This is a genomic window from Mesorhizobium sp. WSM3864, from assembly GCF_002294955.1.
GTDB lineage: Bacteria > Pseudomonadota > Alphaproteobacteria > Rhizobiales > Rhizobiaceae > Mesorhizobium.
Genome location: NZ_NSGD01000006.1, coordinates 1 through 56,959, shown reverse-complemented (window position 1 = coordinate 56,959; position 56,959 = coordinate 1). Strand labels below are relative to the sequence as shown.

Annotated in this window: 48 protein-coding genes and 1 pseudogene (1 of these 49 cut by a window edge); 24 read left to right on the top strand and 25 right to left on the bottom strand. The window is 65.2% G+C overall.

Going from position 1 to position 56,959, the window contains the following annotated elements; genetic code table 11:
- The 4 genes from CK215_RS15010 to CK215_RS14995 form a co-directional block, all read right to left on the bottom strand.
- Positions 1-318 carry the start of a pitrilysin family protein gene (locus tag CK215_RS15010; RefSeq protein ID WP_245418699.1) on the bottom strand. It extends 1,008 nt beyond the left edge of the window, so 318 of the gene's 1,326 nt are visible here — the first part of the coding sequence; it begins with the start codon at positions 316-318; its stop codon lies beyond the left edge, outside the window.
- Positions 319-527: 209 nt separating this feature from the next.
- Positions 528-1,889 carry a pitrilysin family protein gene (locus tag CK215_RS15005; protein WP_095831373.1) on the bottom strand — a complete coding sequence of 454 codons (1,362 nt, stop codon included), beginning with the start codon at positions 1,887-1,889 and terminating at the stop codon, positions 528-530.
- A 125-nt stretch (positions 1,890-2,014) separates the two neighbouring features.
- Complete coding sequence (gene rsmD / locus CK215_RS15000) at positions 2,015-2,569, bottom strand: 16S rRNA (guanine(966)-N(2))-methyltransferase RsmD (protein WP_095831372.1); 555 nt, start codon at positions 2,567-2,569, stop codon at positions 2,015-2,017.
- Positions 2,550-4,628 (bottom strand): pseudouridine synthase, encoded by a 2,079-nt coding sequence (locus tag CK215_RS14995; protein ID WP_095831371.1) that lies wholly within the window; start codon positions 4,626-4,628, stop codon positions 2,550-2,552. Before CK215_RS14995 ends, rsmD begins: the two co-directional genes overlap by 20 nt.
- Positions 4,629-4,809: 181 nt before the next feature.
- Here CK215_RS14995 and CK215_RS14990 point away from each other — a divergent pair, with 181 nt between their 5' ends.
- A complete protein-coding gene (locus CK215_RS14990; protein WP_095831370.1) occupies positions 4,810-5,271 on the top strand; it encodes a nucleoside deaminase in 462 nt (153 codons plus the stop codon).
- Between the two features lie 85 nt (positions 5,272-5,356).
- Here the strand turns inward: CK215_RS14990 and CK215_RS14985 are convergent, their stop codons facing one another.
- Positions 5,357-6,034 (bottom strand): hypothetical protein, encoded by a 678-nt coding sequence (locus tag CK215_RS14985; protein ID WP_082980518.1) that lies wholly within the window; start codon positions 6,032-6,034, stop codon positions 5,357-5,359.
- Between the two features lie 247 nt (positions 6,035-6,281).
- Entirely contained in the window at positions 6,282-9,266 is a 2,985-nt protein-coding gene (gene ileS / locus CK215_RS14980) for an isoleucine--tRNA ligase (RefSeq protein WP_170950308.1), read from the bottom strand.
- 53 nt (positions 9,267-9,319) lie between these two features.
- On the opposite strand from ileS, the gene CK215_RS14975 reads away from it, so the two are divergent.
- Entirely contained in the window at positions 9,320-9,517 is a 198-nt protein-coding gene (locus CK215_RS14975) for a hypothetical protein (protein ID WP_066996650.1), read from the top strand.
- 1 nt (position 9,518) lies between these two features.
- On the opposite strand, the gene CK215_RS14970 is transcribed toward CK215_RS14975, so the two are convergent.
- From CK215_RS14970 to CK215_RS14960, 3 genes are all read right to left on the bottom strand, one after another.
- Complete coding sequence (locus CK215_RS14970; protein WP_095831369.1) at positions 9,519-10,316, bottom strand: MipA/OmpV family protein; 798 nt, start codon at positions 10,314-10,316, stop codon at positions 9,519-9,521.
- A gap of 135 nt (positions 10,317-10,451) precedes the next feature.
- A complete protein-coding gene (locus CK215_RS14965) occupies positions 10,452-10,664 on the bottom strand; it encodes a hypothetical protein (protein ID WP_066996644.1) in 213 nt (70 codons plus the stop codon).
- 23 nt (positions 10,665-10,687) lie between these two features.
- Positions 10,688-12,238 (bottom strand): acid phosphatase, encoded by a 1,551-nt coding sequence (locus tag CK215_RS14960; protein WP_245418688.1) that lies wholly within the window; start codon positions 12,236-12,238, stop codon positions 10,688-10,690.
- 143 nt (positions 12,239-12,381) lie between these two features.
- Here CK215_RS14960 and CK215_RS14955 point away from each other — a divergent pair, with 143 nt between their 5' ends.
- Complete coding sequence (locus CK215_RS14955) at positions 12,382-12,936, top strand: HdeD family acid-resistance protein (RefSeq protein WP_095831367.1); 555 nt, start codon at positions 12,382-12,384, stop codon at positions 12,934-12,936.
- 192 nt (positions 12,937-13,128) lie between these two features.
- Here CK215_RS14955 and CK215_RS14950 read toward each other — a convergent pair whose 3' ends face one another.
- Both CK215_RS14950 and CK215_RS14945 read right to left on the bottom strand, forming a co-directional pair.
- Positions 13,129-14,112 carry a bifunctional riboflavin kinase/FAD synthetase gene (locus CK215_RS14950; protein ID WP_066996636.1) on the bottom strand — a complete coding sequence of 328 codons (984 nt, stop codon included), beginning with the start codon at positions 14,110-14,112 and terminating at the stop codon, positions 13,129-13,131.
- 42 nt (positions 14,113-14,154) lie between these two features.
- On the bottom strand, positions 14,155-15,015 hold the full coding sequence (locus CK215_RS14945; RefSeq protein ID WP_095831366.1) for a TIGR01459 family HAD-type hydrolase: 861 nt from the start codon (positions 15,013-15,015) through the stop codon (positions 14,155-14,157).
- Between the two features lie 298 nt (positions 15,016-15,313).
- On the opposite strand from CK215_RS14945, the gene CK215_RS14940 reads away from it, so the two are divergent.
- From CK215_RS14940 to CK215_RS14925, 4 genes are all read left to right on the top strand, one after another.
- Positions 15,314-17,275, top strand: a complete 1,962-nt coding sequence (locus CK215_RS14940) for a TadE/TadG family type IV pilus assembly protein (RefSeq protein ID WP_066996631.1) — start codon at positions 15,314-15,316, stop codon at positions 17,273-17,275.
- A 26-nt stretch (positions 17,276-17,301) separates the two neighbouring features.
- Positions 17,302-19,275, top strand: a complete 1,974-nt coding sequence (locus tag CK215_RS14935) for a pilus assembly protein TadG-related protein (RefSeq protein ID WP_170950316.1) — start codon at positions 17,302-17,304, stop codon at positions 19,273-19,275.
- 100 nt (positions 19,276-19,375) lie between these two features.
- A complete protein-coding gene (locus CK215_RS14930; RefSeq protein ID WP_066996626.1) occupies positions 19,376-19,804 on the top strand; it encodes a DUF4440 domain-containing protein in 429 nt (142 codons plus the stop codon).
- 144 nt (positions 19,805-19,948) lie between these two features.
- A complete protein-coding gene (locus tag CK215_RS14925; protein ID WP_095778371.1) occupies positions 19,949-20,581 on the top strand; it encodes a LysE family translocator in 633 nt (210 codons plus the stop codon).
- Between the two features lie 25 nt (positions 20,582-20,606).
- On the opposite strand, the gene CK215_RS14920 is transcribed toward CK215_RS14925, so the two are convergent.
- From CK215_RS14920 to CK215_RS14915, 3 genes are read right to left on the bottom strand one after another with little or no spacing between them, the layout of a single operon-like run.
- The gene (locus CK215_RS14920; RefSeq protein ID WP_245418687.1) at positions 20,607-21,293 is read right to left on the bottom strand and encodes a dienelactone hydrolase family protein; all 687 of its coding nucleotides are present in this window, start codon (positions 21,291-21,293) and stop codon (positions 20,607-20,609) included.
- On the bottom strand, positions 21,290-21,487 hold the full coding sequence (locus CK215_RS31775; protein WP_245418686.1) for a hypothetical protein: 198 nt from the start codon (positions 21,485-21,487) through the stop codon (positions 21,290-21,292). Before CK215_RS31775 ends, CK215_RS14920 begins: the two co-directional genes overlap by 4 nt.
- Positions 21,488-21,542: 55 nt before the next feature.
- Positions 21,543-22,367, bottom strand: coding sequence for a DUF2189 domain-containing protein (locus tag CK215_RS14915; RefSeq protein WP_095824831.1), 825 nt, complete (start codon positions 22,365-22,367; stop codon positions 21,543-21,545).
- 168 nt (positions 22,368-22,535) lie between these two features.
- Here CK215_RS14915 and CK215_RS14910 point away from each other — a divergent pair, with 168 nt between their 5' ends.
- On the top strand, positions 22,536-23,042 hold the full coding sequence (locus CK215_RS14910; RefSeq protein WP_095831501.1) for a CAP domain-containing protein: 507 nt from the start codon (positions 22,536-22,538) through the stop codon (positions 23,040-23,042).
- Between the two features lie 325 nt (positions 23,043-23,367).
- Here CK215_RS14910 and CK215_RS14905 read toward each other — a convergent pair whose 3' ends face one another.
- From CK215_RS14905 to CK215_RS14890, 3 genes are all read right to left on the bottom strand, one after another.
- Positions 23,368-24,900, bottom strand: a complete 1,533-nt coding sequence (locus tag CK215_RS14905) for a DHA2 family efflux MFS transporter permease subunit (protein WP_095784061.1) — start codon at positions 24,898-24,900, stop codon at positions 23,368-23,370.
- A 297-nt stretch (positions 24,901-25,197) separates the two neighbouring features.
- The gene (locus CK215_RS14895; protein ID WP_095831364.1) at positions 25,198-26,382 is read right to left on the bottom strand and encodes an HlyD family secretion protein; all 1,185 of its coding nucleotides are present in this window, start codon (positions 26,380-26,382) and stop codon (positions 25,198-25,200) included.
- On the bottom strand, positions 26,379-26,858 hold the full coding sequence (locus tag CK215_RS14890; RefSeq protein ID WP_095778406.1) for a MarR family transcriptional regulator: 480 nt from the start codon (positions 26,856-26,858) through the stop codon (positions 26,379-26,381). Before CK215_RS14890 ends, CK215_RS14895 begins: the two co-directional genes overlap by 4 nt.
- Positions 26,859-27,128: 270 nt before the next feature.
- On the opposite strand from CK215_RS14890, the gene CK215_RS14885 reads away from it, so the two are divergent.
- The 11 genes from CK215_RS14885 to CK215_RS14835 all read left to right on the top strand — a co-directional run bounded on the left by CK215_RS14885 (position 27,129) and on the right by CK215_RS14835 (position 39,945).
- Positions 27,129-27,737 (top strand): CDP-alcohol phosphatidyltransferase family protein, encoded by a 609-nt coding sequence (locus CK215_RS14885; protein ID WP_095831363.1) that lies wholly within the window; start codon positions 27,129-27,131, stop codon positions 27,735-27,737.
- Positions 27,738-27,773: 36 nt separating this feature from the next.
- The gene (locus tag CK215_RS14880) at positions 27,774-29,561 is read left to right on the top strand and encodes a bifunctional alpha/beta hydrolase/class I SAM-dependent methyltransferase (protein ID WP_170950307.1); all 1,788 of its coding nucleotides are present in this window, start codon (positions 27,774-27,776) and stop codon (positions 29,559-29,561) included.
- Positions 29,562-29,573: 12 nt separating this feature from the next.
- A complete protein-coding gene (locus tag CK215_RS14875) occupies positions 29,574-30,905 on the top strand; it encodes a phosphatase PAP2/dual specificity phosphatase family protein (RefSeq protein ID WP_066996549.1) in 1,332 nt (443 codons plus the stop codon).
- Entirely contained in the window at positions 30,902-31,345 is a 444-nt protein-coding gene (locus CK215_RS14870; protein WP_095831361.1) for a hypothetical protein, read from the top strand. Before CK215_RS14875 ends, CK215_RS14870 begins: the two co-directional genes overlap by 4 nt.
- Positions 31,342-32,001, top strand: coding sequence for a lysophospholipid acyltransferase family protein (locus tag CK215_RS14865; RefSeq protein WP_066996544.1), 660 nt, complete (start codon positions 31,342-31,344; stop codon positions 31,999-32,001). The genes CK215_RS14870 and CK215_RS14865 overlap by 4 nt, the downstream gene beginning before the upstream one ends.
- Complete coding sequence (locus CK215_RS14860) at positions 32,001-32,936, top strand: phosphatidate cytidylyltransferase (protein ID WP_095831500.1); 936 nt, start codon at positions 32,001-32,003, stop codon at positions 32,934-32,936. The genes CK215_RS14865 and CK215_RS14860 overlap by 1 nt, the downstream gene beginning before the upstream one ends.
- 213 nt (positions 32,937-33,149) lie before the next feature.
- Positions 33,150-34,286, top strand: a complete 1,137-nt coding sequence (locus tag CK215_RS14855; RefSeq protein ID WP_245418685.1) for an efflux RND transporter periplasmic adaptor subunit — start codon at positions 33,150-33,152, stop codon at positions 34,284-34,286.
- A gap of 2 nt (positions 34,287-34,288) precedes the next feature.
- The gene (locus CK215_RS14850) at positions 34,289-35,869 is read left to right on the top strand and encodes an FAD-dependent monooxygenase (RefSeq protein WP_170950306.1); all 1,581 of its coding nucleotides are present in this window, start codon (positions 34,289-34,291) and stop codon (positions 35,867-35,869) included.
- 118 nt (positions 35,870-35,987) lie between these two features.
- The gene (locus CK215_RS14845; protein ID WP_095831359.1) at positions 35,988-39,092 is read left to right on the top strand and encodes an efflux RND transporter permease subunit; all 3,105 of its coding nucleotides are present in this window, start codon (positions 35,988-35,990) and stop codon (positions 39,090-39,092) included.
- 76 nt (positions 39,093-39,168) lie between these two features.
- Positions 39,169-39,582 carry a hypothetical protein gene (locus CK215_RS14840; protein WP_067324856.1) on the top strand — a complete coding sequence of 138 codons (414 nt, stop codon included), beginning with the start codon at positions 39,169-39,171 and terminating at the stop codon, positions 39,580-39,582.
- A 30-nt stretch (positions 39,583-39,612) separates the two neighbouring features.
- Positions 39,613-39,945 (top strand): hypothetical protein, encoded by a 333-nt coding sequence (locus tag CK215_RS14835; RefSeq protein ID WP_095784072.1) that lies wholly within the window; start codon positions 39,613-39,615, stop codon positions 39,943-39,945.
- Between the two features lie 113 nt (positions 39,946-40,058).
- On the opposite strand, the gene CK215_RS14830 is transcribed toward CK215_RS14835, so the two are convergent.
- Positions 40,059-41,552, bottom strand: a complete 1,494-nt coding sequence (locus CK215_RS14830; protein ID WP_095831358.1) for a winged helix-turn-helix domain-containing protein — start codon at positions 41,550-41,552, stop codon at positions 40,059-40,061.
- Between the two features lie 263 nt (positions 41,553-41,815).
- Complete coding sequence (locus CK215_RS14825; protein WP_141245477.1) at positions 41,816-45,937, bottom strand: HYR domain-containing protein; 4,122 nt, start codon at positions 45,935-45,937, stop codon at positions 41,816-41,818.
- Positions 45,938-46,414: 477 nt separating this feature from the next.
- Between CK215_RS14825 and CK215_RS14820 the strand changes: the two genes are divergently transcribed.
- Entirely contained in the window at positions 46,415-47,248 is an 834-nt protein-coding gene (locus CK215_RS14820) for an AraC family transcriptional regulator (RefSeq protein WP_095831356.1), read from the top strand.
- Between the two features lie 163 nt (positions 47,249-47,411).
- Here CK215_RS14820 and CK215_RS14815 read toward each other — a convergent pair whose 3' ends face one another.
- From CK215_RS14815 to CK215_RS14800, 4 genes are all read right to left on the bottom strand, one after another.
- Complete coding sequence (locus CK215_RS14815; RefSeq protein ID WP_095824847.1) at positions 47,412-48,347, bottom strand: bifunctional helix-turn-helix transcriptional regulator/GNAT family N-acetyltransferase; 936 nt, start codon at positions 48,345-48,347, stop codon at positions 47,412-47,414.
- A 252-nt stretch (positions 48,348-48,599) separates the two neighbouring features.
- Positions 48,600-49,736 carry an alanine racemase gene (locus tag CK215_RS14810; RefSeq protein ID WP_095831355.1) on the bottom strand — a complete coding sequence of 379 codons (1,137 nt, stop codon included), beginning with the start codon at positions 49,734-49,736 and terminating at the stop codon, positions 48,600-48,602.
- On the bottom strand, positions 49,733-51,013 hold the full coding sequence (locus tag CK215_RS14805; RefSeq protein WP_095831498.1) for a D-arabinono-1,4-lactone oxidase: 1,281 nt from the start codon (positions 51,011-51,013) through the stop codon (positions 49,733-49,735). The genes CK215_RS14810 and CK215_RS14805 overlap by 4 nt, the downstream gene beginning before the upstream one ends.
- Before the next feature lie 13 nt (positions 51,014-51,026).
- Positions 51,027-52,211, bottom strand: a complete 1,185-nt coding sequence (locus CK215_RS14800) for an MFS transporter (RefSeq protein WP_095831354.1) — start codon at positions 52,209-52,211, stop codon at positions 51,027-51,029.
- Between the two features lie 110 nt (positions 52,212-52,321).
- Here CK215_RS14800 and CK215_RS14795 point away from each other — a divergent pair, with 110 nt between their 5' ends.
- A complete protein-coding gene (locus tag CK215_RS14795) occupies positions 52,322-52,948 on the top strand; it encodes a TetR/AcrR family transcriptional regulator (RefSeq protein ID WP_095831353.1) in 627 nt (208 codons plus the stop codon).
- A gap of 205 nt (positions 52,949-53,153) precedes the next feature.
- Here the strand turns inward: CK215_RS14795 and CK215_RS14790 are convergent, their stop codons facing one another.
- The gene (locus CK215_RS14790) at positions 53,154-54,053 is read right to left on the bottom strand and encodes a LysR family transcriptional regulator (protein ID WP_095831352.1); all 900 of its coding nucleotides are present in this window, start codon (positions 54,051-54,053) and stop codon (positions 53,154-53,156) included.
- Between the two features lie 106 nt (positions 54,054-54,159).
- On the opposite strand from CK215_RS14790, the gene CK215_RS14785 reads away from it, so the two are divergent.
- Positions 54,160-54,921 (top strand): SDR family oxidoreductase, encoded by a 762-nt coding sequence (locus tag CK215_RS14785; RefSeq protein ID WP_095831351.1) that lies wholly within the window; start codon positions 54,160-54,162, stop codon positions 54,919-54,921.
- On the opposite strand, the gene CK215_RS14780 is transcribed toward CK215_RS14785, so the two are convergent.
- On the bottom strand, positions 54,918-55,769 hold the full coding sequence (locus CK215_RS14780) for a hypothetical protein (RefSeq protein WP_095829091.1): 852 nt from the start codon (positions 55,767-55,769) through the stop codon (positions 54,918-54,920). The genes CK215_RS14785 and CK215_RS14780 overlap by 4 nt on opposite strands.
- A gap of 70 nt (positions 55,770-55,839) precedes the next feature.
- On the opposite strand from CK215_RS14780, the gene CK215_RS14775 reads away from it, so the two are divergent.
- Complete coding sequence (locus CK215_RS14775; protein WP_095829090.1) at positions 55,840-56,640, top strand: class I SAM-dependent methyltransferase; 801 nt, start codon at positions 55,840-55,842, stop codon at positions 56,638-56,640.
- A 227-nt stretch (positions 56,641-56,867) separates the two neighbouring features.
- Positions 56,868-56,959, top strand: a pseudogene (locus tag CK215_RS14770) (co-chaperone GroES); the annotation flags it as partial.

Below are 56,959 nucleotides of genomic sequence, written 5' to 3'. Positions count from 1 at the left end.
GCCGTCGCGTGCCGCCTGAAAACTCATCTCGGCCCCGGCATCGTCCAGCTTCGACTGGAAGGCCTCGCTGTCGAGGTCGCCGGCGCCCTCGTCGAAAAGGCCGCTCATCAGATTGACCAGACCTTCCTTGCCGGCGGGGTCCTGCGCGGTGCCGCCGTCGAAGACGAAGCGGATGGCAACCAGCGGGATCGAATGGTCTTCGACCAGCCAGGCGGTGATGCCTTTCTTCGACTTCACCTCCTGGATGTTCATCTCCGCGTGGGCGGCCAGCGCCGGCAAGAGCAGGAAGAATAGGGCAAAGCAGAGGGTTGCGACGATACGGTAGACCCCCCCTTCTCCCCTTGTGGGAGAAGGTGGATCGGCGCACAGCGCCGAGACGGAGGAGCATATCGCCCAGCTGGGGCGCCCCTCATCCGGCCGCTTCGCGTCCACCGCCCGGGGGCGAGCCACGGGTCTCGCCCCGTCCTTCGGACCCCACAAGGGGAGAAGGGAAGAAGCGCCCATTCGTCCGCGTTCCATGCTCATCATCAATTCCCCGCCTGTTGTTGCGGCAGGAGATAGCCGGTCGTCGAGCGGTCGAGCACCAGGTAGCGGGCGGCCGCGGCCTTGACCTCTGCGGCAGTGACCTTCCGGATGCGGTCGGGCCATTCCTCGACATCCTTCACGTTGCCGCCGGTGGCGAGCGTCGAGCCGTACATATTGGCCATGTCGTCCTGCTTGTCGCGAGCAAAGACCATCGAACGGACATAGCGGGTCTTGGCCCGCTCCAGCTCGTCACCGGTCACGCCGTCCTTGGCAATGCGCGCGACCTCGGCATCGACCGCCGCTTCGACATCGGAAAGCTTGGCGTCGCCGCGCGGCGAGCCATAGACGGTGAAGTTGGTGGCGTCGAGCATGGTGCCCTGAAAGAACGCGCCGGTCCCGGAGGCGATGCCCTGCTTCACCACCAGCTGCTGGTAGAGGCGGCTGCGGTTGTCGCCGCCCAGGATTTCGGCCAGGAGATCGAGCGCCTCCGCCTCGCCGGGCTTGGCGGTGTGATAGGACGGGACTACCCATTGCGTGGAAAAGCTCGGCACCGAGACGCGCGCATCGGTCAGCGTCACGGTGCGCTTGGTGTTCTGCTCCGGCTCGACCGGGCGGATGCGCGGCCGCAGGTCCGGCCCGCGCGCCACCTTTCCGTAAGTCCTTTCGGCCATTGCCTTCACCGCGTCCGGATCGACGTCGCCGGCGACGATCACCACGGCGTTGTTCGGCCGGTAGTAGGTGTCGTAGAACGCCTTGGCATCCTCGCGGTTCAATTGCTCCATCTCCTGCATCCAGCCGATCACCGGAATGCGGTAGGGCTGGTTCTGCCAGAGCGTCGCGTCGACCTCCTCGTCCAGCACTGCCTGCGGATCGTTGTCGATGCGCGAGCGGCGCTCTTCCAGGATAACGTCGCGCTCGGTCTTGATGACATCGTCGGTGAGGACGAGGTTGCGCATGCGGTCGGCCTCGAACCCCATCATCTCCTCGAGCGCCGAAGGCGGCACCGTCTCATGGAAGACGGTGTAGTCGTAGGAGGTGAAGGCGTTGTTCGAGCCGCCGATGTCGGCCACGGCGCGGTCGAACTCGCCGGCTGCGTGGTTGCTCGTAGCCTTGAACATCAGATGCTCAAAGAAATGCGCGATGCCGGATTTGCCGGGCGGCTCGTCGGCGCTGCCGATCTTGTACCATACCATATGAGTGACGATCGGGGCGCGATGGTCCGGAATGACGACGACTTCCAGGCCGTTCTCGAGCAGGAAATCCTTGACCGCGGCTTCGTCGGCGGCGCGTGCCGGAGCCTGCGCCGCGAACGCCAGCGCGCCGGCAAGGAATGCTGCGCGCAGGCCTCTGGTGTTCAATGTCATCAAATGCTCCGGTTTCGGTCGCGCGACGATAGAAAAGGTTCCATGGCGAGGCAAAGTGATTTGTTCGTCATTTTCGAGGCGCGTGCGTCATTTCCTTTTCCCTTGCGGGAGAAGGGACGTGCCCCTCACCCCACCTCGATAAACCGGATCACCGTGTCGCCATAGCCGCGCTCGTCCACCACGGAAAAACCGGCGCCCGGTTCGAACGGCGCGGACGCCGCCTCCTCGACCACCCAGAGCGCGCCGGGCAGGAGCCAGCCGCCGGCCTTTGCCGAGCGCAGCGCCCGCTCGCCGAGGCCCTTGCCATAGGGCGGGTCGGCAAAGACCAGGCCGAAAGGCGACAGCGTGCCGGCTTCGCCCAAATGGGTCGCGTCGCGGCGGAAGATTTTGGTCCGGCCGGTGAGCCCGAAGGCCTCGACATTGTCGCGGATCAGCCCGCGCCCTTCCGCCGATTCCTCGATGAAGACGCAGTAGGAGGCGCCGCGCGACAGCGCCTCCAGCCCGAGCGCGCCGGTGCCGGCGAAGAGATCGAGCACACGGCCCCCTTCGAGCTTTTCGGCATAGCGATGCGCAAGCACGTTGAACACCGCCTCGCGGGTGCGATCGGTGGTCGGACGGATGGCATTGGAACGCGGCGTCGCCAGCGGACGCCCGCGAAACTCACCGCCGACGATCCGCATTGCCACCCCTCGGCCCCTTCGGACCGCGCGGCCGTTCGCCGCCGCTTTCCTCCGGCCGATCGTCTCTTGGCTTGCCGAACGGCTTGCCCTTGCCGCCCGGCCCGAACGACGCCTTCCGCGCCTTCGCTTCCGCGGCCTTCGCGGCGTCGGCCTCCGCCCTGCCTTTGCCGATGGGACGCGCGCCCGGCGCCATCCAGACATTGGCCTTGCGCTGGCCGGGCGGTTCGATCGGCCGCGGTTCGCCTTTCTTGCCGCCGGCCTTGCCGCCGAAGCCCCGCTCGGACTTGCCGAAGCCGCGCTCGGATTTGTCGAAGCCAGACTTGTCGAAGCGAGACTGGGGACCGCGTTCGCCGAAGGCTCGCTCGGGCTTCGTCGAAAGCTTGCTCAGCGCCTCGTCGCGGCTGCCCTCACGGCGCTTGCGGGCCTTGATCAGCCCGCCCTCGCCGATCGGCCGGCGGTCGCCCTCGCGCGTGAATTTCGGCCGCTCGTCCTCATCGCGGCGCGGCTCGCTGCGTCGCACCGGCTTGTTGGAGAACGGTTTTTGGATCTCGGCGTCGAAATTGGCGCCGGACTCTTCAACCAGCCGCTCGCCGAGCTGCTCGCGCAGCGTGCGGCCCTTGATTTCCAGCACGTGGCCCTCGGGCAGCTCGTTGAGCTGGAACGGCCCGTAGGAGATGCGGATCAGCCGCGTCACCTCCAGCCCCAACGCGCCGAGGATGTTCTTGACCTCGCGGTTCTTGCCTTCGCGCAGGCCGATCGTCAGCCAGGCATTGCTGCCCTGCTCGCGGTCGAGCGAGGCCTCGACCGAGCCGTAGAAGACGCCGTCGACGGCAATGCCGTCGCGCAAGGCGGTGAGCTTGCTCTCCTCGACCTTGCCGTGGACGCGCACGCGATAGCGCCGCAGCCAGCCGGTGGCCGGCAGTTCGAGCACCCGCGACAGCCCGCCGTCATTGGTCAGCAGCAGCAGCCCTTCGGTGTTGATGTCGAGGCGGCCGACGGTCATCAGCCGCGGCAGATCGGCCGGCAGCACGTCGAAGACGGTCTTGCGGCCTTCCGGATCGCGGTTGGTGGTGACCACGCCTGCCGGCTTGTGGAACAGGAACAGCCTTGTGCGCTCGATCGGCGGGATCTCCGTGCCGTCGAGATGGATGACGTCGTCGGGCATGACGTTGAAGGCCGGCGACGACAGCACCTTGCCGTTGACCTTGACGCGGCCGGCGGCGATCAGTTCCTCGGCGTCGCGGCGCGAGGCGATGCCGGCGCGCGCCAGCCGCTTGGCGATGCGCTCGCCGGCCTCCGGCGCTGCTTCCGAGGGCCGCGGGCGCGGCTTGAAGCCGCCTTCCGGCTTTCTCGCGGCGCTGTCGCGCGGCGCTCGATCGGCGAAATCCCGCTTCGGGCGCTGCGCGAAGTCGCCTCCGTCTTCGCGCTGCGGCCGGTCGGCCAAGTCGCGCTTGGGCCGATCGCCGAAATCCCGCTTGGGCCGATCGCCGAACTCGCGCTTGGGGCGATCGAAGCGCCGTTCGGCGCGTTCGCCTTCGGCGGCCATCGGCCGGTCGCCGCGCGGCGTGTAGGGCTTGCGGCCTTCGCGCTTGTCGAAGGGTTTGCCGTCGCGCGGCGGACCTTTGCGGAACGGTCGTTCGCCACGCTCTCCACCTTCGCCCCCGTCACGAGGCTTGTAGCTGCGTTTGAAATCGCGGCGCTCGCCTTCCGCGGCCGCTGGCCGATCGCCACGTGGCGTATAGGGCTTGCGGGCGCCATCGCGCTTTTCGAACGGCTTTCCCTCGGGGCGCGGTCCTTTGCGGAACGGTCGTTCTCCGCGTTCCGCGCCCTCGACGGCGCGCGGCTTGGAGCTGCGCTTGAAATCGCGCGCGGGGCGCTCGCCATCGGCGGCCATCGGCCTGTCGTCACGCTGCGTGTAAGGCTTGCGCGCGCCATCGCGCTTCTCGAAGGGCTTGCCCTGCGAACGCGCTCCCTGGCGGAACGGCTTGTCGCCGCGCGGCGTCGGTTTCGATCCGCCTTTGCCCGGCCCTTTGCGTGATGATTTCTTGTCGTCGTCCATATGGATCTTGCTCTTCTTGGACTGCCGCGGCGCACGCGCCAGGTCGGACGCGTTATGCAGGCAGTGTCATCTTGATTTGCGCATGCAGCAGCGCGGCAAAAACCGATTCCGGTTTTCAGGGTCACGCGCTAGATAACAGGATCACCGTCGGGTGGCGAGGAGTAATCGGAATGCAAAGCGCGTGAAGCGGCCGGATTTCATGGCTTTGGCGCTCAAGGAAGCCGAAGCGGCCGCAAGCCGGGGCGAAGTGCCGGTCGGCGCGGTGATCGCCAACGGCAACATTGTCGTGGCCAAGGCCGGCAACCGCACGCGCGAGCTCGCCGATCCGACTGCGCATGCCGAGATGCTGGCGATCCGCGAAGCCTGCCGGCAACTCGCCAGCGAGCGGCTTACCGGTCACGATCTCTATGTGACGCTGGAGCCCTGCGCCATGTGCGCCGGCGCCATCTCGTTCGCGAGACTCCGCCGGCTCTATTTCGGCGCCGCCGACGCGAAGGGCGGGGCGGTGGTCAACGGCGTGCGCTTCTTCGCCGCGCCCACCTGCCACCACGCGCCGGACGTCTATTCCGGCTTGGGCGAAAGCGAAGCGGCCCTCATCCTGAAGGAGTTCTTTCGCGAGAGGCGGAATGGCAGTGAATGGTGAATGGTTGACGCAAGCAGTGAGTAGCAAAGAAGCAGGTCGTGAGTAGTGAGCAACAGAGACCTATTCGCTATTCGCTATTCGCTACTTACAGCCCCAGCCAGTCAAACCAGCCGCCGCCCTTCTTGCCTTCCGCCTGCGCCTTGAGCCGGCGCTCCTTCTTGTACTCGTCCTCGCCGAGCTCGTTTTGCGGCGCGGTGTCGGCGGCCTGACGATAGGCAAGCGGCGGCTCGCTCAAATACTTGCGGACATTGGGATTGCCCTGCTTCTGCTCCGCTAGGCGGCGCTGGATCTCGGCGGTTCGGGTCGCGCTGGAATCGTCCGGCGACCAGCGCGGCGGATGGCTGGATGCAGAATCGGCCAAAGCCTTCTTCACCGCCACCGGGTCGGTCTGAACGTCCTCGACCGCTTCCGGCTGGTAGTTCGGGTCGTTCTGGTGGGCGGTCGCGTCGGCGCGAATGCGGGCGCGGCGCGCCTCGGGCGATTCGGGCCAGTCGGCGCTCGCCGTCTGGATGCTTTCCTGCGGTGGCGGCAGAGTTTCCTTCTGTCCCGGCGCGGGCTTCACCAGGTCCGGGCGCGGCTTATAGTCGATAGGATCGCGGCGCTTCGGCGTGATCGCGACGGCGCCCGAAACGTCGTCGGCGAGTTGCTCGGCGGCGGTCTTGTCGGTTCCGTAGGTCGGAGAGCCGACGCAGCCCGACATAGCCATGGCCGATGCCACAAGCGGCGCCAGCAGCGCGGCGCGCGCAAACGTTCTTTCGGTCATGCCAAAAAGTCCCACTTTAAAGCCTTTCGGTCGCCACCGGCCACAGGGGCGCGGTCCCCTTCTTCCCCGCGTTTGCGATGGAAATCCGGCGACAATTTGTCTGCCGGAGTGTCGCGTGTTTACCTCAACCGCTTGTCTAGGGCAACGCGCGGGCGAATTTGCGCCGCCCGGCGTGGCACTTTTGCACTTATTTGATGGGTGCAAATCGCTAGCCCAAAACCGCTGCACACTTTTGGGCGACATGCACCTACAAACGCCCGAGCGCCCTCAGTTCACGCAGCACGGCAGCATCGCGGGCCGAGACATCGCGAAATTCCGGATCCTGCCCGACATCGGCCGTGTAGCGCCAGGAGCGCGCGCATTTGACCAGACCGCGATCCTCGGCCTTCTCGACGACGACCGCGACGCCCTTGACGTCATCCAGCGTGAAAGCGCCTTGCGGCGCCTTGCCATGGCTGATGACCAGATCGCTGGTGATCGCCATCTCGGCCATGTCGACATCGGCGATGGCTGCTTCCAGCGCCGCATCGTCGATGGTGACCACCGGCACGGCTTCCAGCGAGGAGCCGATCAGTTTATCGGCGCGCGCGATCTCGAGCGCGCCGGTGACGACGCGGCGCACCTGCCGGACCTTGCGCCATTTCTCGGCCAGCGCCTCGTTCCTCCAGTTATCCGGAATGGCCGGGAACTGGTCGAGATGTACCGAGGCGGCTTCGGGGTGACGGTCGAGCCAGGCCTCTTCCATCGTGAAAGGCAGCATCGGTGCCAGCCACTTCACCAGGCATTCGAAGAGATGGCGCACGACCTGCACTGCCGCCTTGCGGCGCAGGCTGGACGGCGCGTCGCAGTAGAGCGCGTCCTTGCGGATGTCGAAATAGAAGGCCGAAAGCTCCACCACCATGTAGTCGAGCAGCGCGCGGGTGATGCGCTTGAACTCGAAGGCGTCGTAGCCCTGGCGCACCGCCTCGTCGAGTTCGGACAGCCGGTGCAGCATCAGCCGCTCCAGCTCCGGCATCTTGTCCAGCGGCACGTCCTCGCCATCGTCATGGGCGAGCGTGCCCAGCATCCAGCGAATGGTGTTCCTCAGCTTGCGGTAGGCATCGATATTGGTCTGCAGCACGTTCTTGCCGAGCCGCTGGTCTTCCCAGTAGTCGGTCGTCACCACCCAGAGCCGCAGGATATCGGCGCCGGACTGCTTTATCACGTCCTGCGGCACGACCGTGTTGCCGAGCGACTTCGACATCTTGCGGCCTTCCTCGTCCATGGTGAAGCCATGGGTGATGACCGCCTCGTAAGGCGCCCTGCCTCTCGTCCCGCAGCTTTCGAGCAGCGAGGAGTGGAACCAGCCGCGATGCTGGTCGGAGCCTTCGAGATAGACGTCGGCCGGCCATTTGAGGTCGGGCCGATCCTCCAGCGTGAAGACATGCGTCGAGCCGGAATCGAACCAGACGTCGAGGATGTCCGTCACCTGATGCCATTTCGAGGCGTCGTGGTTGCCGAGGAAGCGCTCCTTGGCGCCCGGCGCGAACCAGGCGTCGGCGCCCTCCTGCTCGAAGGCGTCCATGATGCGCTGGTTGACCGCCTCGTCCTTCAGCACATTGCCGTCGGCATCGGCGAAGACGGCGATCGGCACGCCCCAGGCACGCTGGCGCGACAGAACCCAGTCGGGGCGCTCCTCGATCATGGCGCGGATGCGGTTCTGGCCGGCCGCCGGCACGAAGCGCGTGTCGTCGATCGCCTGCAGCGCGCGGCTGCGCAGCGTCGTGCCGTCGCCGAGGTCCTTGTCCATATAGACGAACCATTGCGGCGTGTTGCGGAAGATGACGGGCTTCTTCGAGCGCCAGGAATGCGGATAGCTGTGCTTCAGCCGGCCGCGCGCGAACAGCGCGGTGCGCTTGATCAGCTCCTCGATCACCGCCTGGTTCGCGTTGCCCTTCTTGCCGTTGTCGTCGATGACGCGCGCGGGGCCGCCCTCGCGGTCCGGGCCGAAGCCCGGCGCGTCCTTGGTGAAGAAGCCGGCATCGTCGACCGGGAACGGGATCGAGGTGTCAACGCCGCGCTTGATGAGTTCGGCCACCGCATCCGTCCAGGCATCGAAGTCCTCGCGGCCGTGGCTGGGCGCGGTGTGCACGAAGCCGGTGCCGGCATCGTCGGTGACATGCTCGCCGGCAATCATCGGCACGGGGAACTCGTAGCCGCCGCCCAGTCCTCTGAAAGGATGCGAAAGCGTAAGACTTGCAAGCTGTTCAGGGGAGACGTTGTGAAGCCGGTTCAAGGTGACCTTGGCTTTGGAAGCGGCGTCCTCCGCCAGCGCGTCGGCGAAGATCAGCTTCTCGCCGGGCTGCGGCCCGAAGCTGTTCTCGGCCGCGGTCACTTCGTAGAGGCCATAGGCGACGCGCGGCGAAAAGCTGACAGCGCGATTGCCGGGCAGCGTCCAGGGCGTCGTCGTCCAGATGACGACATGCGCCTCCAGCAGGTCGAGTGCCGTCCCATTCAGCGCCGGCGCGGCATCGGCGGCGTCGACCGGCCGGGCAAGGCTCGCCACCGGGAACTTCGCCCAGATCGTGTCGCTCTCATAGTCCTGGTATTCGACCTCGGCCTCGGCGAGCGCGGTGCGCTCGACCACGCTCCACATCACCGGCTTCGAGCCGCGATAGAGCTGGCCGGACATGGCGAATTTCAAAAGCTCGCCGGCAATCCGCGCTTCGGCGTGATAGGCCATGGTCGTATAGGGATTGTCGAAATCTCCGATGACGCCGAGCCGCTGGAACTCGTCGCCCTGCACCTTGATCCAATGCGCGGCGAAATCGCGGCATTCCCTGCGGAACTCGTTGACCGGCACCTCGTCCTTGTTCTTGCCCTTGGCCCGGTACTGTTCCTCGATCTTCCACTCGATCGGCAGGCCGTGGCAGTCCCAGCCCGGCACGTAATTGGCGTCGTAGCCGCGCATCTGGAAGGAGCGGTTGATGACGTCCTTAAGGATCTTGTTGAGGGCGTGGCCGATATGGATGTTGCCGTTGGCGTAGGGCGGGCCGTCATGCAGCACGAATTTCTCTCGACCGGCGGCTTCATCGCGCAGCTTGCGGTAAAGCTCCATGTCCTGCCAGCGCCTGACCAGGCCGGGCTCCTTCTCGGGCAGGCCGGCGCGCATCGGGAAATTGGTCTGCGGCAGGTAAAGCGTTTTGGAATAGTCGATGGTTTCAGCAGTATCGGTCACGGGGGTGTCGGTCATTGGTCTGCCATGTGCATTGCCCGTTGGCAAAATAGCTCGGGCGTTGAACTATCATGATCTGGAAAAAGCGCGAGGGGGCCGCGCGCAAAAGTCCCGGCGGCTCCGGCGGCGCTCAGGCCGCCCGGAACACCGGGCCCGTAATTCGTATCGCGATCGCAAAAAGGCGCGAAAAGCTCGTCATGGCGTGGCTTTTAGCGGATGCCGCGGCAGGAATAAAGCGCGGATTTCAAGCCAAAGCGCCGGTATTTTGACTTACATCGAGAAATTGAAACGGTAGGTGGTCGACACGCCAACGGTCCACTGATCGCGGTCGCCGCGCTCCTTGACCAGGCTGGACGCGGCCGCCGGCCCCATCAGGCGCGAATATTCGGTGAAGACGCTGGCCGTCATCGGCTCGGTCACTTTCCAGGTGATCGCGCCGCCGAGCCCGGTCGACTTCAGCCCGCCGCCCGGATGGTATTCGCTGAGGCCCGAGGCCGCAGCTTCCGTGGCGTTGACGCCGTAATAGGCGTCGAAATAGCCGGCCGAGGCGAAGGAGACACGGGGGCCGCCGGATATGCGGACGGTCGGGGTGACGTCGTAGAAGGCGTCGGCCGCGATGTCGGCGACGAAACCGTTGTGGGAGCGGATGCCGTGTCTGAGCTCCGCCCGGGCCCGCACCCAATCCAGCGGATAGAATTCGAAGAAGCCGCCGACCTCGCCGCCCCAGCGCACCGGATCAAGGCCTTGCAATTCGTCCTTGCTGGAACGCGAGAACAGGAACTTGCCGGTCAAGCCGGCGCGCACGCTGCCGTCATCGATCAGCGCCAGCGAGATGTTGTCGTTGCGCGAGGTGAAACGCGCCTCGGGGCCTGCCTTGCCGAGCGAGATGATGGGCTGGGCGCTCAGCATATATTTCTTGCCACCCTCGAAATTCGGGGCAACGAGACCGGTGGCGCCGAGCGTCAGGTACCAGTCGCCGGAAATCCAGCTCCCCTCGCCGGCCTGGGCAGAGGTGACGGCCATCAGGCCAGAGGCGAGAACCAGCGGAATCGTCCCGACAATACGCATCGTCAACCCTTACGCGAAACAGGCCGGCAGGAACACCGGGCAGCGCAGAAGGCATGGCGTCAGTGCGGTAAATTTTGACTTAAGATCCGTAACAGAGACGGCGCGGACCGCCAGCATGGAGATCGGCCGCCCGGCTTAGCTGCCGCGCGGCGCGTGCGACATGTCCAGCAGCTTGGCCACGGCCTTCGAGCCCTTCCCCGCGACGCGTGCCGATCCGTCGTCACCCACCTCAACGGTGGCGCCGCTGGAGAAGCTAAGCGACCAACCATCACCTTTGGCGTTGCGGCGGCGGTCGGTGAGCTCGATGCCGGCAGCCGTGACCAGCGCGACGATCCGGTCGGCGTCCATGTTGGTCCTCCGAAAACGCGCCCTCAATTCAGGTCGAGCCCGCCGGTAAGATCGCCGAGCGGCGGCTCGCCATGCGCGGCCACGGCCTTATCGCGAACCACGATGCCGTGCAGGACCGGCAATTCGAAACGCTCGGTGATGAAGCGCAGGATCGACGTCGTGTCATAAGGCGTATGATCGACATAGCCGTGCTTGGCGAAGGGCGAAATGATGATCGCGGGAATGCGCGTGCCCGGTCCCCAGCGGTCGCCCTTGGGCGGTGCGGCGTGATCCCAGATGCCGCCGTTCTCATCATAGGTGACGACGACCAGCATGTGCGGCCATTGCGGGCTCTTTTCCAGATGAGCCACGACGTCGGCGATATGGCGGTCGCCGGCCTGGATGTCGGCATAGCCGGAGTGCTCGTTGAGATTGCCCTGCGGCTTATAGAAAGAGACCTGCGGCAGGGCGCCGTCGTCGATGGCCTGGATGAAGCTCGCGCCAGCCAACCCGGCGTCGCGCAGATGTTCGCGCCTGGCCTCGGTGCCCGGAGCGTAATTGGCGTAATAGTTGAACGGCTGATGATGATATTGGAAGTTCGGGATCGGTGTTTTGTTGCCGTGGTCGAGCGTGTACTGCCAGGCTCCGGAATACCACGCCCAGCTTATGTGCTTGAGGCTGAGCATGTCGCCGATGGTCGGTTCCGTCTGCGGCGGCAGCGTGGTGGGCTTGCTAGGATCCGCGAGCAGCCGATCGCCGCCGGGCGCCGGATCGTTGCCGCTCGGCTGGTATGGCGGCTGCATGGTGTTCACCGCGTAGAAATCCGGCGTCAGGTTGCCGTCGGAGACGAATTTCGGAATCCCGTCGCGCGCCGATTTCGGCGAATTGTCGGCGATCTTCAGCGCTGTGCCGCTGGCGTCCGTCACCGCGATCGACGGCTTGGCCGGGCTCTTGTCGGCATTCGCGTAGTACGGCGCGCAGGCGCAGATCAGCCACTGGTGATTGAAGAAGGAGCCGCCGAAGCCGCCCATGAAGAAATGGTCAGCGAGCACGTATTTTTGCGCAATGGCCCACATATCGGTCTTGGAGGCGTCCCAGTTGCTCATCGGCATGGCGCCTGAATCGGCCCAGGCGACGAACATGTCGTTCTTGCCACCGTTGATCTGCATCTGGTTCTGGTAAAAGCGATGCCACAGATCATGCGTCACGACGCTGAGCGGCACGTTGAACCCTTTCGGGTCGTTCACCGTGAACGGTTCGTTCGGAAGGTGCTCGGTCATTGCCTGCGTCACCGGCGGCGTGACGCCCTTGGCGGTCAGCCCGTCCCAGACCGGCGGCAGCTCTGACAGGACCGAGCCGTCACGGTCGCGCTGCTGCAAGCTTTCCTTGCTCGCCTTGTCGATGCCCTCGGCACCCGGAAAATGGCCAAAGAGATTATCGAAGGCGCGGTTCTCGGCGAAGATGACGACCACCGTCTCTATCTTGGCGATGCCGTCCGGCGGATCGCCGGGCTGCGCCGCGAAGGCGGGAGGCGAAGCGACAGTGGACAGGGCGAGAGCCGAGGAAAACAGGGCGAGCCCATAGGATCGCTTCATCGCCGTACCTCCATTGCGCAAAGTCAAATGACACCAGCTTCGGTGCATCTTGGCAATAGCCACCGCGCTGGACGGGTGATCACATCGGGATTACCTTCCTTCAACCGCAGGATGCGCGGCGAACTCTGCAGGGAGACGAAGCCATGAGCTTGCAAGGCAATACCCTGGAAGACGCGATCGGACGCACGCGCGACAAATGGGGATGGTTCGTGGCGCTCGGCGTGCTGCTGCTGATTTTCGGCGGCATCGCCTTCGGCAATCTCTTCATCGCCACCGTCGCTTCGGTCTATGTCGTCGGCTGGCTGATGCTGATGGCGGGCGTCATCGAGATCATCCACGCTTTCGGCGTCAAGACCTGGGGGCGCTTCTTCTACTGGTTGCTCAGTGGCCTGCTCTATGCCGTCGCCGGCTTTTTCGCGTTCTACAACCCACTGCTCGCCTCGGCGGTGTTGACGTTTCTGCTCGCCGTCGCCCTCATTGCTTCCGGGCTGCTGAGGGCCTGGGTCGCCTGGAACCACCGGCCGGAGCAAGGCTGGGGATGGCTGCTGGCAGCCGCGATCATCACCATCCTGCTTGGCCTGATCATCGCCATGGGCTGGCCGGTCAACAGCCTGTGGGTGCTCGGCATGTTCCTGGCCGTCGACCTGGTCTTCCAAGGCTGGAGCTTCATTGCCACCGGGCTGGCGCTCAAGCGGTAGGGAACTCGACCTTCGCGATCGGCCGAAGCCTGCCTAAGATCGTCATCCCAGGGCGAAGCAGGAGCGAAGCTCCGTCGCGAAGACCCTGGGATGACGACATGAGAGGGCGTTTCGCCAATCGCCAAGGTTTGCAATCTGCTAGCCGGACGCAGGCGCTCTGACGCTTCTCTTCGCCACCGCGCCTGCCAGACCTCAGCAACAGATGGCGGCGTCCAGCTCCGATAGCGGACGCACACCTGCAAGCAGCGCCCTCGCCTCGGCCTCGTCGCGCTTCATCTGCACGACCAGCGCATCGAGCCCATCGAATTTGAGCTCGGGGCGCAGATAGCTGAAGAACGACACCTGGCAGATCTCGCCGTAGAGATCGCCGGAGAAGTCGAAGACATAGGTTTCGAGCAGCGGCGCGCCATTATCGTCGACGGTCGGACGGCGGCCGAAGCTGGCGACGCCGTCATGGAGCGTGCCATCGGCGCGGCGCAAGCGGACGGCGTAAATGCCTTCCTTCAGAGTGGCTTCCGGCGAAAGTTTCATATTGGCGGTTGGAAAGCCAAGCGTGCGGCCGAGCTGCTGGCCGCCGATCACCTCGCTCTCGACGGTGAAGCGATAGCCGAGCAGGCCGGCTGCTTCCTCGACCTTGCCTTCGCAAAGCAGGGCGCGGATGCGGCTGGACGAGACCACCTCGGCACCCTCGTCGCGGAAGGCGTCGACCAGCGTGACGCCGAAGCCGTGGCGCTCGCCTGCCGCCATCAGGAAGGCCGGGCCGCCCTGGCGGTCCTTGCCGAAGTGGAAGTCGAAACCGGTGACGGCATGGCTGACGCCCAGCCTGTTTTCCAGCACATCGGTCACGAATGCCTCGGCCGAGAGCGAGGCGAAGTCGCGCGTGAACGGCTGCTCGACGAGGGCGGCAAAGCCGAGCCTGGCCAGGAGCCGCGCCTTCATCGGCGGCGGCGTCAGTACGAAGAGCGGCACGTCCGGTCTGAACACCTTGCGCGGATGCGGCTCGAAGGTAAGCACCAGGGCCGGCACGCCGCGGCGGCCGGCTTCGGCCAGCGCCCGCTCCAGCACCGACAGATGGCCGCGGTGGACGCCGTCGAAATTGCCGATCGCCACGACGCCGCCGCGCAGATGCCCGGGCAACGGCGTGACCGCCGAAATGCGTTCGAAATCGTGCGTCATGTCGACCTGCGTGATGTCGGGGCGCCCGTCATGGTCCGGCGCCTATTGCAGCCGCGGGATGACGGCGGCCGGCCGATATCCGTACGTTGCTAGGAATCCCGCCAGCCTTTCGGGATCCGGCCGCAGCGGGTCGCCATAGTCGCGGGCGTGAATCCCGCCCGAGACATAGAGCACGTCGAACCCGTTGTCGGCGGCACCCTTGACGTCGGTCATCATGCCATCGCCGATGGCGAGAACCTGTTTGCGCTCGACCGCGTGGCCGAGCAGCCCGGCGACCTCCTTCATGGCGAGGTTGTAGATCGGCGCGAAGGGCTTGCCGGCGATCAGCGTGCGGCCGCCAAGCTGCGCGTAGTCGCGCGCCAGCGCGCCGGCGCACCAGATGGTGCGCTCGCCGCGCTCGACCAGGATGTCGGGATTGGCGCAGATGAAGGGCAGATTGCGGGCACGCAGCCGCTGCAGCAGTTCCGCGTATTCGGCGGGCTTCTCCACCTCGTCGTCGTAGAACCCGGTGCAGACGACGCCGGAGGCTTCGAATTCCTCCACGATTTCGACGTCCAAGCCGTCATAGAGGGTGAAGTCGCGCTCGGGCCCGATGTGGAAGATCTTTCTCGGACCCTCGGCGATCAAGTCGCGCGTGACGTCGCCCGAGGTGACGACACGGTCGTAGGCTTCAGCCGGAACGCCGATCGCATGCATCTGCGCGACGACGTCGGCGCTGCGCCGCGGCGAATTGGTGATCAGCACCACCGGCACTTTTGCCGCGCGCGCCCGGGCAAGCGCCTCCGCGGCGACGGTGAAGTGCCATTCGCCATTGTGCACCACGCCCCACACGTCGCACAGGATGGCCGCGTAGTTTTCCGTCAGATCGGTGAGCGAAGCGATGATGTTTGGCGAGTCCGCCATGCCGTTATCCTGAGACTGGTCTAGGCAAAGCCGCGACAGCCATCCTTTTGGTTCGGAGGCCGCCACGGCCGGTCCCGCATAACCGAAGCGCTCCATCCTGTCACCAGCTTTCGCCATCGCCGCCGGGACGAGCCGCGACCACGCCCGTTCGGAAGCGCAGGGTTAACACGCCGTCAAAATGGCGGTGCGTGCTTGAACGTTTCGGGCAAGCTGAAATTTAAGGATCTATGACCATGGTAGCACCGAACTAGGGCCATGGTCGTATACCGGTATGGGTCTTTTGCGGGGGCTGAGCGCAATGATCGGCAGATTTATAGGCGACAAGCGGGGCAACTACGCCCTGTTGACAGTCATCACGATGGTGCCGCTGATGGGTGCCGTGGCACTGGCCGTCGATTTTACGGAACTGGTTAGAGAGAAGCAGGAGACGCTCAACGCCCTAGATGCTGCTGGGGTCGCGACAGCGCAACAGATCGTCAGCGGAGCGAGCGACGCGGACGCGAAGGCCTACGCCAAGCAGTTCTTCGAGGCCAATCTCAGGCACGTGTCTCCGGCCAACACGACGCTGACCGTCACGCTGCCCAACAACAATGCCGGCGGCGGCACCCTGGTCCTGGAGGCGTCCCTGAAATATCACCCCTATTTCCTGCCGGCGGCGGCGATGCTGCTCGGCGGGACTGCGGGCGACCACGTAGTCAATGTTTCGGCGAGGTCGGAAATCCGACTTAAGAACACGCTGGAAGTGGCGCTCGTGCTGGATAATTCCGGATCGATGTCGACCCTGGGCTCGGGAACCGGGCAGAAGCGTATTGACCTGCTAAAAGCCGCCGCCAAGCAGTTGGTCGACACGCTGGCGCTGCAGGCCCAGCAGATGAAGCAGATCTCCAAGCCAGTGCAGTTCTCGCTGGTTCCGTTCTCTGCCTCGGTCAATGTCGGGCCGACGCATGACGGCGACAGCTGGATGGATCAAGATGGTATCTCCCCGGTCCAGCACGAGAATTTCGACTGGACGACGATGAGCGCCGCCAACGATCCGAACAAGTACGCCGAGAAGGTCAATGGCGCCTGGTACAAACGCGGTGACGGTTGGGGCGATACCAAGGGTGAGCCGCTGACCCGCTTCAGCCTTTATGCCGACATGACCGTGGAATCGGGTCGCGAAGAGGTGCCGAACTCAAAGCAGTACATCTGCGACGCGTACAACAAAAAGGGCAAATGCACCGACGGACATTGGACTGACCCGCAATATGTCTACACCACCAGCCGCTATGCGAGTTGGCAGGGGTGCGTCGAAGCGAGGCCTTATCCCTACAACGACGACGACACGACGCCGACCACGTCCAATCCTGCGACGCTCTTTGTGCCCATGTTCGCTCCGGACGAACCCGGCACGCTGTGGCGCGACTTCAACCGCGACGGCACGAACGATGTCAACAGCTTGAGCTACGGCTACGAGAACAATTGGTGGGCAGACTGGCCCTATTCATTAAACCCAACCGCTGTTCAGCGGCAATCGGACATGCGGAAGTACTTTCTGGTGAAGCCTTACGGTTCGACTTCGGCCGGTGCTGGTGACGGCCCGAACGCAGCCTGCACCACCAGTCCAATCACGCCCCTCAAGGACGTCACGGTGAGTGCGCAGAAGCAGCAACTGACTGACGCCATCAATGCTATGGCGCCAACTGGCAATACGAACGTACCCGAGGGGCTCGCCTGGGGCTGGCGGACAGTCTCAAGCAACGAGCCCTTCACCGAAGGTCGGCCAAACAACGAAAAGGGCAACGACAAGGTCGTAATCGTGCTGACCGACGGCGCCAATACCTACAGCGCAATCAGCGATGGCAGTTACGCCAACAACCGTTCCACCTATGCGGCCTATGGCTATACAGGCAAAGTCAATTCCGCACTGGCAAGCGTCACGCGCCTGTTCATGAATACGAGCACCGCGGTGCCTAAGACCACCTATACGGACGGCAACTACACCGCCGCGCTGGACGAACAGATGCAGACGCTGTGCGCCAACGCCAAGGCGGCCGGGATCATGGTGATGACGGTCTCGCTCGACCTGGTCGACACCAAGGCGGACGAGAAGAAGGCGATGGCTGCGCTGAAGGCTTGCGCTTCCGACTCCCGCTTCCGCAGGGACCCGGCCGACCCGAGCAAGCCGGCGAAGCTATTCTGGAACTCGACCGGCGCCACGCTTTCGGACGACTTCAAGGCGATCGGCAACGAATTGTCGAACCTGCGCATCGTCAGTTGATCCGAAAGAGCAACCGCTTGCCGAAGATGCGCGAATTCTGGCTTCGCTTTTGCCGCGACCGGCGTGGCAATTATGCCCTGGTGACGGCGATCGCCATGGTGCCGCTGATGGGCGCCCTCGCACTCGCGGTCGACTTCACCGAACTCAACCGTCAGAAACAGATGGTGCTCAACGCGCTCGATGCGGCGAATTTTGCCGCCGCAAGGCGGTTGGCGGAAGGCGCCACCGACGACCAGATCAAGGCCTATGCCGTCGACTTCTTCGACGCCAACCTCAACACCATCGACCCCGCGGACGTAGCGCTCAACATCACCCTGCCCACCAGCCAGGCCGGCGGCGGCTTGCTGACAATGAGCGCCACGCTTACCTACCATCCCTATTTCTATCCGGCTTCGGCAATGCTCGTCGGCGTCGACGAAGTCGCCGCGAAAAAGCCCGTTGAGCTCGAGATGAAGTCACAGGTGCGCTTGAAGAACACACTGGAAGTGGCGATGGTGCTCGACAATTCGGGCTCGATGTCGACGAAAGGATCCGGCACGGGGCAGAAGCGCATCGACCTGCTCAAACAGGCCGCCAAGCAGTTGGTCGACACGCTTGCGCAGCAGGCGGCGCAGATCAAGCAGATCGACAAGCCGGTCCAGTTCAGCCTGGTGCCCTTCGCGGCTTCGGTCAATGTCGGACCGGACAACGACAACGCCTCCTGGATGGATGTCTACGGGCTGTCGCCTGTCGCCAACGAGAATTTCGACTGGTCGACGCTCAACGCCGCCGATAAGCACGCCCAGAAGATCAACGGCATCTGGTACAAGAACGGCACCGGCTGGGGGACCGAGGAAGGCCAGGCGCTGACCCGCTTTTCGCTCTATCGCGACATGAAGGTGGTCACCAGCCACGAGCGCATCGTCGGCAGCAAGCGCGTCGTCTGCGACGAGTACCGGTCCAACAACACCTGCAAGCGCAGCCATAACGAATACGACTACAACGACACCTATGGCCCCTTCGCGAGCTGGCAGGGCTGCGTCGAAGTGCGTCCCTACCCTTACAATGTCGACGATACGCCTGCGTCCGGCGGGCCGAACAATACCGGCATCGGGGTCGGCGACCCGGCGACAATGTTCGTGCCGATGTTCGCGCCCGACGAACCCGGCAACCACTGGAAGGTGACGCAAGATCCCGACGAGCCGAACCCGGTGACCTACGGGGCTGCCAACAGCTGGTGGAACGACGATCCGTCGAGCACCACCGGCAAGACGCGCCAATCCAATATGGCCAAGTATTTCATGCCGCGGCCGATCAATGCGCCGGTGCTGGCAACGGGCGCCGGTCCGAACTACAGCTGCACCACGACGCCGGTCACGCCGCTCACCGACGTCACCACCGCGGACGGGCTGGCGACCATCAAGGCGGCTGTCGACCTGATGCAGCCCAACGGCAACACCAACGTGCCGGAAGGCATGGCCTGGGGCTGGCGCACCGTGTCCAGCACGGCGCCCTTCACCGAAGGGCGGCCGGAGACCGAACGCGGCAACGACAAGGTTGTCATCGTGCTCACCGACGGCGAGAACACCTATTCGACGGTGAACTCCGATCCGGCCGGCAACAAATCGACCTATGCCGCCTACGGCTATACCGGCGTCGGCTACAAAGGCACCTCGGTCACCCGCCTGTTCGGCGGCACCTCCAGCGACATCGGCCAGTTCAACTATTCCTCGGGCAACTACACCAACGCGCTCAACGAGCAGATGGCCAAGCTCTGCGACCACGCCAAGGCGGCCAACATCATGGTAATGACGGTTGCGCTCGACATGTCCGCGACCGACGCCGGCGACAAGCAGGCGATGGACGCCCTGAAGACCTGCTCATCCGACTCCCGCTTCCGCAAGGATCCCGCCGACCCCAGCAAGCCCGCCAAGCTTTTCTGGAATGCAACCGGCGCGACGCTGTCCGACAATTTCAAGGAGATCGCGAACGAGCTATCGAATTTGCGCGTGGTGGGGTAAGGGACATAAACTGACGCCGGCGCGCCAAGAAGCGAAAAGGCAGGATCAGGGGCTTGATTTCAGATAGTATTCTCTTTCCCCTTCATCGGAGGATGCTGAGATGCTGTCAGACCTCGCGAAACTGATCGAGCAGGATCATTTAGCCCTGGATGCCTTCGTCAAGGGCAATCCCGAACCATTGAAAAGTCTCTTCTCACAACGGGATGACGTCGTCATCGCCAATCCATTCGGCCCGCCGGCAAAAGGATGGAAGAAGGCTGCCGAAACGATGGACCGTGCCGCTACCAACTACCGAGACGGAGAGATTATCGGCTTCGACCGAATTTCCGAGTACGCAACGACCGACTTGGGTTACATCATCGAGATCGAGCGGGTCCGATCCAAGGTCGGCGGCAGCGACAAGCTGGTTCCGATCGCACTTCGAACCACCACTATATTTCGGCGGGAGAAAGGCGCGTGGAAGATCGTCCTTCGTCATGCCGATCCTATAACCTCGCCTCGTCCGGCAGCCTCGATCGTCGGTGAGTAGAAAGGCTGCCAAAGCCTGCGGCACTGCCCGCCCTGGCGCAACGAACGGCGCCGGCAAGTCCCTTGCGCTCGTGCGCGGCACAAGGCACATGTCCGTACCCGCCGGCATCGGACCTTCTCTGCCGCAGGTGCTGGAGATCAAGCCATGCCCGACGCCGCCAACCATCTGACCTTCGCGCTGATCTGCCTCGGCATGGTGCTCACACCCGGCCCGAACATGATCTATCTGATCTCGCGCTCGCTGTCGCAAGGGCCGAGGGCCGGGCTGATCTCGCTGGGCGGCGTGGCGCTGGGCTTCCTGTTCTATGTGGTGTCCGCGGCCTTTGGCATCACCGCGCTGATCTTCGCCGTGCCTTATGCCTATGACGCGCTGCGCTTTGCCGGCGCGCTCTACCTGCTGTGGCTCGCCTGGCAGGCGCTAAGGCCCGGCGGCCGCTCGCCATTCCAGGTGCGCGAGCTGCCGAAGGACAGGCCGCGCAAGCTGTTCGTCATGGGGCTGATGACCAACCTGCTCAATCCGAAGGTGGCGGTGCTCTATCTGTCGCTCTTGCCGCAGTTCATCAACCCGGCCAAGGGCCATGTGCTGTCGCAGCTTCTGGTGCTCGGCGTGACGCAGATCTCGATCAGCCTGACCGTCAACGCCATCATCGCGGTGACGGCGGGCTCGATCGCCACCTTCCTCGCCGGACGGCCGTTCTGGCTGGTCGTCCAGCGCTGGATGATGGGCACGGTGCTGACGGCGCTGGCTTTGAAGATGGCGACCGAAGCGCAGCGCTGAGATCGGATGATCAGGGCTATGGCTGTTATCCGCTGAAGGCCTGCTTCAAAAACGTGTGGACGTCGCTTGCCGATTTTTCGGCCGCAGCTGCGTTGTACTCCACCCGGTGGCCATACTGCTCGGTGCCCGTCTTGAATGACGGGGAGGCAAAGGCGTGGCGAGCGCCCTTGAAGACATCAAGCTGCAAGGCGCTGCCCTTGCCGCTGCGCTGCGCCATCATTTCCCGGCAATTTTTGGCGGGGGTCCAATCGTCGAGCTCGCCGATCAGGATCAATGTCGGGACCGCCACGTCGCCATTCGTAGCCGAACAATTCGGATAGTAAGCGACAGCTGCCTTGAACTTGCGATCCATCAGCCGCTCGGCGCCGCCAAGGTGCACGGCCGCGAGCGTTGCGATCCCACCGGCGGAGAACCCCATCAACGCTGTGCGCTGCGGGTCGACGAAACTCAATTTCGACAGGAACTCCAAGGCGCCGTAGGCGTCATAAACGCGATCAGCAAACAGGCTGCCATCGGCGAGCAGGCCGTGATCACACGTCTCGCGAATACCGCGAGTGCTGAAGCTGTCGACAACGAGTACGACGTAACCCCAGGAAGACAATCGCTGCGACCAGGTTTTCTCTACAGTTGGGAATAGGCCCGAACATCCATGGAGAACGACGACCGCCGGGAACGGCCCCTCACCCGGCGGTCGCGTCAGATACCCATTCAATGGCGTGCCAGGAATGGCCTGGAGCGCTCGCCCGTCTGTTGCGCAATGCGCTCCTGAAACGGCGTCGGCTTCACGGCCGCGCTTTCAAAGTGCACCAACTCGTCAGCGTTGGCACGCGTAGTATCAATGCAGCCGACAGCCCAAAGCCCGGCCACGAAAGCCGCCACCTTGAGCGACCTCAAGAACATCTTCATGAAACAGGCTCGGTAAACCGCTTCGGGCCGTCTGCTTTGTTCGAGCCGGCGCGGCCTACATCGGCCGGCGGATGGGCCGGATATCCTGCGGCTCCACCACCTTGCGATAGAGATGCCAAGTCGCGTGGCCGAGGACCGGCATGACGACGGCAAGGCCGGCAAACAGTGGGATCGAGCCGATCACCAGCAGCACCGCGACCGTCAGGCCCCAGAGCGCCATCTGCAGCGGGTTGACTATTACGGCGCGCGCCGAGGTCTCGATCGCCGAGACGGCGCCGACGTCGCGGTCGAGTAGCAGCGGGAAGGCAATCACGGTGGTGGCGAGCACCACGACGGCGAAGACGAGGCCGGCAGCGTTGCCGAGCAGGATCAACGTCCAGCCCTTGCCGGTCGTCAGCACGTCGCGCAGGAAGGTTCCGACGGAGGCCGGCGGCTCTGCGCCGAACAGGCTGGTGTAGATCGACTGCGCGGTGAACAGCCACAGAAGGAAGAGCGCGAAAAGCAGGACGCCGATCGCCGCGATCGAGGGCAGCGCCGGCGAACGGCGCACGTCGAGCGCATGGTGCCAGCGGCTGCTCATGCCGAGCTCGCGCCGGCGGCTGATCTCGTAGAGGCCGATGGCAGCAAAGGGACCGATCAATGCAAAGCCCGACATCAGCGGATAGACGAGCTGGATTGCACTCGAGCCGGAGGTCCACCGAGTCAGGATCAGGCCGACGACCGGATAGATCAGGCAAAGGAACACGTAGTGCGAAGGCTTGGCCCAGAAATCCTCGGCGCCGAGCCTTAGCGCGTCCCACAGATCCGACGTGGTGATGTGGCGCACCGTGGGCTGCACATGCAGCCCTTGCGCGTCCGCCATGACATGAAAACCAGCCATAACCGTCCTCCGTATCGCTCGGGGGGCGGTCACCGCCTGGGTGGCCCGCCCGTGGCTGCCACTTCTAGAACGCCGGGATGATATCCGATCTCCCGGAGGATGTCGCCGCATAACGCGATTTTCATCGGCTGCCCGGCAAAAGCCACGATCGCCGGTATCAGAGGCCGGATGACCAGCCTGACCACCGATTCCCCCCATCTCGACAGACGCACATTGCTCAAGACCGTCGGCCTTGCGGCGCTCGGCGGCATTGCCGCCTGCAACAGCGTCCAGCTGCCGACCGGCGAAGCCGCCGGCGTGTCGTCCTCCGCCACAGGCACGTTGAGGACAATCCGCACATCGGCCGGACTGCCGGCGCTCATCCCGGACGCGCAGCTCGAGCAGGCGGCGCTGCAGCAGGCCGGCTATATGGCGTCGCGCGCCCGCATGAGCCACACGACCGGCTGGGGCAAGGATTTCGCCTCGCGCATGAAGGGCAACGGCGTGCGTGGCGCCGCGGGCGAAAACATCGCCGAGGGACGTTTCGACCTGCAAAAGCTGTTCGACATCTGGATGCATTCGGACGGCCACCGGCGAAACATGCTCGACCCGGACTTCAGCCGCTTCGGGTTGGCTTACGTGCGCGACGGCCGCGATCCCAGCCTGCGCTACTGGGCACTGGTGCTGGGCCGCTAAACTGAAGCGCCGCCTCCGGAAAAGCCCGCGTGCTCTTTGCATCCAGGGACACTGATCCGCAGGCCGGACGTTACCCCGGCGGCTATCCATTCTGACCAGCCGGTGCGCGTCGCCGGGCGATCGTTGGCGTGGCCTCAGAGCGGCTTCACCAGGAGCGGAACGCTCCTCTGCGGACCGCAATGCATGTAGCGATTGCACACTCAGCGACAACCAGTTGCGTTCGCCGCCGCCCGCTTAGCGGTCAATTCGGCGGACATAACCGAGCTGCATTTATGGCCGCAATGTCAGCGTGATTGGGACTGGCACGGAGACCGCCACCAAAACATCAATCCATATGCGCGGCCGGCGCGCCGCCCGCGGGCGCGGCCTTCGGCTTGCGCAGCAGGATGACGAACGGGACGGCAAGCAGCGTCATCACCATCAGGAGTTTGAAGTCGTTGATGTAGGAGATCATCATCGCCTGAACGTTGACCAGCCTGTCGACCTGCGAAAGGGCCATGGGATCACCGCTCGCCGCCGCGGGCGAGGCTGCCCATAGGTTGGGGTTGTAGGGGTTGATGAAGGCCCCGAGCTCGCTGTGGTTGACCTGCGTGTTCTGCACCATCAGCGCCGCAACCACCGACACGCCGATCGACGAGCCGAGATTGCGCACCAGGCTGAACAGCGAGGTGGCGTCGGTGCGGTAGCGCGCGTCGAGCGTGGCGAAGGCGACGGCCGAGAGCGGCACGAACACCATGCCCATGCCGAGGCCCTGGATGACGCCCGAAGAGATGATCAGCCAGTTGTCCATCTGCGGCGTGAAGCTCGCCATGGTGTAGAGCGACTGCGCGGTGAGCAGGAAGCCGATCGCGACCAGAATACGCGCGTCGATCCTGTGCATGATGCGGCCGACGAACAGCATCGAAATCATCGTGCCGATGCCGCGCGGGCCGAGCACCACGCCGATGGTGACGGTCGGGTAGCCGAAGATGTTGGCAAGCATCGGCGGCAGCAGCGACATCGAAGCCAGGATCAGCACGCCCATGACGAAGATGAAACCGAGCCCGGTCACGAAATTGCGGTCGAGGAAGATTTTCGGGTCGATGAAAGGACGTTCGGACGTCACCGTGTGGATGATGAACACCCAGAAGCCGGTGATCGACAGCGCAAGCTCGATCCAGATCTCTGTCGAGGAGAACCAGTCCACCTCGCCGCCGCGGTCGAGCATCAGCTGCAGCGCGCCGACGCCGAGCGAGATCATGGCGAAGCCGAAGAAATCGAAGCTGCGCACGCGCTTGGCGACGACAGGCAGGTAGGCGGCCATGCCGATGAAGGCGAGGATGCCGACCGGCAGGTTGATGAAGAACACCCAGCGCCAGTTGAAATTCTCGGTCAGCCAGCCGCCGAGCGTCGGGCCGAGGATCGGTCCCAGCATGATGCCGGCGCCCCAGATGGCCATGGCCTGGCCGTGGCGTTCGCGGGGATTGATATCGAGCAGGAAGGTCTGCGACAGCGGCACGATCGCCGCTCCGAACACACCCTGCAGCAGGCGGAAGAGCACCATCGTCTCGAGGCTCCACGCCATGCCGCAAAGCATGGAGAAGATGGTGAAGCCGACGACGGACGCCAGGAACAGCTCCTTGCGGCCGAGGCGGTCGGCGAGCCAGCCGGTGACCGGCGTCATGATGGCGGCGGCGACGATATAGGAGGTCAGCACCCAGTTGATGTTGTCGGGCGAGGCGCCGAGGTCACCGGTCATGGTCGGCAGCGCGACATTGGCGATCGTGGTGTCGAGCGCCTGCATGACGGTCGCCAGCATCAGCGCGACCGTGATCAGGCCGCGGTGCGGTACTTCCTTGAAGGGTTCGGGCGTGCTCATGGTGCTGAACTTCCAGCAGGTAACAAAAACGGGTACATTGGGTTTCCGGGCGGCGAGGCCTTCCTTTGAGACCCTCGTCGCGGTGGGACGCGAGGATCGATGTGGGGGTTACATCGACCGAAAGTCTCTGATGGAGCGGATGCGTGCCGCCCGGAAACCTGAGGACCGACCGATCCGTGTCGAAAGCCTCTGCCTGGGATCGACCCGCGACGCGGCTAGCCTCAAACGCTCGGCTTTCACCCCCCTCCCTTCAGAGCAGTCCCTTGCGGAGGCTCATGCCTCGGGCTTCACCTTGCGTTATTGCGCGTGCTCGCCGGCCGTGGCGTGACCGAAGATCGACGGCAATCCGCGCGCGACGCCGGTATCGACGGTGACCGTCGCGCTCATGCCGGTGCGCAGCGCCATCTTGGCGTCGGGGTCGGTCAGTTCCAGGCGCACGGGAATGCGCTGGGTGACCTTGACCCAGTTGCCGGTGGCGTTCTGGGCGGGCAACAGCGAGAACTCGGCGCCGGTGCCGGCGCCGATCGCCTTGACGGTCGCCTCGAAGGTCCGGCCCGGATAGGTGTCGACCACGATCTCGGCCTTCTGGCCCGGCTTCATATTGGTGAGCTGCGTCTCCTTGAAGTTGGCGTCGATCCAGGTGTCGTCGGTCTCGACCAGCGCGAACAGCGGCGTGCCGACGGAGACATACTGGCCGACCTTGAAGGACGAGGCCTGGTAGACGATGCCGTTGGACGGCGCCTTCACCGTGGTCTGCGAGAGGTTGTAGGCGGCCTTGTCGCGCGCGGCGAGCGCCGACATCACGCTCGGATGCTTGTCGGTCTCGATGTCGGGGTTGCCGCCAAGCGCCGCCTTGGCGCTGATGATGCCCTGCTCGGCGACCGCAAGCTGCTGCTTGGCCTTGTCGAGGTCGTTGCGGGCCTCGTCCAGCGACGACTTGGCATTGATGCCCTTCTCAGCGAGATCGGCGGCGCGGTCATATTGCGACTGCGCATAGTCGACCTCGCTCTTGGCCGACTTCTGCTGCGCCATCGCCTGGCTGTAGGCGGCGCGCAGCTGCTCGACATTGAGCCGCGCGGCGGCGACAGCCGCGTCGGCCTGGGCCAGCGCGATCTTGTAAGGCTCGGGATCGATGACGAAGAGAAGGTCGCCCGCCTTGACCGTCTGGTTGTCGGCAATGCCGACCTGGACGATGCGGCCGGCCGTGTCGGAGGCGATCGAAATCCGGGCCTGCTGCAGGTTGGCGTTCTCGGTCTCCTGGTAGCGACCGCCGGTGACCCAAACATAGGCGCCGCCCGCGAGCAACGCCAGCGGCAGGGCGACCATCAAAAGGAAACGGCCGGTGCGGCGCTTCTTCCTCGGTGCTGCCGGTGCGGGCTGCGGCTCCGCTGCCGCGGAGACTGGCGCAGCGTCCGGGTTCGTCGGCGCTTCCATCTCGAGCTTGGTGACGTTGTCGTCTGCTTTCTTGGCTGCCGCGTTCATGCTGCCCGCCCTTCCGAATTCTTGATCTTTTCGAGGGACGACGTCTCGCCGTCCGTCAAATTCTGCACGATGGTGTCAAGCACCTGGATCAGGATGCGACGGTCTTCCGGCGACACGCCGATGAGCGATTCCTCATAGACCTCGCCGGCAAGGCTTTTGACATCGGCGTAGGCTGCGTTGGCCTTTTCGGTCGGGAAGATCATGCGCACACGCCGGTCGGCCGCGTCGGCGCGACGCTCGATCCAGCCGCCCTCCTCCATCCGGTCGACGAGGCGAGAGACGCTGATCGGCTCGATCTCGAGCAGCTCGGCGAGCCGCGCCTGCGCGACACCGGCCTCCTTGGCGACGCGGACGAGAAGCCGCCATTGCGCCGAGGAAAGGCCCAACCCGCTGGCGCGCGCCTCGAAACGCTTGCGCATGAGGCGCTGCACGTCATGGATCAAAAATCCCAATCTGTCGATGCCGTCTGAAACCATGAGCGGCATATATAATAAGCGTGCTTACTATTCAAGTGGCATGCGTTGTTCCAGAAACCAGCAACCGCATGCGGCCATGCCAGGGCTGCGCGGTCGGACGTCGGCAAGGGCATTTGAGCGCCACAGAGCGCCGGCTCCGGCGTCGTCTTCAGGCGATGGGTGCATGGCATGGTGCCAACTGTCTGGGATTCACAGTGTTTTAGCAGCTGTGCTGGTGCCGTTCGGCATGTTTGTGATACATCTGGCGGCGAGGATCGGGGGATCATCGCAATGCCGACGCTCTACGCGCTGAAGCCGGCTTTCCAGGACAGGCTGCGGCCGCTGGTCAACAGGCTGGCGGCGATGGGTGTGACGGCCAACGGCATAACGGTCGCGGCTGCGCTGCTGTCCATCGCGGCTGGATCGGCGATCGCGATCCTCCCCGGTTGGAGCCCGCTGCTCTTCCTCATCCCCCTGGTGCTTTTCCTGCGCATGGCGCTCAACGCCATTGACGGCATGCTGGCGCGCGAGCATGGCCAGGCCTCGACGCTCGGCATGTACCTCAACGAGATCTGCGATGTCGTCTCCGACCTTGCGCTGATCCTGCCCTTCGCCGCCCTTCCCCAATTCGGCGCCTGGGGCGTTGTCGCCTTTGCCATCGCCGCGGCGCTCACCGAGTTCGCCGGCGTGCTCGGCATCGCCGCCGGGATCGGGCGAAACTATGCCGGGCCGTTCGGCAAGAGCGACAGAGCGCTGGCGCTCGGCGTGGTCGCCGTGCTCGCCGCCGCCGGGCTCTGGCCGGAGGCAATCGCGCCGTTTGTGTTTCCGGTCATGGCTACGCTTTCGCTGCTGACCGCCATAAACCGGATACGCGCCGGTCTTATTGGCAGCACCGGCTGAGCACCGAGACTCGCCATGCCGTCCGGGGGAACCACCATGCTTCACGAACAGGTCGCCAGCGCGCCGGCGCAAAGCCTTGCGCGGCAGGCGCAGGAACGCACCTTCCGCAGCCATGACGGCACGCGGATCTTTTACCGCTACTGGCCGGCGATGCAGGCCACGGCCAAGGGCGCGGTCGTGCTCTTCCATCGCGGACACGAGCATGGCGGCCGCATGGCGCATCTCGTCGACGAACTCAGCCTGCCCGACTACGCCTTCTATGCCTGGGATGCGCGCGGCAACGGCCGCTCCGCCGGCGAGCGCGGCTACGCTCCGTCTTTCGCCGCGCTGGTGCGCGATATCGACTGTTTCATGCGCGAGATCGCCGCCAGGGACGGTTTTGCGGCGCAGGACATCGCGTTGATCGCGCAGTCCTTCGGCGCGGTGCTGGCGGCCGCGTGGGTGCACGACTATGCGCCCAAGCTGCGCGCCATGGTGCTCGCCTCGCCCGCCTTCTCGGTGAAACTCTATGTCCCTTTCGCCAAGGAAGGCATCGCGCTGTGGCAAAAGATCAAGGGGCGCTTCTTCGTCAATTCCTACGTCAAGGCGAACCTTCTCACTCATGACCCTATGCGCATCGCTTCCTTCGAAAACGACAAGCTGATCACAAGGCCGATCGCCTCGAACATTCTGGTCGAGCTCTATCAGCACGCGGCGCGCATCGTTGCCGATGCGCGCGCCATCACCGTGCCGACGCAGCTTCTTCTGTCGGGCAGCGACTGGGTGGTGCGGCACGCGCCGCAGCACGAGTTCTTCGTCAATCTCGGCAGCCGCGCGAAGGAGCGCCACGTGCTGCCGGGCTTCTTCCACGATACGCTGGGCGAGCGCGACCGCGCCAAGGCGCTCGACCTGATCCGGCCGTTCCTCGAAGCGCAGTTCGCGGCACCGGCGGAAGCTGTCGACCTGAAGCAGGCGGACATCGCCGGCTACACGCGCGACGAGGCCGACCGCCTCGCCTCGCCGCTCGATCTGCTTTCGCCCAGGGGCCTCTACTGGGCGATGAGTCGCGCCTTCATCCGCATCGGCAGCTGGTTCTCGCAAGGCATGAAGGTCGGCGTTACCACCGGCTTCGATTCCGGTTCGACGCTCGACTATGTCTATGAGAACGAGCCGCGCGGCCTGGGGCCGATCGGCCGCATGGTCGACCGGGCCTTCCTCGACGCCATCGGCTGGCGCGGCATCCGCCAGCGCAAGCTTCACATCGAAGAGCTGATCGGCTCGGCGCTGGCAATGCTGAAGGCCGCTGGGCGGCCGACCAACATCCTGGACATTGCGTCTGGTCACGGCCACTACGTCCTCGATGCGATCGACATGAGCCGGGAGCAACCGACCAGCGTTCGACTGCGCGACTATTCCGACCTCAATGTCGAGCTCGGCCGCAAGCTGATCGCCGAGCGGCAATTGCCGGCCAGCGTGTCGTTCCAGCGCGCCGACGCCTTCGACGGCGACGGGCTCGCCGCGATCGATCCGGCGCCGGACCTCGCCATCGTCTCCGGCCTTTACGAGCTCTTCTCCGACAATGCGCTGATTGCGCGCTCGCTCGGCGGCCTTGCCCGCGCCATGCAGCCAGGCAGCCTGCTCATTTACACCAACCAGCCCTGGCACCCGCAGCTCGAAATGATCGCGCGCAGCCTGACCTCGCATCGCGGCGGCCAGGCCTGGGTGATGCGGCGGCGCACGCAAGCCGAGATGGATCAGCTGGTCGAGGCGGCAGGCTTCGAGAAGCTCGACCAGCGCATCGACCAATGGGGGATCTTCACCGTCTCGCTGGCAAGGCGGCTTTAGGACCACCGCCGCATGCCTTCCAGTGCCGAGCCCCCGCCACTTTCACCCAGCGCCGAGCCCTATGGGCGTGTCGTCCTGCGCGCAGCGCTGTGGCTCGCTTTCCTCGCGCCGTTCTTCTATTCGACCTACGGCTTCGCCAATTGGCTCGCCTCGACGCGCGATCATGTCGGCAGCATCGTGTTCTCCTGGGAACACCATGTTCCGTTCGTCGCCTGGACGATCGTGCCGTACTGGTCGATCAACCTGTTCTACGGACTGTCGCTCCTGCTCAACGACAGCCGCCAGGGCGTCGACCGGCTGGCCGGCCGCTACCTCACCGCGCAGATCGTCGCCGTCGCCTGCTTCATCCTGTTTCCGCTGACCGCCACCTTCGTGCGGCCGGAAACGAGCGGCCTGCCGGGTTTCCTGTTTGCGGTGCTCGGCGGCTTCGACAAGCCGTTCAACCAGGCGCCGTCGCTGCATATCGCGCTGTTGGTGATCATCTGGGATCATTGGCGCCAGCGCCTCGCCGGTCCTTTGCTGGGGCTCTGGCACGGCTGGTGCCTTCTGATCGGCGCCTCGGTGCTGACCACCTGGCAGCATCATTTCATCGACATCCCGACCGGCGCGCTGCTCGGCTTCTTCGCCCTGTGGCTCTTTCCGGCACAGGGCGAGCTGCCGTTCGCCGGGTCCCACCTGACTGCCGACGGCAAGGCACGGCGGCTTGCGCTATACTACGCGCTGGGCGCCGCTCTGGCGCTAACGGGCGCTGCGGCCGGCGCCTTCTTCTCCGCCCTCGCCTTGTTGCTTCTATGGCCTTCGCTGGCGCTGGCCATCGTCGCCTTCGCCTATGCCGGGGCCGGCGCGAAAGTGTTCCAGAAGACCGCGGATGGCCGTGTGTCGCTGGCGAGCCGCATCCTGCTTTGGCCCTATCGTCTGGGCGCCAGGGTCAATGTCTGGGCATGGACGCGCAAGCTGCCGCCGGTCGTGCCGGTCAGCGACGGCGTCTTCCTTGGGCGGTTCCCGAACGCCGCCGAGGCTGACGGCTTCGGCACGGTGATCGATCTCGCCGCCGAGCTTGAGCGACCGGGCGACGCGCCGGGTCGCTGGCAAAGCTTCGGCATGCTCGATCTGCTGCCGCCGCCGGCGGACACGCTCGACCAAGCGGTGGCGGCGATCGAGCCGGCGCGCCGGCATGGCACGGTGCTGGTCTGCTGCGCGCTCGGCTTCCAGCGCAGTGCCACCGTCATCGCCGGATGGCTCGTCGCGAGCGGCCGCTCGCACACGCCGTCCCAGGCGCGCAAGCAGCTCGCCGCGTCCGGACGACCGGTGCATCTTCAGGTCGGACTGGACGAGCCGGCATGACGGACGAGACCTACCAGCGGCGGACAGCCGCCTTTGCCGACATGCTGATCAAGCACGCCGCATGGCCGGCCGCGATCGTGCTCGTCTGCGACGGCTTCGCGCCTTTGGTCGCTTCGGCGCGCGGCGCGCTCCAGGCGCCGATCGCGGTGCTGGCGCTGCTGGTCGCCGCGGCAAGCGCCGTCGTGATGCTTGGGTTTTCGGCGCTTCTCGCCTTCGACGCGCTGTTGTTCCGGCTGATGGCGAGCCATGACAATGAGCGTTCGGGATGCGCCGCTGTCGACGACGTGCTGGCGCGGATGCGGCTCAAGCCGGCCTCCTCGTCTCCGCGCCCGCTCGACGACCGCATCGCCGGAACGCGCCGCCTGCTTGCCCGGCAGCGCATCGCCTTCGCGATCTTCGTCCTCGCGTTCCTGACAGCCGGATTCTGGATGCCGGGATGAACAGGCTGTCGCTCCGGACCTTCCCCCTGTTGCAGACGGCGACCTCGGTCGGCCTGTCGGCTCTGGCCCGGGCGGTGACCGGCGTGCGTCCGATCTGGAGCGGCTGCCAGCCATCGGACCGGCAGCGCATCTATTTCGCCAACCACACCAGCCATGGCGATTTCATCCTTTTGTCGGCCTGCCTCAGCGAAAGAGAACGCGCCACCACACATGCGATCGCCGCCGCCGAATATTGGCGAAAGTCGCGGCTGCGCCGCTTCATCGCCGAGGACATGCTTTCCTCCGTGCTGATCAGCCGGCAATGGACGAGGCCGGAAGAGAACCCGATCTCCGTCATGCTTTCCGTCCTCGACCGAGGTCATTCGCTGATCATCTTCCCGGAAGGCACGCGCAACATGAGCGACGAGCTGCTGCCGTTCCGCTCCGGGCTCTACAATCTGTCGATGGCGCGGCCGGAAGTGGAGCTGATCCCGTGCTGGATCGAGAACATGTCGCGCGTGTTGCCCAAGGGCCAGTTTCTGCCGGTGCCGCTGCTTTGCCGCGTCGTCTTCGGCGCGCCGGTGGCGGTGGCGCCGGGCGAGGAACGCCGCGCCTTCCTCGAACGCGCCCGGGCCGAACTTCTGGCGCTCAATCCCCGCCCTGATCGAGACGAATGATGCGCCACGAAATCAGCATCCTGATCATCGGCCTTTTCGTGGTGTTGACCACCGCCAGCGCCACCGCCGCCGTGCTGTCGGCGCGGGCGCCGAAGCCGCTCAGCGCGACGCTCACCAACCTCACCCAGCGCATCAATGCCTGGTGGGTGATGGTGGCGCTGATGACGGTCGCCTTCTTCTTCGGCCGCTACGGCATGACCATCCTGTTCGCGCTGATCTCGTTCGCGGCGCTGCGCGAGTTCGTGACCTTGACGCACAGCCGCCGCAGCGACCATTGGGTTCTGCTCGGCATGTTCGGCATCGTCATTCCGTTCCAGTACTGGCTGGTGTGGACGGCCTGGTACGGGCTGTTCGTGATCTTCATCCCGGTCTACTGCTTCCTGCTGATGCCGGCGATCACGGCACTGCACGGCGATACCGAGCGCTTCCTGGAGCGCGTCTCGGCGCAGCAATGGGCGATCATGATCGCGGTCTATTGCGTCAGCCACGTCCCTGCGCTGCTGACGCTGAACGTGCCCGGCTTCGAGGGCCGCAACCTGCTGCTCGTCGCCTTCCTGATCATCGTCGTGCAGGGCAGCGACGTGCTGCAGTACATCTTCGGCAAGCTGTTCGGAAAGCACCGCTTCTCGCCAAAGGTCTCGCCGTCGAAGACCTGGGAGGGGCTGATCGGCGGGCTCGTCGCCTCGAGCCTGCTCGGCGCGCTGCTCGCCTTCATCACGCCGTTCTCGCCATTGCAGGCCTCGGCCGTCGCCTTCGTCGCCTGCACGATGGGGTTTCTCGGCGGGCTGGTCGCTTCCGCCATCAAGCGCGACCAGGGCGTGAAGGACTGGGGGCATCTGATCGAGGGCCATGGCGGCATGCTCGACCGCACCGACAGCCTGGTCTTCGCCGCGCCGATCTTCTTCCACCTGGTGCGCTATTTCTGGACGATTTGACCGTCCGCATCGGCGTCTCCCTGCGCAATTCCAAGGCCGCCTCACCCAAACATCGGAAAATTTTCAGAAACCGTTCGGGATTTCCGGAGCCCGAAGCGCCAAGAAGATCGGGCTGGCGAAAGACAGGCAGCAAAGCCCGATTTCCTCCAGCCAATTGATTTCCCGGTCGCCGCATCCTCCCCGCGCGGCCGCAACCTTGGTCATGGAGACAACATGATTGCACTTTTTCATAACAGGCCGCTGCGGCGCCGCCTTGTCGCCGGATCGATCGCCGTTCTTGCCTGCGGCGGCGCCATGGTCTGGCACGGCGCCAGAAGCGAGGCCTCGAACGTGAAGCCCGCCGTGGCCGAGACGAAGCTTGTCAAGGCCATGGCGGCCGTCCCGATGCTCAGCGCGGATACCCGCATCGCCATCGGCGAGATACGGCCGAGGCTCGAAAGCGACCTCGGCTTCCGCGTATCGGGCAAGCTGCTCGAACGCGTCGCCGAGATCGGCTCGACGGTGAAGAAGGGCGAGGTGCTCGCCCGCATCGAAGACCAGGACTATCGCAACCGGCTCGCCAGCGCCGAGGCCGATGTCGCGGCCGCACAGGCCGTGCTTGTCGAGGCAAAAGCCGCGGAGGCCCGCATCGGCGCGCTGCTCGCCAAGGGTTTTACCACCCGCGCCAATTATGACGCGACACTGAAGAATCTGCGTTCGGCGCAGGCCAAGCTGAAGTCGGCGAACATCGCCTTCGACATGGCCAAGGACCAGCTCGGCTATACCGAGCTGCATGCGGAATTCGACGGCATCGTCACCGCCACCGGAGCCGAAGCCGGCCAGTCGGTCAATGTCGGACAGATGGTGGTGCGGGTTGCCGATCCCGAGAGCCGCGACGCCGTGTTCTCGATCGCCGAAGCGGTCTTCGCCAACGCGCCCGATACGAAGCAACCGCCAAAAGTGACTGTCTCGCTGCTCAGCAATCCGGCGATCACCGCGGTCGGCAGCATCCGCGAGATCGCGCCTATGGCCGACGCCGCGACCCGCACCTTCCAGGTAAAGGTCTCGATCGAGAATGCGCCCAACGAGATGCGCTTCGGCGCGAGCGTCGCCGGCCGCGCCGAGATGGGCGGCGCGACGGTCATGGTGCTGCCGGGCAGCGCGCTGTTCGACAAGGGCGGCGAGCCGGCCGTGTGGGTCGTGTCCGCCTCGTCGGCGGTAGAGCTCAAGCCGGTCACGGTTGCCCGCTACGAGACCGACCGTGTCGTGGTCAGCGGCGGGCTCGCCAAAGGCGACCTGGTCGTCACCGCCGGCGTGAACCGGCTGCGGGAACACGAAAAAGTGCGTATCGTTGAAGGAGAGGAAAAATGACCATGTCCAAGACAAAGGTCTTGATTGCCGGCGCCGGTCCGACCGGGCTGACGCTCGCTCTCTGGCTGACCAGGCTCGGCGTCCCGGTCCGCATCTTCGACAAGGCCACCGGTCCGGGTGAAACCTCGCGCGCGCTCGCCGTCCAGGCGCGCACGCTGGAGTTCCATCGCCAGATCGGCATTGTCGAGGACATCCTTGCCGAGGGCATCCGGCTGGAAAGGCTTACGTTGCATACGCCGGCCGGCGTCGCAGCGCGGCTGCCGCTTTCCGATTTTGGCCGCGGCATCAGCCCCTACTCCTTCGCCTTCGCGCTGCCGCAGGATATCCATGAACGCGTGCTGATCACGCATCTGGAACGCGCCGGCGTCGAGGTCGAGCGCGGTACGGAACTCGTCGCCTTCCAGGACAAGGGTGACGCGGTCATCGCGACCCTTGCGCGGAACGGCAAGACGGAGACCGTCAGCGCAGCCTATCTCGCCGGCTGCGACGGCGCCCGCAGCACGGTACGCCATGGGCTGAACATCGGTTTCCCGGGCGGTACCTACGAACAGGCCTTCTACGTCGCCGACGTGAAGGGCACGGGCAACGTCACCCGCAATGGCATGGACACGACCATCAGCACCTATGGCTTCGCCATCGTGATGCCGGTCCGGCAGTCGGGCTCGCTGCGCCTCATCGGCATCGTGCCGAAGGCGCATGAGGCCGACGAGACGATCAGCTTCGAGGCGATCCGCGCCGATGTCGAGCGCGACACCGGCGTCACGGTCGAAGAGGTCAACTGGTTCTCGACCTATCGCGTCCATCATCGCGTCGCCGAGCGCTTCCGCGCCGGCCGCGTGTTCCTCGTCGGCGATGCCGGACACATCCATAGCCCGGCCGGCGGCCAGGGCATGAACACCGGCATGGGCGATGCTGTGAACCTCGCGTGGAAGCTAGGCGCCGTGGTGCAGGGCCGTGCCGATCCGCGCCTGCTCGACAGCTACGAGCCGGAGCGCATCGCCTTTGCCCACAAGCTGATCGAAAGCACCGACAAGGTGTTCCGCTTCATCACCAACCGCTCGCGACTGGTCGGCCTGTTCCGGCGTTACGTGATGCCGAAGGTCATGAACATCGGGCTCCACACATCGTTCGGGTCGCGCGCATTCTTCGGCGTGATCTCGCAGACGGCGATCGAGTACCGCGCCGGGCCGATCAGCTCGGGCATGGCGGGCAAGGTCAGCGGCGGCGATCGCCTGCCCTATGTCGCCGGCAATGTCATGGGCGCGGGCGGCGACAATTTCGAGCCGCTGCGCTCGCTCGACTGGCAGGTCCATGTCTATGGCGAGGTCAATTGCGATTTCCGGGCGATGCTCGCACCGACAGGAATTGCAGTGCATGCCTTCGCCTGGACAGACGCATCCGGGAAAGCCGGCCTGCAGCGCGACGCAGCCTATCTGGTGAGGCCGGACGGCCATGTCGCGCTCGCCTCGCCGGTTCAGGAGGCAGCCGCCTTCCAGCGCTATCTCGCCGGCCTCGCCATCAGGCCGAGAACCGCCGAGCGCGCGCCCTACCGTGTGCCGGGCACCATGCACAGCCTGGCCTGAATTGCGACAGCGCCCGCCAAGCGGCGGGCGCTGACCGAACCCAAACCGTCATTTGTTTTGGCCAGCCGGCAGGCGCCGGCGGAGCGCGCTTGCGCGCGCCCTGAAAAGGAACCACATCATGACCAGCTTCAATCTTTCCGAATGGGCGCTGCGGCACCGCAGCTTCATCGTCTACCTGATGATCGCGGCCGCCCTTGCCGGCCTCTACGCCTATGGCGGCCTCGGCCGCGAGGAGGACCCGCCCTTCACCATCAAGACCATGGTGGTGAAGACGATGTGGCCGGGCGCCAGCACCAGCGACACGGTGGAGCAGATCACCGATCGCATCGAGAAGAAGCTCGAAGAGCTGCCGGACCTCGACTACGTCAAGAGCTACACCAAGCCCGGCGAATCCGTCGTCTTCGTGAACCTCAAGGACACGGTGGCCGCGGACCAGGTGCAGCCGCTCTGGTACCAGGTGCGCAAGAAGCTCGACGACATCAAGCCGACGCTGCCGTCCGGCGTGCAGGGCCCGTTCTACAATGACGAGTTCGGCGACACCTATTCGCTGATCTACGCGCTCACCTCCGACAGCCTCAGCCATCGTGAGTTGAAGGATCTCGGCACCAGCCTGCGCGCCGGGCTGCTGACGGTGAAGGACGTCGCCAAGGTCGACCTCATCGGCCAGCAGGACGAGAAGATCTATCTCGAATTCTCGACGCAGAAGGTGGCGGCGCTCGGCCTCGATGTCGGCACGCTGTCGCAGGCGCTGCAGGCGCAGAACGCGCTGACGCCGAGTGGCACGGTCGATGCCGGCCCCGAGCGCATCGCCATCCGCGTGTCCGGCAGCTTCACCTCCGAGGAAAGCCTCAAGGCCATCAACTTCCACGCCAACGGCCATTACTTCCGGCTGGGCGACGTCGCCGAGGTCAAGCGCGCCTATTCCGACCCGCCGCAGCCGATGTTCCGCTTCAACGGCAAGCCTGCGGTGGGCATCGCCATCTCGATGACTTCGGGCGGCGACGCGCTGGCGCTGGGCGAGACCGTCAAGGAGAAGATGCATGAGATGCAGGCCGAGCTGCCGCTCGGCGCCGAGCTCGGCCTGGTCGCCGACCAGTCGCATGTGGTGGAAGAATCCGTCGGCGAATTCACCAAGAGCCTCGGCGAGGCGATCGCCATCGTGCTCGCCGTCTCGCTGCTGGCGCTCGGCTGGCGTCCCGGCGTCGTCGTGGCGGTCGCCATCCCGCTGGTGCTGGCGATCACCTTCGTCACCATGGAGTATTTCGGCATCTCGCTGCAGCGCATCTCGCTCGGCGCGCTGATCATCGCGCTCGGCCTGCTGGTCGACGATGCCATGATCGCGGTCGAGATGATGATCTCGCGCATGGAGGAAGGCTACGACAAGATCTCGGCCGCCACTTATGCATATACCTCCACCGCCTTCCCGATGCTCACCGGCACGCTGGTGACGATCGCCGGCTTCGTGCCGGTCGGCTTCGCCAAGAGCGGCGCCGGGGAATACTGCTTCTCGCTGTTCGCTGTCGTGGCGATCGCGCTCGTCGTCTCCTGGGTGGTCGCGGTGCTGTTCACGCCGCTCACCGGCGTCTTCCTGCTGCCCGATCGCATCAAGGGGCATGGCGGCAGCCATCAGCCCTCGCGCGTCGGCCGCGGTTTCCAGGCGCTGCTCGAGATGGCGATGCGGGCAAAGTGGCTGGTGCTGTCGGCGACGGCCGGACTGTTCGCGCTCTCCGTCGTGGCGATGGGTTTCGTCGGCCAAGAGTTCTTCCCGAAGTCCGACCGGCCCGAGGTCATGCTCGACCTCACCTTGCCGCGCACCGCTTCGATCAAGTCGACGGATGCCGTGGTAGAGCGCGTCGAGAAGCTGCTCGCCGCCGATCCTGATATCGACCACTGGAGCTTCTATGTCGGCCAGGGCGCGGTGCGCTTCTACCTGCCCCTCGACGCGCAGCTCGCCAACGACTTCTTCGCCCAGGCGGTGATCGTGACCAAGGGCCACGCCGTGCGCCAGGCGGTGATCGACCGGCTGGAGAAGCAGCTGTCGACCGGCTTCGACGACGTCATGGTCCGCGTCACGCCGCTGGAGCTCGGCCCGCCGGTCGGCTGGCCGCTGAAGTTCCGTGTCAGCGGTCCGGATCCGGACAAGACGCGCGGCCTCGCGCAGCAGTTCGCGCAGGTGCTGGGCAGCGACGCCTCGGTGCGCAACATCAACTACGACTGGAACGAGCCGGCCAAGGTCATCAAGGTCGATGTCGACCAGGACCGGGCGCGCGCGCTGGGCATCTCCTCGCAGCAGCTGTCGGAGACGATCAACGCGGTGCTCTCCGGCTCGAAGATCACGCAGATGCGCGACGACATCTACCTCGTCGACATCGTTGCCCGCGCGGTGGAAACCGAACGCGCCAGCATCGACACGCTGCGCGGCCTGACGATCAGCGCCTCCGGCGGACGGCGGGTGCCGCTCGAGCAGGTGGCGAAGCTCACCTACCAGACCGAGCCGCCGCTGATCTGGCGCCGCGGCCGGCTGCCGACCGTGACCGTCCAGGCCGATGTCGCGCCGGGCGAAAATGCCACGCTGGTCACGCGGCGGCTGGAGATCGCCATCGCCGCCTTCAAGGCGGAACTGCCGGCGCGCTACAGCGTCGAGCAGGGTGGCGTGATCGAGGACAGCGCCAAGGCGCAGGCCTCGATCTTCGTGGTGTTCCCGCTGATGCTGTTCATCATGGCCACCGTCCTGATGGTGCAGCTGATGAGCTTCCAGCGCCTGGTGCTGGTGCTGCTCACCGCTCCGCTTGCGATCATCGGCGTCGCCGGCGCGCTGCTCCTCTCGGGCGCTCCGATGGGCTTCGTCGCGATCCTCGGCGTGATGTCGCTGATCGGCATGGTGATCCGCAACTCGGTGATCCTGATCGCGCAGATCGACCAGCACATCGCCGCCGGCGAGGAACCATGGGCAGCGGTGATCAGCGCCACCACGCATCGGTTGCGGCCGATCCTGCTGACGGCGGCGGCCGCCATCCTCGGCATGATCCCGATCGCGCCGACGGTGTTCTGGGGGCCGATGGCCTATGCGGTGATGGGCGGCCTCTTGGTGGCGACCGTGCTGACGCTGGTTTTCCTGCCGACGCTCTACGTCACCTGGTTCGGCATCAAGGCGCCGGCTGAGAGCACCCCCGCGGCCGAACCGACCGCGGCCGCAGCCGAGCCCCAGCCGCTGGTGGCCTGAGCGGCGCCCTCCCAGCAGCCACGGCGGCCAACGCCGCCGTGGCGAGCTTTATCATCCAAAACGGAAAGGAACGATCATGACACCCTTCTTTGGAAATCTTCTCGTTCGCGTGAATGCCGGCTTCCTGGTCCTTGCTTCCGCAGGCGGGCTCGCCACCGACATTGCCGGCTCGTTCTTCGGGCGCGGGGCTGAAGCCGTGCTGCTCAACAACGCACCCGGCACCGGCATCGGCTTCATCGAGGCGCACGGGCTGGCCCTGATCATCGGCGTGACGCTCTGGCGCATCGCCTACTCCCGCAACTGGCACGCCGTGCTGGCTGCCGTGCATGTGCTGCTCGGAACGGCCAACCTTCTATTCTGGCAGTTCTTCATCGCCGCCGACGTGCTCGTCGTCGGCTACGTCACAACCGCGGCGCACTGGCTGTTCGTGGTTGCTCACCTGGCGGCGCTGACGGGTTCGACCCGGCTGGCCGCTTCATCCTCCCACTAGAACTGAACACCAACCTCAGGAGAAACGAAAATGCCTGTGAAATCTTTCAGGAAAATGCGCTCGGCAGCTGCGTTGCTCGGGATCGGCCTCGCCGCCGTCGAGATCGTCGGCACGGCCGTGCCGGCCCTGTCGCTGGTCGGTACCGCCGAAGCCCGCATCGGGGCGCCCTGGACACCGCACAGCGCCGCGGGCGTCGCCCGGCGCGCCACGACATGGCGTGTGCTGAGGCACACCACCGCCTGGGTCGCCACACTGCCGGCAGGCTGCGTTCGCACCAAGGTCAACGGCTTCGACGTCTGGCGCTGCGGCCGGACCTACTACCGGCCCTATCAAGGCCGCTACATCGTGGTCGTCGTCGATTGAGGCGGCTCGGGCACAGCCCAAAGCGCGTCGCGCTGAAACGGATTCGGGCGACGCGCTTTAAGTTTTTGTTTTGATATCCCAGAGCCGCTGCACACTTCCGGGTGCGAGATGTTTTAGCCGAGGGCAAGCCTGACGCCTTCGCAGAGATGCTCGGCATCGGCCGGATTTTCGAACGGCACGCCGTGCAGCGCATAGTCGAGCGGCGAGAAGGAAGCGCCCTCCTCGATGAGGGCGATCTGCCGCCGCCCCTTGTCCCTATCGCCCATCTGGGCATAGCAGGCGGCCAGCCTCGTCCTGATCCAGGGTGCCGGCCGCGTCGCGAGCTCCAGCGCTTCCGCCGCTTGCCGGTATTCGCCCATCATGTAGAGCGCCAGCGCGCGGTCGAACTGGTACCAGTGCGGATGCAACGGATCGATGCGGATGCCGCGCGCCAGCCAGGTCAGCGCTTCCAGCGGCCGGCCGCGCATGGTGAGCAGCATTCCCATCTGCTCGATGCTGTCGGCGTCATAAGGGTTGAGCTGCAAGGCGATGCGCATGTGATGTTCGGCCGCCTCGTGATCGCGCATATAGAGGCGGATCAGCGACTGCACGCGATGGCCGGTCGGCTGGTCGGGCGACAGGGCCAGCCCTTTGTCGGCAAGGTCGCGCGCATTTTCCAGGACAGCATCGGTGGCGCGTCCGAACTCCCCGTCGAGCGAGCGCGCCAAAGCGAGATAGGAATAGGCAAGCCCGTAATTCGGATCCTTGGCGATCGCCGCCTCGAACAAGGCCTCTGCGCCGCGCTGGTCGGTCTGAGCGGGATCGCGCAGCAGCGCAAAGCCGCGCAGCAGGAGCTCGTAGGCGGCAAGGCTGGTCACCGGCTTGCGCGAGGCCTGCTCGAGGCCGGCGTTGGTGACCCGCGTGACCAGGCGGCTGACGATCTGCTCGACGATGTCGCGCTCGATCGCGAACAGGCCGGCGCCCTGCGACTGGTAGCGGTCGCCCCAGAGCTGGCTGGCGCTCGCGATGTCGACGAGGCTGACGGCCACCACGACATGCTCGCCCTGGCGGCGCAGCGAGCCCTCGACCAGGTAGTCTGCGCCGATGCGGGCGCGAATCTGCGGCCATTCGGCGCGGCCGAAAGAGGCGAAGGAAAAACTCGAATTGCGCGCCAGCACCGTCACGGTGCCAAAGCGCGCCACGCCGTTGATGAGATCCTCGGCAAAGCCGTCGACCATCGCCTCGTCGGCCGGATCGCCGCTCTCGTTGCGGAAGCGCACCACCGCCACGATCGGTTGGCTGCTGATCTCGGGCGCCGCTTCGGCTTCCGCGGCAAGCATATAGCCGCGCTTGGAGACGGTGCGCACCATGTCCTCGCCCAGCACCTTGCGGATCTCGCGCACCGACTGGGTGAGCGAATCCTCGGTGACATAGACGCCGGGCCAGACGACATCCATCAGCTCCGACTTCGGCACGACGCGGCCCATATTGCGGGCGAGATGCGAAAGCAGCGCGTAGGCTTTCGGCCGCAGGAACAGCGGCTCGTTGATGCCGCGCAGCGTTCCCTTGGCGAGGTCGAGCGTGAACCCGCCAAACCGGAAGACCTGATCGGCCGTCGCCGTCGTCATCGGGACACCCCTTCCCGCGTGCCGCTAATGCCGAGTCGATCCCACTCAACCCGGCATGCACGTTGCTATTATTGCGCACTGCGCAATTTCGATCAAACCGGCTTCCAGCGCAGTGGATCGCTGCCCCGCCAAATGCAAAGCGACAAGTAACGGCAACAGGCGCAAGGCTTTCGAATTTGCCGGTCGGGATTCAATCCGGTTTGCCTGACGGGCAAGCTCGCGTCGGGATTGATCGAGGCTTGTAGTGATCCGGTCGTCGGCCCTCAGAACCTGTGGCTCAGCCCCAGCTTGCCACCTAAGGCGCTGTAGCTGCTGCTGCCCAGGCCGTCATAGAAGGCCGAGGCGTTGATCGACATGCCGTTGCCCGCTGAAAGCGCGACGCCGGTTTCGGCCCGCCCGCGCAAGCCGGTCTCGGCCAGTCCGGGCGTTTCCGTCGACGCTGTCGCGGTATTGTTCTGCATGAAGGTCCAGATGCCTTGCAGGTCGACGAACGGTGTCATCACCAGACCGCCCTCCAACTGCATATCCGTGCTGATGCTGGGGCCGAAGGCGAACTGGCCAGTGCGCACGTCGACAGACGGCACATCGACGCCGAGACCGTCAACATAGGCATCGGTCTTTTCCTCGAACATCGTCAACCGCGCTTCAGGCTTGATCTTCCAGCGTTCGATGTCGAAGCTGCCGATCAATGCTGCGGTGGCCAGCCAGCGATTACCGTCGAACTTGTCATTGAAGGTCCCAAGCGGCGAGACCTGGTTGAACGATTGACCCCAGCCGGCGCGCGCGTCGAGATAGAAATGGTCGGAGAGCCGCACCGTGGCATAGGGGCCGACAAGATAGCCCACGCCGGTGACGGCGGCGCCGTCTTCGCGATCCTGGTCCAGCCAGTCGACCTGAAGGCTGAGGCCGACCAGCATGGCCGGGCTCAGCAGATAGTCGACGCCGGCATGGGCGATGCCGAAGCTGCCGTCGCCGCTGCCCGACTTGAAACGGCCGATCGTGCCTTCCGTCCAGACATCGAAACGCCGGGCCATCGGGTCGGACGGCGCCTCGGTGCTAGCAACAGAGCCGGCAGTGTCCGGGCCGAATGCATGCTGGAATGGCGCATTGGCCGAAGGCAATCGGCCGCAGTAAGCGCTGAGCGGCAGTTGCGTGCCGGGCGCGCCGGTTCCGGATTGCACGGCGCTCGTCTGGTCTGTGCCTTCATTGGCCTGCTCGCTCATCTGCGCCCGCTGCAGGCTGTAGCCGAAGGTGGTGCGGTCGGCAGCGATCTGCAGGCCGATCGGCAACTGGCTGCCGCCGATCGGCATGCCGAAGGCGGTCATGCCGCCATTGCCCGAATAAGCGCCGGTCAGCCGTTCGATGCGGCGGTCGATGTCGGGCTGGTTGGCGATGATGATGTCGGACCTGCTTTCCAGGAACGAGCCGATCAGCGCCACCGCCTTGTCGGCGGAATCGCTGGTCGAGATCGTGCAGCTTATGTTGCCGCCCGGGACCACCTTCAGCTTGCCACTCTTGCTGGCCGCGTTGATGGCCGAGCCCGGGTCCGAACACTGAGCCGAGGCGATGTCGACGCCGTTCGGCGCCGTGAAGCTGAACGCGTAGGTGCCCGGCGCCAGTGCGATGGCGCCGGAAGAGCCATGGCCGCCGCTGCTGTTGACCGCCACATTGAGCGCCGGCTCGGGCGAGGAGAAACCGAAGCTGCCGTCGGCAGGCGAGTTGACCAGGAAGGTGACGTTGCCGGGCTGCGTTGTGCTGACAGTCACCGTGAACGAGGCCGTGGCGGTGTTGCCGGCGGCGTCCCTGGCCTCGAAGGTGTTGGTCGTGGTGCCGAGCGGGAAGCTGCTGCCGGAGGCAAGGCCCGCAATCTGGGTCGTGCTGACTGTGCCCTGCGAATTGTCGGTGGCGGTCGGCGGCGCCCAATTCGCCGTGCCCGAGGTCTCGCCATAGGCCACCGTGACGGTGATGTTGGTCGGCACGGTCAGCACCGGCGGCTCGCCATCGGCGACGGTAACGGTGAACGATCGTTCGGCGCTCGCATTGCCTTGCTGGTCAATGGCCCTGTAGGTCACGGTCGTGGTGCCTATCGGGAAATCGCTGCCGGAGACAAGGCCAGCGACCAGTTGCGGCTGCACGTCGCCGCCGACCAGATCTGTCGCCGACACATTGTAGGTTACCTTGGCTGTCGGCTTGCCGGCATCGGTGGAAACGCTGATGTTGGCTGGCACGTTCAGCGCCGGCGCCTGGTTATCGGTCACCGTGACGGTGAAAGACTTCGGATCGCTGGCGTTGCCCCGGCTGTCGGTCGCCCTGAAGGTCACCGTTGTCGTGCCGACCGGAAAGCTGGCGCCGGAAGCAAGCCCCGCAATCTGCACGGGTGTCACCGCGCCGTCCACCGCGTCGGTCGCCGACACGCTGTAGGTCACGGTGGCGCTGGCCTTGCCGGGATCGCTGTCGACGACGATGTTGGCCGGCACTGTCAGCTCCGGTGCTTCGGCGTCGACGACGGTAACGATGAAGGACCCAGAACCGACATTGCCCGTACTGTCGGTGGCCGTCCAGGTGACGGTTGTCGTGCCGACCGGAAAGCTGGCGCCGGAAGCCAGCCCCGCCGTCTGGGTGAGCGTGACAGCACCACCAGCGGCATCGGTGGCCGAGACGTTGTAGGTCACAGTGGCGGTGTTCTTGCCGGTCTCGGTGTTGACGGTGACGTTGGCGGGAACATTCACCACCGGAGCCTCACGGTCCTGCACGGTGACGGTGAACGATCCCGAGCTGGTGTTGCCTTGCTTGTCGGTGGCGGTGAAGGTGACGGTTGTCGTGCCGGCCGGAAACTCGGCGCCGGAAGCAAGCCCGCTCGTCTGGGTGGGCGTGACGGCACCATCAACAACGTCGGTCGCCGACACACTGTAGGTCACAATGGCGCCGGCCTTGCCGGGATCGGTGGCGACGACAATGTTGGCGGGCAGGCTCAGCGTCGGCGCCTCCGTGTCGTTGACCGTTATCTTGAAGCTTGCCGTACCGGTGTTGCCGGCGGCGTCTGTGGCATCGAAGAAGACGGTGGTTGTGCCCAGCGGGAAGATGCTGCCGGAAGGCAGGCTGCCCGAGGCGACGACCGGCGTGACGGTGCCATCGCCGTCGACATTGTCCTTGGCCGTGGCATTGGGATAGGTGACGACAGCGGTCGCGACGCCGGCATCGGTGCCGACGGTTATGTCCGCAGGCGGTGTCACCACCGGCGCTTCGTGGTCGCTGACCGCCACCTTGAAGGTCGCTGGGCCGGCAATGTTGTTGCTGGCGTCCCTGGCGGTGCAGGAAACGGTGGTTTCGCCCGTGGCGAAGGCGCTCCCGGAGGCCGGCAGGCAGCTGACAACGGGCGCTGGATCGCCGGCATCGGTGGCCGTCGCGCTGTAGGTGACCGTTGCCGTCGGCTTGCCGGGATCGGTGTTTGCAGCGATGTCGGCAGGCACGCTCAATGCAGGCGGGGTCACGTCGTTGATGGTGATCTTGAAGGTCTTGGCAGCGCTGGTGTTGCCCGCAACGTCCTTGGCCGTGCAGCTCACCGTGGTCTCGCCGATGGCGAAGGTGCTGCCCGAGGCCGGCGCGCAAGAGACGGTCGGATTCGGGTCGGCATTGTCGGCGGCGGTCGCCGTGAAGGTCACGGCCTGGCCCGTCGCACCGGCTGGCGCGTTGTCGCTGATGTCGGTGGGAAGGCTCACCACCGGGGCTTCACGATCCTCGACGGTGACCGTGAAGGAACCGTTGGTGACGTTGCCGGACGGATCGGTCGCTGAGTAACTGACCGTGGTGACGCCGAGCGGAAAGGTGCCGCCGGAGGCGAGCCCGCCGGTCAACAGCAGATCCGCGACATCGTCCTCGGGATCGACAGCGCTGACGGCGTAGTTGACGACGGCTGTCGGCTTGCCGGTGTCTGTGCCGACGGTGATGTTGGACGGCAGGATAAGGTTCGGCGGGTTGGTGTCCGGCGGGGCCAGCGGCACGGTGAAGTTGGCGCCGGTCCTGCTGCCGCTGGGTGTGGTCCATTTGAGGATCGGCGCGCCGGAAAACGAACCCGACGCCATGTTGAGCGGAGTCACGGTATAGGTCGAGGTGCAGGTGAAGGTGGCGCCGGTTTGCTGCGGCGGGCTCTCGCAGTCCGGCATATTCGGACCGAGACCACGCGGGTCGACCGTCGCGGTCGTGAACACCCTGTTGCCGGAATAGGCTGTGAAGGTCAGCTTCATCACCTGTCCAACGAAGCGGAACTGGGCCGGGCGCGAGGTGACAGTGATCGATGGAGTGCTCGACTGGGCGCGGCTTTCAACTACGGTTGCCACCCAAAGCGCCAGACCGATCAGCAGCCCAACGCAGAACCTGGCGGTCAAAAGGGCCAATCCCTTGCACGCACGCCCTCGGGACGGCGCACAATGCGCAACAGTTTCGGCAAAATTGAACGTCACAAGTCACCCCCACGCCTGTCCATGGACCAGGCGCAATCCAAACTTCTCGATGCTTTGCGCCCCACAGACGCCAAGGCGCTGCATTGATGCAGCGTCTTGCAAACCCGGCAACATCAGGAGGTTGGCTCGTCGCAGCGGCCACCCACCGACTATCCGATCCTTCTGCGCAGATTTCCAGCCGCTACCTATGCCGCAGCCTTTGCGGCGGTCAATTGAGCGATCGAACGCCGAGCTGACTATTATTGGGGGGAATTTTCCAAATCGACGCAAGCGCTTAGCGCCTGTGCCGTGGTCCACGCGCAAACCGTGTCGATCGGCGAATGGATTGCGGGATGCGCAATTTCGATCAAACTGAGTGCTCCGAGAGACGGCACCATGATCCGGCCAATGCGAAGAGGAGCCATGAACCCGACCGAGAAAGCGCTGTGGTTTGTCGAAAGCCATCTGCCGGATGCGATTTCGCTCGACGATGTCGCGGCAAGCAGCGGCGTGTCGCGCTTCCATGTGACGCGCGCCTTCGGCGCCGCCACCGGCCGGTCCGTCATGGGCTATATGCGGGCGCGGCGGCTCAGCGAAGCGGCGCGCAAGCTCGCGGGCGGCGCGAGCGACATCCTGGCGGTCGCTCTCGATGCCGGCTACGGCTCGCATGAGGCTTTCACACGGGCCTTCCGCGACCAGTTCGGCACCACGCCGGAACTGGTGCGCGCTGGAGGCTCGACCCAAAACCTCGACCTCGTGGAGCCCATCCTCATGGACAGTTCGCTTCTCACCGCGCTCGAGCCGCCGCGCTTCGAGACCAGCCGGGCGTTTCTCATCGCCGGGCTCGGCGAGCGCTACAGCTGCGAGACCAGCGCCGGCATCCCAATGCTGTGGCAGCGCTTCGGACCCTACATCGGCAACATTCCCGGCGAGGTTCCTGACGTCGCCTACGGCGTTTGCACCAATGGCGACGATGCCGGCAATTTCGACTATGTCGCCGGCGTCGAGGTGTCGGATTTTTCCGATCTGCCGAAGGATTTTTACCGGGTTCGAGTGCCGGCGCAGAAATATGCCGTGTTTGCGCATCGCGAGCACATCTCGACCATCCGACGCACGGTCAATACCATCTGGAACAGGTGGCTGCCTGCATCCGGACATGAGATCGCCGACGCCCCGGACTTCGAGCGTTACGGCCCCGAATTCGATCCGCGCAGCGGCAATGGCGGGCTGGAGATCTGGGTGCCGATCAAAGGTTGAGACGCCTTCCTCCTTCTCCCCTTGCGGGAGAAGGTCTCGCCGAAGGCGATGGATGAGGAGTGTTCCAGTGGAGTGAGACGCCGGCGTTCCCTGGAACACCCCTCATCCGTCTCGGCGCTGCGCGCCGATCCACCTTCTCCCACAAGGGGAGAAGGAAAAGGCGCTACAGTTCCAAATTCCACGTCTGGCCGACCAAATCCTTGCCGAAGGAATGGTGGCGCTCTTCCTCGGCCAGCTTGAAGCCCGCCGCCTGGTAGATGCGGCGGGCCGAGCCAAGAATGTCGTTCGTCCACAGCGTCAGCGTCTTGTAGCCCTTGGCGCGCGAGAACGCGATGCACTCGTCTACCAGCCGTCGGCCGATGCCGAGGCCGCGCGCCGACGGCTCGACATAGAGCAGCCTGAGCTTCGCCACCTTGGGCGACTTGCGCATGACGAAAACCGAGCCGACCACCTCGCCTTCGCGCTCGGCGATCCAGCTGCGCTCCCATTGCGGAACGAAGTTCTTGACGAACTCGCCGAGGATCTCGGCAACCAGCGCCTCGTAGGTTTCGTCCCAGCCATAGTCCTGCGCGTAGATGAGGCCCTGGCGATGCGTGATCCAGCCGATGTCGCCGACCTGCAGCGGCCGCAGGATATAGGGAACTTTGGGTTGGGGTTTGTCGCCGAGCAGGTCCTGCACCGTGCGCATCGCCTTGACCAGACGCTCCTGGTCGGTCGGCGCCAGGCGATCGAGCAGCGCGCGCACCTGGTCGTGAGAATCCTGGTTGAGCGGCGCGAACGCCTCCCTGCCCGCGGGCGTCAGCGCGATCGAAGACCGCCGCGCGTCGGCCTCCGTGGCGGCGCGCTCGACCAGGCCGCGCTCCTCGAATTTTTTCAGCAGCCGGCTGACATAGCCGGGGTCGAGATCGAGGTCGCGCACCAGGTCGCTGGCGACCAGCCCGTCGCGATGGGCAAGCTCGTAAAGCACGCGCGCCTCGGTCAGCGAGAAAGGGCTCTTCAGGAGGCCTTCGTCGAGCAGGCCGATCTGGCGGGTGTAGAATCGGTTGAAGGCGCGCACGGCATCGATGCGCTGCTTGCCGGGGTGATCGTGGATGGTCATGGGAATTCCTCCTGTCGCGGACAGGATCGATCATTTAGTTGACTGAGTCAATAATATGGTTGTGCCGAGCTTCTTTGGGCCGGCGGGACAGCGCCCCCCTCTGTCCTGCCGGACATCTCCCCCACTTGGGGGGAGATCGGCTGTCGCGTTGGCTTTCGCCAATTTCCAACATTTCAGGATATGCGAAGCGCCGACACAGCCAATCTAGGACAGAGGGGGGCGCGAAGGATCGAAGACAGTTGGCGCGCCCGTTTACCCCATCGGCAGCGCCGGCCAGAACTCGACAATCCGCCCACCGGCAAACACCGCGAGCGAGCCGAAATGCTGCAGCACCGCCTCGCTCTGCGTCGGCCGCAGGAAGGCGTAGTCACCCGGCTTCACCTCCGCGCCCGCCGGGAGCCCCATGAACTGCTGGTTGGACGACAGCCCGATCAGGCCGTTCGGCTTCATGCCTGCGGGGAACACCGGTTCGGCCATCCACTTGCCGCCATAGAGATAGCAGGCCTTCTTCGGGAAGAAGCCGAGCGCCTGCAGCGTGCGGGAGATAGCCGCCGGGCCGGGGAGCACCGGATCGAGCGCCTTCAGGATCGGCGTCGCAATGAGAGCGGCCGGCCGGAAGCCGTCGAGGCCGGGCGTGTCGAAATCGCTGGGCAGCACGAAGGCCGAGCCGATCGACACTTCGTTGGCCACGCCGCCGCCATGCAGCAGCGCCGTCTTGGAACCGCCGATGTTGAGGATGCGGCGCTGGTCCGCATCGAGGGCCGCGACGAACTCGGCAGCCTTCGCCGCGGCCTTTTTCAGCGCGCCGGCCGCGCCGCCGAACAGCCCGGGAATTTCCGGCGCATGCGCTTCATAGGCCATGATGCCTTCGCAGCGCAGGCCCTTCGGTATGGCCAGCGCCCCGATCTCGGCAGGACCGGAAAAGCCGCCGCGATGCAGGCCGACATCGACCTCGAAGGCGAAGCGCAGTTCGGTGCCGAACGCTGCGGCGAGCGCACCGTATTCGGACAGGCGCTCCGGCGTGTCGATCAGCCAGCAGACGCGCGACCACCCGCCGGCGTCGCCTCTAGCCAGCGCCGCTTTCGCCGCACCCACCGGCATCGGCTTGCCATAGAGGAGATCGGCCGCGGGAAAGGCGTCGAGCACCGCCTGCGTCACCGGCGAATGGAAGGTCATGAAGCGGCCGGTTTCGAGCCTCTTGGCGATATGCGAAAGCAGCGGCAGGCAAGGCAGCGACTTGTCGACCAACCGCACGGCAAGACCCGGCGCCAGCCTCTGCTTCACCAGCGCGATGTTGGCGTCCAGCCGGTCGCGGTCGAGCACCAGGCAGGGCCGAAAGATTTCGGCGGCCTTGAGCGCCTTCGACAGCTCGGCGAAATAGGCGCTCATTGTTGGATGCCGAACAGGCCGGCCATATAGGGCGACACGAAGCGGTTCCCAGGATCGATGTCGCGGCGCACCGCCATTGCGTCATCCCAGCGCGGATAGAGTTTCTTGAAATCCGCCGCCGTCAAGCTGTGCATCTTCCCCCAATGCGGCCGCCCGCCATATTTGCGGAAGATCGGCTCGGCCGCGCGCATGAAAGGAAGCGGATCGTTCGCCACGTCGTGATGAATGGCGATCGAGCAGGTCAGCCTCCTGTGGAAGGGCGAAAGCCAGAATTCGTCCGGGGCGACCGAACGCACCTCCATCGGGAAATAGACTTCCGGGAAGTGCTTTTCGCTCAGCGCGATGATCTCGGCTAGCGCCTTCGGACCGTCCTCGTAAGGCAGGTGATACTCCATCTCGTTGAATTTGGTGCGACGGTCGCTGGCGTAGACGTTGAGCCAGTCCTGCACATAATCCTCGGCCGGCACCTTCTTGACCGCACCCTTGATCAGCGCCCGGCGGAGCGCCGGCAGCCAGCGCAGCACGGTGCGCAGCTTGCGCAATGTCGCCAGGCTCTCCTCGTCATCCTCGGTCGGCCGCGGCGAAGGCCGAGCGTCGCTGAGATCGCTGGCGATGAACTGCGCATGGCCGGAGAACGGGATGTAATAAAACTCTGCCGAACGGTGTGCGGCCATCATCGTCTCGAAGTCGCGCAGCATATCGCCGATCGGCAACACCCATTTGCGGCGCCGCAGCCGGTAGGTCGGGATGTTGTTCATCGTCACTTCGGTGAGCACGCCGTAAGCGCCGAGCGCGACGCCGGTGGCATGGATCATATCCTGGTCGCCCGCCCGGCTGTATTCGCGCAGCTTGCCTTGCCCGTCGACGAACTGCACCGCCTCGAGCTGCGTATGATAGGCGCCGAGCGTCGGGCCGGAACCATGCGTCGCGGTGCCCAGCGCGCCGCCGATCGCTTGCTTGTCGATGTCGCCCATATTGGGCAGGCCCTGGCCGATGTCCTGCAGGATGTGCATCAGCGCGCCAAGCCTTGTGCCTGCCCTCACGCGTGCCCGATTGGCTGCGGCGTCATGCGAAACCAGCCCTTCGATCTTCGCCAGCGAGATGATGGTGCCGTCGGACTGCACCAGCGGCGTGAAGGAATGGCCGGCGCCGGCGACGCGCAGCGGACCGGGCGCGGAACGCACCAGATCGGCCAGCTCGCCGACATCGGCTGGCGTGGCGATCAGCTTCGGCGCGGCGTTCACGAAACCCGACCAGTTGCTCCAGGCGTTTGCCATGGTCACCTCCCGCTCAGGCTGGAACGCGGCGCCCGGCAACCAGCACGAAGACGCCGAGCAGCGCCACGCTGGCCAACGCGCTTGCCGCGGCGAATTCCGGCACCGGCCGGAAATTTTGGCCGTCGATCAGCAGCGAGGCGGCGACCGGGCCGATGGCGAGGCCGAAGAGCTGCGCCGCCGGCACGAGCAGTACCGCATTGCGCGTCTCGTCGGCGGTGATCGCCAGCCGGATCTGATAGGGCACGATGAAGAGCAGGATGAAGCCCATCACCAGCGCCACCGACCAGAAGACCGAAAGCCCGGGGCCGGAAGCGAGCAGCACCGAGCTGATCGTCGCGATGGCGCCGATGACGGTGATGGCGAAGCGGTAGTCGATGCGCGCTTCGAAGACGGTGGCGGTCATGGCGCCCATGACCTGCGCGGCAAGGCTTGCCGAGACCATCAGGCCGACGGTGCGGCCGTCTATGCCGAACTCGGCGCCGAGCGGCTCCAGAAATGCCCAGACGGCGCCGAAGAACATGAAGTAGCAGAAGATCGACAGCAGCGCCGTGATCGCCGGCACGGTGAGCACATTGGCAAAATGCTCGTCCTTCGGCAGGTCGGCGTAGTCGTCCGGCACGATCCACGCAACGACGAGCGACAACAGGCAGACAACGCCGAGCGCGACAAAGCCGCCGGCCGCGCCGGCGGCAGGCACGGCATAAAGCGCGAGCAGCAGCGCCAGCGCGCATTGCGCCAAGGTCTGCAGCGTGACGAAATAGCCGCCGATGCGCTCGGCCCGGCGCGAGCGGGCGATCAATTCGGTCGCCACGGCGACCAAGCCACCCTCAGCCAGCCCGGCGAGGGTGCGCGCGCCGATCAGCGCATTGGAGCTCATCGTATAGGCGGTCCAGAAATTGGCGAGCGCCAGCAGCACCAAAAGCGCGGCGCTCTTCCAGCGCATGTTGCGCGCCGGCAAGAGCATCGCCACGATCGCCGAGCCGACGGCGATCGCGATCATCTCGGCGGTGGCGACCAGCGCCAGCTCGTCACCGGTGACATGACCCTCGCTATAGAGCGCGCCGAGCAGCACCGGCTGCAAGCCCAGGATGAGCAGGCCGACCGAGCCGATCCAGAGCGCCGCGGCGAGTTGCAGGCCGGTCGGATTGCCGACCAGCCAGTCGCCATTTTCCGCATGCGCGGCATCGGTTGCAGTCACGAGGCGCCCTCCCTTGCAGCCCGGTGAAAAAACTGACAACTTGTCAGCATTCCCGAAACTGATACTTGATCAGTTTCCTGTCAACCGAGAATCCACGACGCCCGCGCGAGATGAGGCAAGCAAGGCAAACGGCGACGGAACCGAGGCGCAGGCCCAAGCAAGAGCGCAGCCGCGAGCGCATCGACGCGATCCTCGCTACGACCATGCGGCTGATCGGCGAGAAGGGCATAGACGCGGTCACGATGAAGGAAGTCGGCGCGCTGGCGGGCGGGCCGATCGCCACGGTCTATCATTATTTTCCAAGCAAGTCGGCGATCTTGGCGATGCTCTACGAGCGTTTCTCGGAGGAGAGCCGGGCTCGCTTCGGCGCGATCATCGCCGATATCCGGGGAGTGGATGACGTGACCGCTGCAGCCGATCGGCTGCTCGACGATTACTACGGCCGTGTCGCGGCGGATCCGGCGATCCAGGATCTGCAGAACGCGATCCAGGCCGACAAGGCGCTGCAGCATCTCGACATCGCCGAGACGCGGCATCAGGCGCAGATGTTCTGCGACCGTGTGGCGCCGATGCTGAAGCCTAAGCAGCGCGAGGCGTTCGGGCGCGTGGTGTTCCTGATCTTCCAGCTCGCCGGCGGGGTCGTGCGGCTGGCGCTGACGCAGGACGAGGCGGAAGGCCGGCGCACGATCGAGGATTACCGGTCGATCATCCACGCGCAGTTGCGGCTGTTTTTGTAGGCATGCCCTAACGGTGGTCATCCTCGGGCTTGACCCGAGGATCCATGCCGCGACTCCGTCATAGAGCGCAACGGCGGAGAATTCTGCAGTCCTTGCAACGCCTTAGCGTCACGGCATGGATCCTAGGGTCTGCGCGCGTCGCTTCGCTCCTTGCTCCGCCCTAGTATGACGACCGCTGGATACGATCCCCTCCGCGATTGCCAACTTACCCCGCATCCAGCTTCGGCCCCAGGATCTCCACCAGCCAATCGACAAACACCCTGACCCGTGGCGACAACTGCCGGCTCGGCGGATAGAGCACCGAGATCGGCGTGGGCGTCGGCGGGAAATCGGGAAGCACTTCGACCAGCCGGCCTGCCTCGAGGTCGTCCGCATATCGGAGCCTTGGCGCCTGGAACAGCCCGAAGCCCAGCCGGACCAGCGCAGCACTCGTGTCCGAATTGGCGACCGTGACCCGCGACGGCAGGACGATCTCGCGAACCATGCCGTCGACGGTGAATTCCAGCGGCATCACCTGCCTCGTGCGCGACGACACGAAGCCGATCATCATGTGCCCAGCCAAGTCGTCCGGCGTGCGCGGCACGCCGTGGCGTTCGAGATAGGCGGGGCTGGCCACGGTGATTTCGCGCGCGATGCCGAGACGCCGCACGATCATGTCGCTGTCGGGAAGCGTGCCGGCCCGGATGACGCAATCGACGCCTTCGCGCACGAGGTCGACGAGGCGGTCGCCTTCGCCGATATGCACGGTCAGGCCCGGATATCGGACGAGCAGCGCCGGCAGTTCCGGCAGCAGGAAAGTGCGCGCCATATGGCCGTTGACGTCGACGCTGAGGCGCCCGCGCACCTCATGCGCGCCGAAGCCGCCCTCGGCATCCTCGATGTCGGCCAGGATGCCGATGCAGCGCTGGTAATAGGCTTCACCGTCGAGCGTGGTGGTGACGTGGCGCGTGGTGCGACGCAGCAGCTGCACGCCCAACCGCTCCTCCAACTGCTTGATCGCGGCGGTGGCGCTGGAGCGCGGCAGGCCGAGATCGGCAGCGGCCGCCGTGAAGCTGCGCCGTTCCACGACGCGGGTGAAGAGCCGCATGCTGTCGAACCTGTCCATCGCTGATTGTTCGCAAATCTTGAATAGAGTTGGCAATCCATGCCAGATTATATCGGTCATTCGCGCGAGTATATGGATCACCATCGCCAAGACGGAGATTTTCACCATGACCACTCGCGCCATTGCCCTCATCACCGGCGGCAGCCGCGGCCTCGGCCGCAACACAGCGCTCAACCTCGCCCGCAAGGGCGTCGACGTCATCCTCACCTACCGCTCGCGCGCCGACGAGGCGAAGGCGGCGATCGCCGAGATCGAGGCCGCCGGCAGCCGCGCCGCGGCGCTTGAGCTCGACGCCGGCGCCGTTGCCACCTTCCCGGCTTTCGTCGCGGCGTTGACAAAGACGCTCCAGGAAACCTGGCAGCGCGACCGCTTCGATTATCTCGTCAACAATGCCGGCACCGGCCTCCGCAAGCCGATCGCCGAGACCACGGAAGAGGAATTCGACACGCTGATGAACATCCATCTCAAAGGCGTGTTCTTCCTAACCCAGGCGCTGCTGCCGCTGATCAACGATGGCGGCCGCATCGTCAACGTGTCGAGCGGGCTGGCGCGCTTCTCGGTTCCGGGCTCGGCCGCCTATGCGATGATGAAGGGCGGCATCGAGGTGTTCACGCGCTACCTCGCCAAGGAGCTCAGCCAGCGCCGCATCACCGCCAACACCGTGGCGCCCGGCGCCATCGCCACCGACTTCAACGGCGGCCATGTGCGCGACGACGCCGAGATCAACCGCGTCGTGGCTGGCATGACGGCGCTCGGCCGCGCCGGCGTCGCCGACGATATCGGGCCGATGATCGCCTCGCTGCTGTCGGAGGACAATCGCTGGGTCAACGCCCAGCGCATCGAGGTCTCGGGCGGCATGAATATCTAAGCGTGTTGGCGGATCAACCCTTCGAAGCCGTCGGCAAGATTGGCATTGCCGGCGGCGATGAAGCTCGACAGATTGCGGGCGCGTCCAGGCGTTTTGTTGGCATCGAGCAGCACCGCCCTGCCCTCATGCATGACGAAATCGAACTTTCCGTAGTGGAAGCCGAGCTTGCGCCTTAGCGCGCGAAGCTCGTCCGGTACGGGAACCGCCTCGCGACGGATCGTGTCGTCGCCCTTGACCAGGCTCTGCGGCGAGACGTGGCGTGTGCAGCGCTCGCGCTCGCCGCAGAACAGCCAGAAACGGGCGGCAAAGCCATCCGGCTCAGGCTCGGGAATGAATTTTTCCACAATGAGGTCCTCGCGTCCGAACAGCTCGGCCGGAACGTCGGCGAGCGAGGCATGGATCTGGTATTGGTCGAAAGATTCGACGCCGGGGAAGGGCATCGGCTTGCCGGCGCGCCGCGCGCGCCGATTCAGTTGCTGTTCCGGCGTTCCCCGATGGTTGAGGCTGCTCTTGACGATAACCTGCCCTTTCCAGCCGTCGTCCTTGCCGACGACGGCTCCGCTGATGCGGCGCTTGGAAATGTCGGCGGCGCCGAGATTGAGGCAGAAGGGAAAGGCGCGGGCATACTCGACATAATCGGGCGACGTAACCGTCGCGTCGACATGCAGCACCGCGATATCGGCGGCCGGCTTCGCCGACGTGCCGCTGAGGACCTGCACCGAATGGCCGCGCCTCTTCAGTTCCTCCAGCAGATCGAAGAGCATGTACGGGCTGTCCCGGCGCCATAGCAGCCCGCGCCGGCTTTGGAAGCGGTCGAACTCATGCGTGATGACGGCGATGCGTGCCATTGTTCCCTTGGCCTATCAAGCGTCGTCCACTATTCGATCGGATACAACGCGCTACCGGGCTGGGGTTTGCATGACCGAGCATTGGAATGCAATTCGCAAACATTGGCAGTTGCTCGGCACACCCCTGCGGCCGCCGGCGGAGGTTGTCGAAAGCTACGACCGCGAACTCGACCTTGCCCCGTCGGATGTCGTGATGCTCGGCGTGACACCCGAGCTCGCCGGGCTCGGCGCCACGATGACGGCGGTCGACGAGTCTTCGGACATGATTGCCGGCATCTGGCCGGGCGACACCGATACGCGCAAGGCGGTGCAGGGCGACTGGTTCGATCTGCCGTGCGCCGATGCAAGCGTCGAGGCGCTGATCGGCGACGGATGTCTCTCGGTCATCGGCGATGCCGGCCTCAGGCGCACGCTATTTGCGTCGATCGCACGCGCGCTCAAGTCCGACGGCCGCGCCGGCATCAGGCTTTACGCCTCTCCCGCAACGCCGGACGACCCGAAGGATGTCCGCGCTCTGGCACTAAGCGGCGGCGTCTCGACTTTCCATGAGCTCAAATGGCGCGTGGCCATGACCGCGATCGGCGACGCGCCGGATTACACGATCCCGGTCAAAGCCATCCTCGAACAGTTCGAAAGGGTGTTTCCCGACCGCGAGGAGCTTTCGGCCCGAACCGGATGGGAACTGCCGGTCATCGGAACCATAGACGTCTACCGGAACTCGTCCGCCGTCTACAGTTTCGCCCCCGCGGCAGCGCTCATCGAGGAAGGCCGGACCTTCTTCGAAGATCTCCGGCTGACCTCTAGCGGCACATACGGTCTGGCCGAACGCTGCCCGCTGCTGGTGTTGCGCTCGCCGAAGCGCCTGGACTAAACGAGCTGGATTGCTCGCCCACGCTTCGCGCAGCCACCGCATTTCCGCCCAGCGCTCCGCCTGAGAAAAATTGCGCCATTGCCCCTCCCCGCGCGCCTTGACTCTCGCATGCCATCAGCCTATCTCAGCGCCACGTTAGCACTCGCCTTAGGTGAGTGCTAACTTATATCCGGCGGCCTCGCCGGATGGAGGAACAGTTCTCACCGTTCTCATTCGAGGAAGACAACATGGCAAAGTCCAAGTTCCGCCCGCTTCATGACCGCGTGGTCGTTCGCCGGGTTGAATCCGAATCCAAGACAGCCGGCGGGATCATCATCCC

What these genes read in the sequence shown, in the direction of transcription:
- CK215_RS15005 (WP_095831373.1), bottom strand. Translation starts at nt 1,889, where the DNA reads ATGACATTGAACACCAGAGGCCTGCGCGCAGCATTCCTTGCCGGCGCG.
- rsmD (WP_095831372.1), bottom strand. Translation starts at nt 2,569, where the DNA reads ATGCGGATCGTCGGCGGTGAGTTTCGCGGGCGTCCGCTGGCGACGCCG.
- CK215_RS14995 (WP_095831371.1), bottom strand. Translation starts at nt 4,628, where the DNA reads ATGGACGACGACAAGAAATCATCACGCAAAGGGCCGGGCAAAGGCGGA.
- CK215_RS14985 (WP_082980518.1), bottom strand. Translation starts at nt 6,034, where the DNA reads ATGACCGAAAGAACGTTTGCGCGCGCCGCGCTGCTGGCGCCGCTTGTG.
- ileS (WP_170950308.1), bottom strand. Translation starts at nt 9,266, where the DNA reads ATGACCGACACCCCCGTGACCGATACTGCTGAAACCATCGACTATTCC.
- CK215_RS14975 (WP_066996650.1), top strand. Translation starts at nt 9,320, where the DNA reads ATGATCTGGAAAAAGCGCGAGGGGGCCGCGCGCAAAAGTCCCGGCGGC.
- CK215_RS14970 (WP_095831369.1), bottom strand. Translation starts at nt 10,316, where the DNA reads ATGCGTATTGTCGGGACGATTCCGCTGGTTCTCGCCTCTGGCCTGATG.
- CK215_RS14965 (WP_066996644.1), bottom strand. Translation starts at nt 10,664, where the DNA reads ATGGACGCCGACCGGATCGTCGCGCTGGTCACGGCTGCCGGCATCGAG.
- CK215_RS14960 (WP_245418688.1), bottom strand. Translation starts at nt 12,238, where the DNA reads ATGAAGCGATCCTATGGGCTCGCCCTGTTTTCCTCGGCTCTCGCCCTG.
- CK215_RS14955 (WP_095831367.1), top strand. Translation starts at nt 12,382, where the DNA reads ATGAGCTTGCAAGGCAATACCCTGGAAGACGCGATCGGACGCACGCGC.
- CK215_RS14950 (WP_066996636.1), bottom strand. Translation starts at nt 14,112, where the DNA reads ATGACGCACGATTTCGAACGCATTTCGGCGGTCACGCCGTTGCCCGGG.
- CK215_RS14945 (WP_095831366.1), bottom strand. Translation starts at nt 15,015, where the DNA reads ATGGCGGACTCGCCAAACATCATCGCTTCGCTCACCGATCTGACGGAA.
- CK215_RS14940 (WP_066996631.1), top strand. Translation starts at nt 15,314, where the DNA reads ATGATCGGCAGATTTATAGGCGACAAGCGGGGCAACTACGCCCTGTTG.
- CK215_RS14935 (WP_170950316.1), top strand. Translation starts at nt 17,302, where the DNA reads ATGCGCGAATTCTGGCTTCGCTTTTGCCGCGACCGGCGTGGCAATTAT.
- CK215_RS14930 (WP_066996626.1), top strand. Translation starts at nt 19,376, where the DNA reads ATGCTGTCAGACCTCGCGAAACTGATCGAGCAGGATCATTTAGCCCTG.
- CK215_RS14925 (WP_095778371.1), top strand. Translation starts at nt 19,949, where the DNA reads ATGCCCGACGCCGCCAACCATCTGACCTTCGCGCTGATCTGCCTCGGC.
- CK215_RS31775 (WP_245418686.1), bottom strand. Translation starts at nt 21,487, where the DNA reads ATGAAGATGTTCTTGAGGTCGCTCAAGGTGGCGGCTTTCGTGGCCGGG.
- CK215_RS14915 (WP_095824831.1), bottom strand. Translation starts at nt 22,367, where the DNA reads ATGGCTGGTTTTCATGTCATGGCGGACGCGCAAGGGCTGCATGTGCAG.
- CK215_RS14910 (WP_095831501.1), top strand. Translation starts at nt 22,536, where the DNA reads ATGACCAGCCTGACCACCGATTCCCCCCATCTCGACAGACGCACATTG.
- CK215_RS14905 (WP_095784061.1), bottom strand. Translation starts at nt 24,900, where the DNA reads ATGAGCACGCCCGAACCCTTCAAGGAAGTACCGCACCGCGGCCTGATC.
- CK215_RS14895 (WP_095831364.1), bottom strand. Translation starts at nt 26,382, where the DNA reads ATGAACGCGGCAGCCAAGAAAGCAGACGACAACGTCACCAAGCTCGAG.
- CK215_RS14890 (WP_095778406.1), bottom strand. Translation starts at nt 26,858, where the DNA reads ATGGTTTCAGACGGCATCGACAGATTGGGATTTTTGATCCATGACGTG.
- CK215_RS14885 (WP_095831363.1), top strand. Translation starts at nt 27,129, where the DNA reads ATGCCGACGCTCTACGCGCTGAAGCCGGCTTTCCAGGACAGGCTGCGG.
- CK215_RS14880 (WP_170950307.1), top strand. Translation starts at nt 27,774, where the DNA reads ATGCTTCACGAACAGGTCGCCAGCGCGCCGGCGCAAAGCCTTGCGCGG.
- CK215_RS14875 (WP_066996549.1), top strand. Translation starts at nt 29,574, where the DNA reads ATGCCTTCCAGTGCCGAGCCCCCGCCACTTTCACCCAGCGCCGAGCCC.
- CK215_RS14870 (WP_095831361.1), top strand. Translation starts at nt 30,902, where the DNA reads ATGACGGACGAGACCTACCAGCGGCGGACAGCCGCCTTTGCCGACATG.
- CK215_RS14865 (WP_066996544.1), top strand. Translation starts at nt 31,342, where the DNA reads ATGAACAGGCTGTCGCTCCGGACCTTCCCCCTGTTGCAGACGGCGACC.
- CK215_RS14860 (WP_095831500.1), top strand. Translation starts at nt 32,001, where the DNA reads ATGCGCCACGAAATCAGCATCCTGATCATCGGCCTTTTCGTGGTGTTG.
- CK215_RS14855 (WP_245418685.1), top strand. Translation starts at nt 33,150, where the DNA reads ATGATTGCACTTTTTCATAACAGGCCGCTGCGGCGCCGCCTTGTCGCC.
- CK215_RS14850 (WP_170950306.1), top strand. Translation starts at nt 34,289, where the DNA reads ATGTCCAAGACAAAGGTCTTGATTGCCGGCGCCGGTCCGACCGGGCTG.
- CK215_RS14845 (WP_095831359.1), top strand. Translation starts at nt 35,988, where the DNA reads ATGACCAGCTTCAATCTTTCCGAATGGGCGCTGCGGCACCGCAGCTTC.
- CK215_RS14840 (WP_067324856.1), top strand. Translation starts at nt 39,169, where the DNA reads ATGACACCCTTCTTTGGAAATCTTCTCGTTCGCGTGAATGCCGGCTTC.
- CK215_RS14835 (WP_095784072.1), top strand. Translation starts at nt 39,613, where the DNA reads ATGCCTGTGAAATCTTTCAGGAAAATGCGCTCGGCAGCTGCGTTGCTC.
- CK215_RS14830 (WP_095831358.1), bottom strand. Translation starts at nt 41,552, where the DNA reads ATGACGACGGCGACGGCCGATCAGGTCTTCCGGTTTGGCGGGTTCACG.
- CK215_RS14820 (WP_095831356.1), top strand. Translation starts at nt 46,415, where the DNA reads ATGAACCCGACCGAGAAAGCGCTGTGGTTTGTCGAAAGCCATCTGCCG.
- CK215_RS14815 (WP_095824847.1), bottom strand. Translation starts at nt 48,347, where the DNA reads ATGACCATCCACGATCACCCCGGCAAGCAGCGCATCGATGCCGTGCGC.
- CK215_RS14810 (WP_095831355.1), bottom strand. Translation starts at nt 49,736, where the DNA reads ATGAGCGCCTATTTCGCCGAGCTGTCGAAGGCGCTCAAGGCCGCCGAA.
- CK215_RS14805 (WP_095831498.1), bottom strand. Translation starts at nt 51,013, where the DNA reads ATGGCAAACGCCTGGAGCAACTGGTCGGGTTTCGTGAACGCCGCGCCG.
- CK215_RS14795 (WP_095831353.1), top strand. Translation starts at nt 52,322, where the DNA reads ATGAGGCAAGCAAGGCAAACGGCGACGGAACCGAGGCGCAGGCCCAAG.
- CK215_RS14790 (WP_095831352.1), bottom strand. Translation starts at nt 54,053, where the DNA reads ATGGACAGGTTCGACAGCATGCGGCTCTTCACCCGCGTCGTGGAACGG.
- CK215_RS14785 (WP_095831351.1), top strand. Translation starts at nt 54,160, where the DNA reads ATGACCACTCGCGCCATTGCCCTCATCACCGGCGGCAGCCGCGGCCTC.
- CK215_RS14780 (WP_095829091.1), bottom strand. Translation starts at nt 55,769, where the DNA reads ATGGCACGCATCGCCGTCATCACGCATGAGTTCGACCGCTTCCAAAGC.
- CK215_RS14775 (WP_095829090.1), top strand. Translation starts at nt 55,840, where the DNA reads ATGACCGAGCATTGGAATGCAATTCGCAAACATTGGCAGTTGCTCGGC.